The sequence below is a fragment of the Streptomyces sp. YIM S03343 genome (assembly GCF_054729195.1).
The window spans coordinates 908,308-963,493 of sequence record NZ_JBPUKX010000002.1 but is presented as its reverse complement, the minus strand read 5'-3'; the positions used below and the strand labels follow the sequence as shown (position 1 = coordinate 963,493).

Here is a 55,186-nt window from a genome sequence, read left to right as displayed (position 1 = left end):
GACCGCCCTCAGCCAGTGCGACTCCATCGACTACTGGGCCTGGGGCCGCGAGGTCGACATCGTCACCAACGACCACTATCTGATCACCGACGGCCGCCGCACCCACGTCAACCTCGCGATGGCCGCCGACCTCACCCGCTCCGTCGCGGGCGGCGCCCCCTGGCTGCTCCTGGAGCACTCCACCTCGGGCGTCAACTGGCAGGCCCGCAACCCCGCCAAGGCACCCGGACAGATGGCCCGCAACTCGCTGGCCCATGTGGCGCGCGGCTCCGAGGGCGCCATGTTCTTCCAGTGGCGCCAGTCCCGGCACGGCGCCGAGAAGTTCCACTCGGCGATGCTGCCGCACGGCGGCACCGACACCCGTGTGTGGCGCGAGGTCGTCGAGCTGGGCGCCGCCCTCGACTCGCTGAGCACGGTCCGCGGCACCCGTACCGGCGCCGACGCGGCCGTCCTGTGGGACTGGCAGTCCTGGTGGGCGCAGAACCTCTCGTGGCACCCCAGCGAGGACCACGACCCGCGCGAGCGCGCCGACGCCTTCTACGAGGTGCTCTACGACCGCCACCTCACCGTCGACTTCGCCCACCCGGAAGCCGACCTGTCGAGGTATCCCCTTGTCGTCGTACCGGCCCTGTACCTGATGACGGAGGCCGCCGGGAACAACCTCACCGAGTACGTCGAGGGCGGCGGCACGCTCGTGGTGTCGTACTTCTCCGGCATCGTCGACGAGCACGACGCCGTCCACGAAGGCGCCTACCCCGGCCCGCTGCGCGACGTGCTCGGCCTCACCGTGGAGGAGTTCTCACCGCTGCTCCAGGGCGAGCGGGTGCGGCTCACCGGCCCCGGCGGGGCCGAGCTGAGCGGCGACGTGTGGACGGAGTTCGTGGTGCCGCGCGGCGCCGAGACCGTGTGGACGTACCGCGACGGGCTCGCCGCGGGCCGCCCCGCGGTCACCCGCCACACGCGCGGCAAGGGCACCGCCTGGTACGTGTCGACCCGTCTCGACGCGCCCGCCCTGGACACCGTGCTCGGCGCCGCCGCCGAGGACGCCGGGATCGCGCCGCGCACCGATCTGCCGTACGACGTCGAGGTCGTCCGGCGCTCCGGAGAGCGGGGCGAGTACCTGTTCGCGATCAACCACAGCGCCGCCGACGCCAAGGTGCCGCTGGATGCGCCCGGCACCGAGCTGCTGACGGGCGAACGTGCCGCGGGCCGCCTCGCGGTCCCCGCGGGAGCCGTACGGGTCGTACGACTCGACGGCTGAGCCGACTCCCCTCCGCCCGCGATCCGGCCGGTCAGTGCCGCGACAGGCAACGTTCGCCCCGTCGCGACGCCCGGCACGCCCTCTCGCCGCACCGGCCGAAAGCCCAAGTACGTCCGGTCCATCGACGGGGGTCTTCCGGCCGGCACACCGAGAGCACGCACCGGACGCCGCTCCTTGACGGGCAAACATTGCCCGCCGCGGCACCAGCGCGGGCCGAGGGGCCCGCCCCCGGGGCACCGCACGACCGCGGCACCGCCCCGGGGGCACCCATCCCCATTCACGTCGAAGGGACGACGGACGATGACGTTCCACCCCAGACGCACCATCAGAGCCCTGCTGGTTCCGCTCCTGGCCGGACTCGCCCTCACCGCGCTACCGGCCCAGACCGCCCAGGCCGCGAGCACCCTCACCAACGGTGGCTTCGAGTCCGACGGCGCGGGCACGGGCCTGCCGAGCGGCTGGTCCGAGTACGGCGACACGGGCGCCTCGTACACCGAGGCCGGCGGGCACTCCGGGAGCTACCGGCTGAGCCACTACTCGTCCGCCGCCTACAAGGTGGAGACCTACCAGTACCTGTCGGGGCTCACCAACGGCTCCTACCACCTGACCGCCTGGGTCCGCTCCGGCGGCGGCCAGAACTCCGCCTACCTCGCGCTGAAGAACTGCGGCGGCACCGAGCAGCGCACCAATCTGCCGACTTCGTCCAGCGGCTGGATCCGGATCGTCGTGCCAGTCTCCGTGACGAACAACCAGTGCACCATCAGCGTCTACAGCGACGCCAACGCGGGCAACTGGATCAACGTCGACGACCTGACCTTCACCTCCGGTTCGACCAGCACGTCGATCCACGGCGCCGACATCTCCTCCCTCGCCAAGAGCGAGGCCAAGGGCGGCGTCTACAAGACGGCATCCGGCAGCACCGGCGACGCCGTCGCCATCCTCAAGTCGTACGGCATGAACTACGCCCGGCTGAAGGTGTGGGTGAACCCCGCCGACGGCTACAACGAGAAGGCGCATGTGCTGGCCGTGGCCAAGCGCATCAAGGCGCAGGGCATGAAGCTGCTGGTCGACTTCCACTACTCGGACACCTGGGCCGACCCCGGCAGCCAGACCAAGCCGGCCGCCTGGTCCGGTCACTCGTACAGCCAGCTCAAGACGGACGTGTACAACCACACGTACGACGTGCTGAACGCGCTCAAGGCCCAGGGCACCACCGCCGACATGGTCCAGATCGGCAACGAGATCAACGGCGGCATGCTGTGGTCCGAGGGCTCCACCTCCAACTGGTCGCAGCTCGCCGGACTGCTCAACTCCGGCTATTCCGCGGCCAAGGCGGTGAGCTCGTCGACCGTCGTCGCGCTGCACCTCGCCAAGGGCGGTGACCTGACGGGCACCGAGTGGTGGTTCGACAACGCGGTGACGTACGGCATCAAGTTCGACGCGATCGGCCTGTCGTACTACGGCTACTGGCACGGCGCGCTGTCCGACTTCCAGACCACCCTCGACGCCGCGGCGTCCCGCTACAGCAAGCCGGTGTTCGTCGCCGAGACGGCCTACCCCTTCCGTCTGGACAGCGACGACTCGCTGGTCAACCAGATCGACACCACCGGTGAGCTGGTCTCCGGCTACCCGGCGACGGTGGCCGGGCAGACCAAGTGGATGAACGACGTGGCGAGCATCGTGGAGGCCGTCCCCAACGGCCGCGGCCTCGGCGTCTTCTACTGGGAGGCCACCTGGACCGCCGTCACCGGCAACGGCTGGGACCCGACCGACGCCACCTCCGGCAACGGCTGGGAGAACCAGGCGCTGTTCGGCTTCGACGACAAGGCACTCACGTCGATGTCCTGGTTCAGCCACCGCTGACCGCCGCCCGGTCACGCCTTGGTGGGTGAGTGACCCGGTGCGGCTCAGGGGCCCGGTCGTGCGCATGCGGCCGGGCCCCGTCCGTTGCGGCCGACGGGACCAGCCGTCACTGACGGGGGAACTGGCCGTGACGGACGGCGGGCCCGGTCAGGTGTACGTCCGGGCTTCCAGGAGTACTCCCGGAGGTCCCCAGGTGTACGCCTGGGGCCCCCGCAGTACCCATCAGGACCCTGTCCTACACCTCGGGACCCCGGCGGTCCCCGGCCACAAGGCCGTTCGGCCCCGGTCAAGGGCCACGGAGGCCCGGGCGCCGAGGCCCCCCGGCACGAGAGAGTGAAGGCACGCGGCGCGGACCACCCTACGGGCCCGCCCGGCGCGCGGTACGTGAGCGGCTCCAATGGAGGGGAACGCGAATGCTGAGGATCCCGATCAGCGAGACCCGAGTGGTCATCCTGGACTGGCTGAAGGACCCTGCCACCCACTTCCCGCATCCTCAGCAACACGGCGATCCGGCGACGGACGGCGTCACCTCCGAGGCCGTCGCCCAGAAGCTGGGAGTGTCCCGCGGGACCGCCGAGACCCACCTCACCGTGCTCACCGCCTTCGGACTGCTCAGCAGCAAGGACATCGGCAACCACACCTTCTACCGGCGCGACGAGAGCCGTATCTCCGAGGTGTCGGGCATGTTCGAGAAGGGCTGGGCGGGGGTGCCGGTGCCCCGGATGGCCCCGGCCCGGATGACGGCCCGCCGCTGACCCGGTCGCGACGTCCGGTTCCGGCGGCACGCGCCGGAGGCTCCTTCGCGGTGTGCCGGACCGGTCCGCGGGCGTCCCCCGCGAAGTGACCCGGGCCCGCGCGCGGCGGTACCCTGTTGCCCGGCCAAGATCACCCCGTGAGGCATGGCGGGTGGGGCCGAGGCAGGAGACGTACGACCATGACAGCCCCGGAGACCGAGAGCCTCCGTGTGCGGCCCCGACCCCCGCGGCGACCGGCCTGGCGCGCCCAGGCACCCGTGGTCGCGGTGGTCGCGCTCGGCGGCGCGATAGGCGCCACGGCCCGCTACGCGGCCGGTCTGTGGCTGCCGGCCGGCGCGGGCGGGTTCCCGTGGACCACGCTGTGGATCAACGTCCTGGGCTGCGCCGTCATCGGCGTGTTCATGGTGATCATCACCGATGTGTGGGCCGCCCACCGGCTGGTACGGCCGTTCTTCGGCACCGGGGTGCTCGGCGGCTTCACCACCTTCTCGACGTATGCGGTCGACATCCAGAAACTGGTCGATTCCGGCCATGCCCGCACCGGGCTCGCGTATCTGGCCGCGACTCTGTTCGCGGCGCTGGCGGCGGTGTGGCTGGCCGTGGCGGCGACCCGCCGCGTTCTGACCTGGAGGCAGCGATGACGAGGCTGACCGGCAGTGCCCTGCGCGTGACGATCTTCATCGGCGAGAACGACACCTGGCACCACAAGCCCCTCTACTCGGAGATCGTGCACCGGGCCCACCGCGCGGGCCTCGCCGGGGCCAGCGTCTTCCGCGGTATCGAGGGCTTCGGCGCCTCGTCCCTGATCCACACCTCGCGGCTGCTGTCGCTCAGCGAGGACCTGCCGGTGGCGATCATCATCGTCGACACGGAGGAGCGGGTGCGGGCCTTCCTGCCCGGACTCGACGAGCTGGTCGGCGAGGGTCTGGTCATCCTCGACGACTGCGAGGTCATCCGCTACGTCGGCCGCGGCGGCGGCGCACCGGAGGGCAGTCCCGGCGAAACGGACGCGAAGGGTAAGAGCTCGTTGTGAACTGGCTGTTGGTCGTGGCGGGGGCCGCGATAGGCGCCCCGCTGCGGTATCTCACCGACCGCACGGTGCAGTCCCGGCACGATTCGGTCTTCCCCTGGGGCACCTTCGTGGTGAACGTCACCGGCAGTCTGATCCTCGGCCTGCTGACCGGCGCCGTGTCGGCCGGGGCGGCCGGTTCGCACCTCCAGCTGTTCGTGGGAACGGGCCTGTGCGGCGCCCTGACGACATACTCCACGTTCTCGTACGAGACACTGCGCCTGACCGAGACCGGGGCGGGGTTCTACGCCGCGGCCAATGTCGTCGGGAGCGTCTTCGCGGGTCTCGGCGCCGCGTTCGCCGGAGCGGCGATCGCCCAGGCGCTCTGGGCGTAGGCACCCGAGAGCTCTTCCTGGTAAGAAGTGTCCTCAGACTGTCTACAACACTGTCGACCAACTCACCTCCTCAGAACTGGATCCCATGAGCGTCATCAACGTCGGTCAGGCCGCCGTCCTCGGTGTGGTGGAGGGGCTGACCGAGTTCCTCCCCGTCTCCTCCACCGGACATCTGAAGATCACCGAGGGGCTCATGAACATCCCCGTCGACGACGACGCCGTCGTCGGCTTCTCGGCGGTCATCCAGGTCGGCGCCATCGCCGCCGTGCTGCTGTACTTCTTCAAGGACATCGTGCGGATCGTCTCCGCCTGGTTCCGCGGCCTGTTCAACAAGCGCGAGCGCTACCACCACGACTACAAGTTCGCCTGGTGGGTCATCTACGCCACCATCCCGATCGTGGTCGTGGGTCTCGCCGCCAAGCCGCTCATCGAGGGCCCGCTGGCCTCCCTGTGGGTGGTCGCCGGGTCGCTGATCGTCGGATCCGGTGTGATGTGGGCGGCCGACCAGATGGGCCGCCACAAGCGGGGCGAGGACGACACCACCTTCAAGGACGCCATGTGGGTGGGCAGTTCGCAGATCCTGGCCCTCCTCTTCCCCGGCTTCTCCCGCTCCGGCGCCACCATGTCCACGGCGCTCGTCCTGGACCTCGACCGCGTCGCCGCGACCCGTCTCTCCTTCTTCCTGGGCATCCCCGCGCTGACCGGCGCCGGTATCTACGAGCTCAAGGACGCCCTCGGCGCCGGAGTGGGCGCCGCGCCGCTGGCCGTCGGCACGATCGTCTCCTTCGTCGTCGCCTACGCCTCGATCGCCTGGCTGCTGAAGTTCGTCGCCAAGCACTCCTTCAACGCGTTCGTGATCTACCGGATCATCATCGGCGCGCTGCTGCTGGGGCTGCTGGGCACGGGCGTGCTGAACGCCTGAGCCGTAGACCGTCCCGCCCTCGGGGGTGTGCGGCCCGTTCCACCGGGCCGCACACCCCCGAGGGCTGTGGTGCCCCGTCTGTACTGCGGTGCCCCGTCTTGACACGACCGTGCTGAGAACCGCACCATCCCCCTTGTGACCCCTAACCTGTCAGACAGCCAGACAGGTGGGCCTGTCGCCCCCCGTCGCATCAGCGCCATGGAGGCGGTGCTCGCCCACCTCCGCGCCGCCATCGAGAACGGCGAGTACGCCATCGGCGACAAGCTGCCCTCCGAGGCGGAGCTGTGCCGCACGCTGGAGATCTCCCGACCCGTGCTGCGCGAGGCCCTGCGGGCCCTCCAGACCATGGGCCTGACCGTCTCCCGGACCGGCAAGGGCACCTTCGTCGTCGCGGACGCGGTGGAGGACCCCACCTTCGGCGACTACACCGCCGCCCATCTCATGGAGGTGCGCCGCCACGTCGAGATCCCGGTCGCCGGCTACGCGGCGCTGCGCCGCACCCCCGAGGACCTGGACCGGCTCGGCCATCTGCTGGAGCGCATGGAGCGGGAGACGGACACCACCGCGTGGGTCGCGATGGACACCCTCTTCCACCTCGCCGTCGCCGAGGCCGCTCAGAACCCCGTGTTCCGCCGGGTCATCGAGGAGATCCGCGACGCCCTGGCCCGCCAGTCGGCGTTCCTCAACGAACTGGGCGACCGGCGCGAGCAGTCGACCCGGGAGCACCGGGCCATCGTCGAGGCACTGACCGACGGCTCCGAGCACGACGCGGTGGAGGCCATGACCCACCACCTGGACCGGGTGGAGTCGACCCTGACGGAGATCGTCCGCCGCCGCCCCGCCACCCAGCAGTGACCGTGACCAGTGACCCCTTGAAGCGGACGCCCATGCAGACCACGCAGCCCACGCACCCCTCAGCCGTGCCGCCCGTCCGCGAACCCCGCCACGCGCCGGTCGTCCACCTCGTACGCGGCGGGGTCGTGGAGGGCGTCCACTACGGCTCCGTGGTCGTCCTCGGCCCGGACGACCAGGTCCTGCTCCGGCTCGGCGACCCCGAGGCCGCCTTCTACCCGCGCTCGGCCCTCAAACCGCTGCAGGCCGTCGCCATGGTGCGGGCCGGGCTCCCGCTCTCCGGCGCCCTGCTCTCGCTGGCCGCGGCGAGCCACTCGGGCGAGGAGCACCACCTCGCCGGCGCCCGCCGTGTCCTGGAACTGGCCGGACTCACCGAGACCGACCTGCGCAACGTGCCCGACCTGCCCTACGACCCGGTCGAGCGGGACGCCTGGGTGCGCGAGGGCCGCCCGCCGTCCCGGCTCGCCCAGAACTGCTCCGGCAAGCACGCCGCGATGCTCTACACGGCCAGGCTCAACGGCTGGTCCCTGGACGACTACCTCGATCCCGCCCACCCCCTCCAGCAGGCGATCGCGGAGATCGTCGAGGACCTCACCGGACAGCGCCTCGCCCACGTGACCGTGGACGGCTGCGGGGCACCTCTGTTCGCGGTGTCCCTGCACGGCCTGGCCCGCGCCGCCGCCCGTATCGCGTCCGCGCCGCCCGGCACCCCGGAGGCGCTGGTGGCCGACGCGATGCGCGAGCACCCCGAACTGGCCTCCGGCTCCCGGCGGGACGTCGCCGCGCTGATGCGGGCCGTGCCGGGGCTGCTGGCCAAGGACGGCTTCGAAGGCGTCCAGGTCGCCGCCCTGCCGGACGGCCGCGCCGTGGCCGTCAAGATCGCCGACGGCGCCGACCGGGCCCGCGTCCCGGTCACGGCGGCGGCCCTGATCCACGCGGGCGTGGACCCGGCCCTGCTCGAACCCTTCACGGGCGCCCCACTCCTCGGCGGCGGCCTCCCGGTCGGCTGCATCCGCCCGGTACCGGCGCTGGGCAACTCGCCGTTGTCGGCCTGCGCCTGAGTCTTCGCCCCCGCCGCCCCTTCCCGTTCCCGTCGCGGGGGCTCCGCCCCCGTACCCCCGCTCCTCAAACGCCGGAGGGGCTGGTCTTCAGGGGGTCTGGGGGCGCAGCCCCCAGGGAGTGTCGGGGCCAACCCGGGCCCGCCTACCCTCCGCCGGAGGCGGGCGCGCACTTTTCGGTCATGCGGAGGCCGTCGCGCGGAGGGTGGGACGTCGGGTTCCGGCTACCCGGTGTTGACATGCTGCCTGGGTGTTGGCCATGGCTTTCCCCGTCGACCTCCGTCGTTGTCACGCTCTCGGGTTCGCCGGTACCGCCGTACTCGCGCTGGGCGGGGAGACCGCCGGACTGCCGGTACGGGAACTCGTCGGCACCGAAGAGGCCCGTGCCGCGCTCGGGCTCGTCTGCGTGTACTTCGGCGTCGTCCTGCTGATAGCCGCCTGGGCGCTGCTCGGCAGGGTCGTGCGCGGACCCCGGCCGCCCTCGACGCGCGCCCTGCTGCTGGTCCTCGTCGTCTGGGCCGCCCCGCTGCTGCTGGCGCCGCCGCTGTTCAGCCGGGACGTCTACAGCTACCTCGCGCAGGGCGCCATGGTCGACGCCCACATCGACGTCTACGCCCACGGCCCCGACCAGCTCGGCGGACCGCTCGCCGACGAGGTCGCCCCGCTGTGGCGGCACACCGCGGCACCGTACGGCCCGGTGTTCCTCGCCGTCGCCTCCACGCTCTCCGGCCTCACCCGCGGCGCGCTGCCCGCCGGACTGTTCGCCATGCGGCTGGTTGCCCTGCTCGGCGTGGCCCTGATGGCCGCCGCGCTGCCCCGGCTGGCCCGGCACTGCGGCGCCGACCCCGCCGCCGCCCTTTGGCTGGGCGCGCTCAACCCCCTGGTGCTGCTCCACCTGGTGGCCGGCGCCCACAACGACGCGATCATGCTCGGGCTGCTCGGCATGGGCCTGGTGGCGGCGCTCGGCCACCGGCCGGTGCCGGGCACCGTACTGATCACCCTGGCCGCACTCGTGAAGGCACCCGCCGTGCTGGGGCTCGTCGTCGTGGTCGTCCTCCAACTGCGTGCCGGGCGGCGTCCGGCGAGGGTCGTGCCGACCGCTCTGGCCACCGCGATCGTCATCACCGTCGCGGCGACCGCCGCCACCGGCACCGGCTACGGCTGGATACGCGCCCTGGACACCCCCGTCTCCCCGCACAACTGGGCGCTCAGCAGCCTGCTCGGCCGTGCCACCGGTGCCCTGCTGGAACGGCTCGGCAGCGGTCTCGCGCCCCTCGCCGTTCCCGTCTGGCACGGGCTCGGGCTCGCGATCACCGCGGCCGTCGTCCTCGCCATATGGCGGCGGCTGCGCCCCTCGCCGGTCTACGCCCTCGGGCTCAGCCTCGCCGCGATCGCCGCCTTCGGCCCGGCGATCCGCCCCTGGTACGCGCTGTGGGGCCTGTTCCTGATCGCCGCCGCGGCACCCGACACCCCCGTACGCCACCGGATGGCCGCCGTCACCGGTGTGCTCGCCCTTGCCGCACTGCCCAGCGGCGGCCCCGCCGACACCGGGCAACTGCTGCTCGCCGTCTCCGGCGGAGCCCTTGCGCTGGTCGTCCTCCGGCAGGCCCACCAGGCGAGCCGGCCCCAGGCCCCGGCATGGGAGCGCACCGCATGACGACAGCCCCCGGCCCGCAGCCGAGGACGCACCGCACGACCCTGCCCGGCACCGACCGCGGCAGACTGCTCCTGCTGCTCGCCCTGGCCGCCGCGGTGACCGTGTTCACCGCGACCGTGCCGCTGCTGCGCGACTGGTTCGACCTGCGCGTCTACTACGGCACCGTGCACACCTGGATCCACCACGGCGGCCGCATCTACGACTACCAGGTCCCGGGCACCGGCTACGGCTTCACCTACCCGCCCTTCGCCGCCGTCGCGATGCTGCCCATGGCCCTGGTCACACTGCACACCGCGATCGCCCTGGCGTTCCTGCTGAACCTGGCCGCCCTCGCCGTCGTCGTCCACCTCCTCGCCGGTCCCGAACTGCGGCGGCACGGCTGGTACGGCTGGGCCCTGACCGCCTGCTTCCTCGCCCTGTTCGAGCCGCTGCGCGACACCTTCAGCTTCGGCCAGGTCAACCTCGTCCTGCTGGCGCTGGTGCTTGCCGACGGACGGCTGCTAGCGGGCCGGGGACACCGCTGGGCGGGCGCCGGGATCGGCCTGGCCGCCGCGATCAAGCTCACCCCCGCCCTGTTCATCGGCCTGCTGCTGCTCGCCCGCCGCCCGCGCGCCGCGGCCCTGGCGACGGCGGTCGCGGCGGGGGCCACCCTGCTGGCCCATCTGATCGCCCCGGACGCCTCGCGCCACTACTGGACGACCGCCCTCTGGGACACCGACCGGGTCGGCCGCCTCGACTACGTCTCCAACCAGTCGCTCCAGGGCGTCCTGGCCCGTCTCGGCGTACCGGACCGGCCGGTCTGGGCGACGGCCGTGCTGCTGGTCCTCGGCGTATGGGCGCTGCGGGCCCGCCGGGCCGTCGCGGCGGGCGACCGGCCCGCCGCGCTCGCCCTCACCGGACTGACCGCCTGCCTCGTCAGCCCGATCACCTGGGTGCACCATCTCGTCTGGCTGCTGCCGTCCTTCGCGGTGCTGGTCCGCGCCGGACGCCCGCGCCTGGCGGGTGCCCTGTACGCGGTGCTGTGCACCAGTGTGGTGTGGCTGTGGTTCCACGACGCGTCCGGCCTCGACGGCTTCCTCGGCAGCAACATCTACACCTGGATCACGCTGGGTCTGCTGCTGCGGCTCCCGGTGGGTCAGTCCCGTACGGACCGTGCCGCGTCGGCGGATCCGCCGCCGCTGCCGCCGCTCCTGCCGAACAAGGCCCGCAGCACTAGCGCCACGGCCCCTGCCCCGAGCAGTGCGGCACCGGTGACCGCACCGGTCACCGGCCACCAGGGTCCGGGCCCGGACCCGGAAACCGGCCCTGCGGTGGGTTCGGTGCGGGCGGCGGACCCCGCCACCGGACGCCCTGACGGACCGGCCTGAGCCTGGGCCTGTTCCTGGGCCCGGGATTGGGCCTGGGCCTGCGCCCGGGGCCGGGGACGCAGGGCGTCCAGGGAGCCGACCGGGTCGACATGACCGGCGGCCGCGAAGCCCCAGTCCAGCAGCTCGCGTGCCTCCTCGTACACCGCGAGACCGCCGCCCGACTGCGGGTTCATCACGGTGACCAGAACGGTCCTGCCGTCCCTGCGGGCCGCCGCGACCAGGGTGTTGCCCGCGTTGCTGGTGTAGCCGTTCTTCACCCCGATGATCCCCGGGTACGGCGTCACACCGTTCGCCCCGGTCAGCAGCCGGTTGGTGTTCTGGATCCCGTACGACGAGCCGTCACCCGGGAACATCGCCTCGGCGGTGGAGCAGTAGCGCGCGAAGTCCGCGTTGCGCAGTCCGGCCCGCCCGAACACGGCCAGGTCGTACGCCGAGGACACCTGGCCCGGTGTGTCGTAGCCGTCGGGCGAGACGACGTGGGTGTCCAGCGCGCCCAGATCGCGGGCCTTGGCCTGCATCCGGGCGGCGACGGTCTCCCAGCCGCCGTCGAGCGAGGCGAGCACGTGCACGGCGTCGTTGCCCGAGTTGAGGAAGACACCCCGCCACAGGTCGGCGATGCGGTAGGTGTGGCCCTCGGCGACCCCGACGAGGCTGCTGCCCTCGCCGATGCCGTCGAGCTCCTCCGGGGTCACAGTGTGCTGCAGACCGGCGGGCAGGACGGGCAGCACGGTGAGCGCGAACAGGGTCTTGAGGGTGCTGGCGGGCGGCAGCCGCCGGTGCGCGTCGGAGGCGGCCAGCACCTCGCCGGTGTCCGCGTCGGCGACCAGCCAGGACAGCGCGGAGACGGAGGGGACGTCCGGTGCCCCGTCGTGCGGGCGGACCTGGGTGCCGGACTCGTCGAGCAGGGCCGGCGGGGCCGGTGCGGCTCGCGCGGTCACCGTCCTCGACCCGGGCGACGGGGTGGGGGCGCTCCCGGTGCGGGCCGTCGCAGAGGCGGGGGTGAGGGCGAGGGCGGACGAGAGACAGACCGCGCAGGTCGCCATGACGGTCCGGGCCGAGAATCCGATAGTCATACGAATCAACGTAGGATACGGGTGCCTGACGCCGTGATGGCCGGGCCGGGGCGGGGGCGATGGCACCCGGATGCCGCAGCGCGGTCCCGGTGCCGCATCACCCGGCGGTGGGTCGCCACGTGCGCCGCCACGGTGCGCTGCCACGGTGCGTCGCCAGTCTGGGCGTTCTGGCGGCGCGTCATCTGCCGACGGGAAGGCGGCGGGTCACCCGGTGGCCGGCGTCGGCAGGATCTGCCGCAGGAACGTGGCGTTGTCGGGGGTGGTGCGCAGCCGCTCCAGAAGGGTCTCCAGGCCGCCGCCCTGGCCGTCCCTGCCGTCCCGGCCGCCCTGGAGCGCCCGGCGCAGACCGCGGGAGGCCGCTGACTCGGCGGGGGAGAGGAGGAGTTCCTCGCGCCGGGTGCCGGAGGGCGTGATGTCGACGGCCGGGAAGACGCGGCGCGAGGCGAGCTCACGGTTCAGCCGCAGCTCCATGTTGCCGGTGCTCTTCAGCTCCTCGAAGAAGTAGTCGTCGGCACGGGAGCCGGTCTCGACGAGGGCGGTGGCGAGGACGGTGAGCGAGCCGCCCTCCTCGGCGAGCCGGGCGGCGCCGAAGAACCGCTTGGGGCCGGTCACGGCGGCGGCGTCCACCCCGCCGCTGAGGGTACGGCCGCCCGCGGCGGCCGCGTTGTTGTGGGCCCGGCACAGCCGGGTGAGCGAGTCGAGCAGGATCACGACGTCCTCGCCCGCCTCGACGAGCCGCTTGGCGCGCTCGACGACCAGTTCGGCCAGGGCGATGTGCTGTTTGGGCGTGCGGTCGAACGTCGAGGCGTACACCTCCCCGCGCACCGAGCGGCGCATCTCGGTGACCTCCTCGGGGCGTTCGTCGAGCAGCAGGACCATCAGCCGGCACTCGGGATGGTTGCCGGCGACGGCGGCGGCGAGCTGCTGGAGGAGGACGGTCTTGCCGGTCTTGGGCGGGGCCACGATCAGCCCGCGCTGGCCCTTGCCGACGGGGGTGAGCAGATCCATGAGCCGCCCGGTGAGACCCGCGGCCGGATGTTCCAGCCGCAGCCGCTCACGGGGATGGAGCGGGGTGAGGTCGGCGAACGCGCGGCGCCCGCGGAGCACGTCCGGCGCCTGCCCGCCGACGTGCCGGACCTCGGTGAGTACACGGCCGTCGCGCAGGCCCTCGACGAGGTCGCCCTTGCGTAGTCCGTGACGGCGCACCAGCGCGGCGGAGACGGTCGGATCGGTGGGTGTGGGAGGGCAGTTGAGGTCGCGCAGATGCCCCTTCCCGCTCGTGTCGATGTCCAGGACACCGGTGACGGGCCGGGCCGGGGGCCGCTGTCGCACAGGGAGATGTTCGAGTGTGGTGGTCATGGGGTTGGTGTCCTTTCGCGGACGTACGGCATGAGACATGCGGTGGGGAAGGGGAGAGCCGCGCGGACGAGGGCCTGCGGGCGCCTCGTGAGGGCGGCGGGGAACAGCACCGCGGCCGGACGGCGACGTGTCCGTCGCCCGCCGAGCGGATGCTGGAGAACTGATCACCGTGGTCCGTCTCTGCGGACCGATCGGTGAACCGGGAGAACCGAACTGGCACCGGCGCCCACAACCGGGGCGTACACAAGTGCTGTCAGCACCGTACCACTGCCCAGCCGGAGCGGGCTCGAAACAACGGGGGAGGTGCGGCGGCGTTCCCGCCACTGTCAACACACACGGGCCCGCATCCATTCCCCCGGCCCGCATACCTGCCATACGAACCCCCGATGGAGCTTCCCGGACGGATTTCTTGTTCCGGCGAAAGGCCCTCCCTACGCTGCGAGCACCGCACCACGGCGGCATGGGACAAGGGGACTTGGCAATCATGGGTCGACTGGCCGGGAAAATCGCCTTCATCAGCGGAACAGGAGCCGGGATCGGCCGCGCCGCGGCACTCATATTCGCCGCCGAGGGCGCCCGCGTATTCGGCTGCGACATCGACGAGAAGAGCGCTGTAGAAACTGTGGAACTCGTCGAGGAGACGGGTGGCGTGATGCGTTCGATCGCGCCCGTCGATCTGTCCACCGAAGAGGGCGCGAAGGAATGGATCGACGCCGGGATCGAGGCGTTCGGCGGGGTCGACATTCTCTACAACAACGCCTCCGCGCTGCGCAACGGTCCCTTCGAGACGATGCCCGCCGACGACTGGTACTTCACCCTCAGGAACGAGCTGGACATCCCGTACTTCTGCACCCGGGCGGCCTGGCCGCATCTGATCGCCCGCGGAGGCGGGGCCGTCCTCAACGTCGCCTCCGTCGCCGCCGTACGCGGCGCGCCGTTCATGCCGATGGTGCCGCACGGCGCGGCCAAGGGCGGGGTGCTGGCGATGAGCAGACACCTGTGCGCGGCCGGTGCCCCGCACGGCATCCGCGTCAACACCGTGGCCCCGGGCATGACCCGAACCTCGGCCACCGCGCCCTTCCTCGACGACCCGGACGGCCCCCGCGCCCGGTTCGAGGCCAGGATCCCGGTGGGACGGGTCGGTGAACCCGAGGACATCGCCCGGGCCGCGGCCTTCCTCTGCTCCGACGAGGCCGCGTTCGTCAACGGCGCCAACCTCATGGTCGACGGCGGCGACAGCGCGATGGCGGGCTGAGCGCCCATGGACGTCAGCTTCGACCACGTCGGCGTCACCGTGCGCGACCTGCCCGCCCTGACCGCCTGGTACCGGGCGGCGTTCGCTCTCCAGCCAGTCTTCGAGTTCCGGCTGGACGGGCCCGGTCTGGCCGCTGTCGTCCTGGAGCACGAGGACGGCTGGCGCCTCGAACTGCTCGCCCGCCCCGGCTCCGCACCCGGCCTCAGGGCCCCGGACCCGCTGACCGCCGCCCTCACCGAGGGGTACGGGCACTTCGCGGTCACCACCCTCGAACTCGACGCCGTCCACGGGGCACTGCTCGCCCATGGGGCGGGCGAGGTCCTGCCGCCCGGGCCGTCCCCCGAGCCCGGAGTGCGCATGGCCTGGGTCAGCGACCCCGAGGGAAATCTCATCGAACTCATGGAACGCCGCCCCCGGTCCGCCGATTGATGCGACGCGCCGACCTCGGCACCGCGGATTCCCCCGCTTCCCCAGCTTCCCAGGCTTTCCGGGCTTTCCAGGCTTTCCCCGTTCCCCTTGTTCCCGCCGCGCCGGCACCACTGTTCCCCGTGAGATGGAGTACGGAATGACCAACGCCGTGAAAAGACTCGACGCGGGCACGCTGATAGCGTGCTGTCTCGCGGTTGCCGCCGCGCAGCTCTGCATCACCGTTCCCTCGCCCATCAACGGGGAGATCCAGGCCGCTTTCGGGGCGTCCGGTTCCCAGGTCGCCTGGGTGACGTCCGCTTTCATTCTTCCCACGGCCATTCTGGAACTGAATTTCGGCGTGGTCGGCGATCTCTTCGGCCGCAAACGTCTGCTGGTCCTCGGCGGATTCGTCCTCGCGCTCGGTGAACTCTTCAACGCGCTGTCCCAGAACATCACCATGCTCTGGGTCGGCCAGGCCCTCGCCGGTATCGGCGCGTGGCATGGAGGCGGCGGCCGGTCCGCTGGCCGTGGTCAACGCGGGCAGCGACAGCGCCAGGGCGGCCGCTCAGACCGCCCTCGGGCACGGTATGGCGGTCGGCGTGCTGATCTGCGGCTGCGCCTCCCTGCTCGGCGCGGTGGTGACGCTGCTGCTCGTGCGCAAGAACACCGCCCGCGCGGCGGCGGGCGCACAGGGCGAGACGGCGGTGCAGACCGCGACCGCGTGAGGGCCGCCGTAGGACCGGGGGCCCGGCCCCCGGCCCTTTACAGCGTCGTCGTCCTGCGTTGTCTCCTGTGACAGATGTACCCAGAGCATAACGACGCGTGATTTCAGGGGACTTGACCATCTACTCTGCACTATCTTCGCGGCATGTCCACGCCACCGCCGTCCCCGCAGCAGCCGCAGCAGCCTCCCGAGCAGCCGCCCCCCGTGGCGCCCACCCCGACGATCCCGGCCATGCAGCCGCCCGCCCCGCAGCAGCCCCTGCCGACCGCGTACCCCTATCCGCATCCGCAGTCCCCGGTTCCGCAGAATCCCTATGCCCAGCCGCCGTCCTACGGAACCGCGCCCTTGCCCGCGCCGCCGGGCGCCGGCGGAGGCAGCGGCAGAGGCGGGCGCGCCGTGCTGTGGGCCGCCGTCGGTGCCCTCGCGGCCTCCGCGGCCTGGGCGGCCGGGGTCTTTCTGACCGGCGGCTTCGGCGACAGAGCCGACCTGCGGGGCTACTCGGTGCCGTCGAATCTCTGCTCGGGCGCCGACTACTCGTCGTTCAAGGAGAAGTACCCCGAGGACGACACCACCTCGGCGTCCAGTCGCAGCTCCCTCAAGTCCGGTGCCTTGGACGAGAGTTACTGCAGCATCGGGCTGAAGGAGAGCGGTTCGACGTACTCCGACGCCTATCTCACCCTCCAGGCCGACCTGCACAAGAAGACCGACCCCGGGCCGGAGTTCACCGCCGTGTGGAAGAACTACGGCGACAGCCACACCGACTACGACGTCGAGAGCGTCCACGGGATCGGCGACGAGGCGTACGTGGTCAGCTACGACACCCTCAGCGGCTCCTCCACCGGCTCCCGGTACGTCAGCCTCGCCGTACGGGACGGCTGGCTGACGTACACGATGAACTACAGCACCTTCGGCACCTCCAGCAGCACCGCGCCCCAACTGGACGAGGTCACCGACTGGATGAAGGCGGACGCCCGGTCCACCCTGGAGAAGCTCAAGGGCTGACCGGCGCGTCCAGCGCGTCGGTGATCGCCTTCACACCGCCGTGCGCGGAGTAGCCGCCGTCCACGGTGATCTCCGCGCCGTTGACGTACGACGCCTCGTCGGAGAGCAGATAGACGACCAGCGGCGCGACCTCGTCGACGCTTCCGGGGCGGCCCTGCGGGGTGAGAGCGAGATGGGCGCGGACGAACACCGGGTTCGCGGACGCCATCAGCGGGGTCTCGATGTACCCGGGGTGCACGAGATTGGTGCGGATACCCCGCGGGGCCAGCTCCAGCGCGGCCACCTTCGACAGGCCCCGCAGCGCCCACTTGGACGCGGTGTACGCCACCGCGTGATGCGCGGTCAGACCCGCCACCGAGCCGACGTTGACGATCGACGCACCCGCCGGCATCAGCGGGGCGAGGGCCTGGATGCCGAGCAGCGCGCCCGTCGTGTTCACCGCGAATGCCCGGTTCCAGTCGGCGACTTCGACCTCGCCGAGCCGGGCCCGCATCGGGATGCCCGCGTTGTTGACCAGGCCGTGCACCACGTCCAGGGACGCCGCGAGCGCCGCCCAGCCGTCCGGCGACGACACGTCCAGGTGCCGGTAGCGCACATCGAGGCCGGCGGCGCGCAGCGTGGCGGCCAGCTTCTCACCGGGCTCGTCCAGGACATCGGTGGCCAGCACCGTCGCGCCCTCGCGGGCGGCGGCCTCGGCCTCCGCGGCGCCCTGGCCCTGCGCTGCTCCGGTGACGACGACGGTACGGCCCGCCAGACGTGTACGGCTCACGGCTCCTCCAAGCATGGCTGCGGGAATCCTCCCGTCCACGCTAGGAAGCCTGGCTGGTCGACAGCCGCACCCCCGCGTGCGTGACGTTCTTCTCCTCGAGCAGGGCTTCCAGCGCCACCAGAAGATTCAGGTCGATCGCTCCCAGGCCCATACGTCGTGTCCCTCCGGCGGTGTCCTTGAAGCTCCGTGAAAGCTCGGTGAAACCGGAGCGTAACGACCGGAATCAGGCCTAGGAAGGGTCGCGTACGAACTCACAGGGATCCGATAGAAGTTATCGGATCCCCGGATACGTGCAGGTCAGAGCGGACTGAGGACAGGACCGGGGGTCAGGGACGCGGGGTGCGGCCCCGTTTGCGGGCACGCGGCAGATAGGCGTCGGTCCTGCCGGGCACCACACGGTTGGCGAGGGTGCCGAGGTGTTCCACGGACAGCGTCACCTCGTCCCCGGGCTTCAGCGGCGCCGGGACGCGCTCACCGAGACGGCCCCAGAACTCGGCGAGCGCGCCCCAGCCGCAGGTGCCGGAGCCCAGCAGGTCCCCGGGCCGCACCCAGGCGTCCCGGGCCGCGTAGGCCGTCATCTCCTCGAAGGTCCACGACATGTTCGCCAGGGTGTCCCGGCCGATCAGCTCCCCGTTGAGGGTGACCGTCATCTCCAGGTCGAGGAAGCCGTCCGCGTCGCGCCGGTCGGCCACCTCGTCCGCGGTGACCAGATACGGGCCGAGCGTGTTGGCGAAGTCCTTGCCCTTGGAGAAGCCGAGCCCCAGGGTCTTCTCCGGTTTCTGGAGATCACGCGCCGACCAGTCGTTGAAGACCAGATAGCCCACGATGTGCTCGTGCGCCTCCTCGGGTGTGAGATCGCGTCCGGCGCGGCCGATCACCGCGCCCACCTCCAGCGATCGCGCCCAGCTCCTGGGCCCTGCGCCACACCGGGTCGTGCGCCGGGTCGGCCAGCTCCCGGCCGTCCACGGTCGTGGACACGCTGACGCCGTACAGACCGAGCCCGGTGACCGCCCGCTCCAACTCGGCGACCGCGAGCGCGGGGTGCTGGAGCGGGACGGTGCCCAGGCCGTACAGCCGTTCCGGAGCCTTCGCGCAGTGCGCGGCCACCGCCTCGTTGACGGTGCGGGCGAGACGCTCGGCGAGGTCCGGGGCGGCCCAGTAGTGGTGCATCGGCATCGGGCCGACCACCTGGATGCCGACGCCCATCGCGTCCAGGTCCGCGAGCCGCTCGGCGACATCGGTCAACCTGCCCGCCAGCCGCCGGAGTTGCGCCCGGTTCTCGGCCAGCGAGGCGGGTGAGTGGGCGCGCTGCTCGGCGGCCAGCTCGGCGGCGAACCCGGGCGTGTCCGCGACCAGGGCGTCGGCCGCCGGTACGGCGAGATGGCCGTGGAAGTCGACGACGGGCGGCGCGCTCATGCCGCCGCCGTGAGGTTCGTCAGCGTCTCCGCCATGATCCGTGCGGGATCGGCGCCCGGCGTGCCCGGGTTGATCTCCCAGTCGGCCAGCCGCAGCGAGTTCTCCAGCACCATCCGCACCCTCGGCAGCCGCCGCGCCATGAAGCGCTCCAGCACCCGCTCCACCGGCTCGTCCCCGATGACCAGTTCGGCCAGCAGCACGGCGTCCTCCGCGCACATCGCGGCGCCCTGTGCGATCAGCGGCGGGCAGGCGTGCGCCGCGTCGCCGATCACCATCGCGCGGCCCCGGTACCAGGGCTCGTTCACCAGGACGGTCTCGATCCACCGGTAGTCCACCGCCGTGTCCTCGGGCAAGTCCGCGAGGACCTTCCCCCAGGTGCCGCCGTACCCGGCACCGCGTTCGCGCAGCAGGGCGAGCGGGGCACGCGGGCCGATCAGGGAGGCGTCCAGGTTCTCGTCGAGGAGGTAGGCGTAGCACCGGTCCGCGGAGATCGGGCTGTAGCCGGCCTTGAAGCGGGGGCCGCCGTAGTACACCTCGGCGCAGTCCATCTCGGCGGGGCGGTCCGCGACCACCCGGAAGATGGACATCCCGACCGGGCGCGGGCGCTGCGGGAAGCCGATCAGGGCGCGCATCGCCGAGTTGATGCCGTCGGCGCCCACCACCAGGTCGTAGCGGCCGGTGGAGCCGTCGGTGAAGACCACGTCGGCACGGCCGGGGGACTGGTCGAGGCGCTCGACGCTCAGGCCGAGGCGGACGGTGACGCCGTGCGCGTACACCGCGTCGCACAGCGCGTCCTGGAGGTCCGAGCGCAACGCGCCCGCCGTGGACGGCAGTTCGGCGCCGCCGGTGTGCGGGGTGGGCAGCTCGGTGAGCAGAGTGCCGTCGGCGCGGCGCAGCCGCAGGATGTCGAACGGCACCGCGCGGGCCAGCACCCGCTCCAGCACCCCTACCGAGCGCAGCGCCTTGAGGGCGTTGCCCTGGACGGTGATGCCGTGTCCCACCCCGAACCACCGGGGCGATATCTCGACGAGCTCCACGTCCACGCCGCGCTGGGCGAGGGCGAGGGACAGCACGCTTCCGGTGATGCCGCCGCCTACGACGAGCACCTTCTGAACGGGCATGGACGATCCTTGCGGACGTAGGGGCGGGGGCAGGAGACGCGGGAAGAGGCAGGAGATGGGGAAGGGGCGGGAGCGGGAGCGGGAGCGGGAAGGGGAAGGGGAAGGAGGAAGGGGCGTGGGCAGACGCGTGAGGGCGGGCCGGACGGCGCTCGGCCGGGTCAGCCGGTGAAGCGCGGGCCGAGCTCGTGGTAGTGCTCGACGCTCGGCGGTACGGCGAAGTACGGCCCGACCAGCGCCCGCCAGCGGCCGAAGCGCTCCGACTCGCGGAAGCCGACCGTGTGCGCCTCCACCGAGTCCCAGCCGACCAGCAGCAGGAAGACCCGCGGTCGCTCCGCGCAGCGCAGCAGCTCCGCCCAGCGGAACCCGGCTGCCTCGGCGAGCACCTCGCGGGCCTTGCCGAAGACCTCCTGGAACTCCGTCTCCCGGCCTTCCTCGACCGTCAGCTCGGCATGCTCGACCACCACGGCGCTCTCCTCGGGTTCGGGGTGCTCCGAGCCTGATCGGCGGCCGGAGCGGGGTCAACGGATCGGGGCATCGGCAAGGGGCACGTCATCCATCCCCTACGGCGATGGAGGCGCAGTTCAGGGCTGTGGCGCCGGGTGATGGCAGGCATCGCGAACGGCCATTTCCGCCGCCCGCCCGGGATGCCTAGCGTCAAGGACGAGACCCCGCCGTCCCGGGCCCCTGGCCGTACCCCGCCCGTTCTCCGGAGCCACCCCTTCGCCAAGGGCACCACCCGCACCCCGCCCCTACGAGGAGAGCCGCCCGTGCCCGATCCGCTTCCCTCCCCTCCGCCCCCGCCGTCCCATCCCACCCTTCCGTCCCACGCCGGACCCTTCGCGCTCGGCACCTTCGCCGGCCCGGACTCCCCGTTCCCCGGCCTGGTCGCCGGGGCCCGGGTCCGTGACCTCTCCGACCTGGTGCCGTCCGTGCGCGCCCTGGCCGAGGACTGGGACACCTGGCTGCCCCGCCTCGCAGGCCTCGCGACGTCCCCCGACGGCCCCTGGCACGACCTTGCCGCACTGCGTGTCCTGGCCCCGATCGAGCCCGGCCTGATCCTCCAGAGCGGCGCCAACTACCGCAGGCACGTGGTCGATCTGGTCGCCGCCGAGAAGGAGAGCGTGCACGGCGCGACGCCTGAGGAGGCCCGCGCGGACGCCGAGCGGATGATGGACGAGCGGATCCGCGACGGGGTGCCGTACCTCTTCCTCGGCTCGTCGCGCGCCCTGTGCGGCCCCTACGACGACATCGTGCTGCCCGCGCTCGGCGAACAGCACGACTGGGAGCTCGAACTCGCCCTCGTCATCGGCAAGGAGGGCCGGAACATCCCCGCCGGGGCGGCCATGGAGCATGTCGCCGCCTACACGATCTGCAACGACCTCACCACCCGCGACCGCCTCTACCGGCCCGACCTCAAGGCGATCGGCACCGACTGGTTCACCGCGAAGAACGCCGACACCTTCCTGCCCACCGGGCCCTTCCTGGTCCCGGCCGCCTTCGTGGGCGACCCGGGAGATCTCCGGATCACCCTGCGGCACAACGGAGTCGTACGGCAGGACGAGTCCACCAAGGACATGATCTTCGACATCCCGCGGCTGATCGCGTACGCCTCCACGACCACCACCCTGTGCCCCGGCGACCTCCTTCTCACCGGCTCCCCGGCCGGCAACGGCGCGCACTGGGGCGTCTTCCTGAAGCCCGGGGACGTCCTGGAGTCGGAGATCACCGGCCTGGGCCACCAGCGCAACACCGTCAGGAGCGGACCGTGACATCGACGACCACGACCTTCCAGCCGATCACCCATCTGCGCCATGTCGACCTGGCCGTACCGGATTTCGCCCGGCAGCGCGACTTCTACGGCACCACCTGGGGCCTCACCGAGATCGCGAACGACGACGGGCTCGCCTTCTTCGCCGCCGAGGGCAGCCCCGAGCAGTACGTCGTGCGCATCCGCGAGGACCGGCGCAAACGCATGGACCTGATCGCCTTCGGCGCCGCCTCGCCCGCCGACATCGACGAACTCGCCCTGCGGCTCGGCCGGGCGGGGGTCCGGCTCGTCCACGAGCCCAGGGCGCTGGACACCCCGGGCGGCGGCTACGGGCTGCGCCTCTTCGACCCCGACGGACGGGTCGTCGAGGTCTCCGCCGACGTCGCCACCCGCACCCACCGCAGGATCGAGGAGCGCGAGGCGATCCCGGTCCGCCTCTCGCACTGCGTCATCAACTCCCAGGACCCGGCGGGCCTGCGCGACTTCTACGTGCGCCACCTCGGCTTCCGGCTCACCGACACCCTGTACTCCACCCACATGGGCGACCTCATGTACTTCCTGCGGTGCAGCCCCCTGCACCACTCCTTCGCCGTCGCCCGTGGACCCCACCCGTCCCTGCACCACGCCTCGTTCGAGATGCGGGGCGTCGAGGAATACATGCGCGGCACCGGGCGGGCGCTGCGTGCCGGGACCCGGCTCACCTGGGGTCCGGGGCGGCATCTCGCGGGCGACAACACCTTCTCCTACTTCCACGACCCGCACGGCAACACCGTGGAGTACACCACCGAACTCGCCGTCCTCGACGAGGACCTGTGGCACCCCGGCCGCCATGACGTCGACGATCCCATCACCCAGGACCAGTGGGGCACCACCGACCCGATGAGCGAGTCGGTCGCCAAGGAGCAGTTCAACGACCCCGATGTGCTCTTCGAAGCACCGCCCGTCTGATCCCGCCCCGCTGTCCCGCATCTCCTCCGACACGTCCCAAAAAGGCCGCAGTTGTGGCAGAGATCCTGAAGCGCGCCGTCCCCGGGGCCGAGGCCGCCGCCTCGCTCGGCCAGGTGCGGGAGACCGTGGCCGCAGTCATCGCGGATGTCCGGCCGTGCTCATCACCACCTCCCGCGACGTGGCCGAGCGGACCATCGCCGAGGTCGAGCGGCTGCTGCCCGGGATGCCCACCCGCGACTTCGCCGAGCCCGCCTGGCGCGACCACGGCCAGGTCCATGTCGTCGGCTCCCTGGACGAGTTGTACGCCCTTGCCGACGACTTCGCCTTCGAGCACGTCGAGGTGCTCACCGCCGAGCCGCGCCAGGCGTTGGAGCGGATGACGCAGTACGGCGCGCTGTTCCTCGGCGAGGGCACCTGTGTCTCGTTCGGCGACAAGGTCATCGGCACCAACCATGTGCTGCCCACCCGGGGTGCCGCCCGCTACACCGGTGGTCTGTGGGTCGGGAAGTACCTCAGGACGGTGACCTATCAGGAGGTCACCGACACCGCCTCGCAGGCGCTGCTCGGCCGGCTCTGCGGACGCGCCTCCCGCGTCGAGCTGTTCGAGGGCCACGCCCGCTCCGGCGATGTACGCGCCGCCCGGGCCGCCGGGGACGAGCTGCCGTGGAACACCCCGTGAGCCTCGCCGGGCGCACCGCGCTGATCACGGGCGGGGGAGGGCCGCTGGGACGGGCCTTCGCGCCGGCCCTCGCGGATGCCGGGGCCCGGGTCATCCCGGTCGGCCGGAACCGGGACACCCTCGCGGAGACGGCCGCCCGGGTCGAAAAGGCGGGCGGCACGGCCCGCACCGCCGTGTGCGACGTCTCCGACCCGGCGTCGGTGACCGCCCTCTCCGCCGAACTCGCCGACGAGGACGTGTCGTTGCTCGTCAACAACGCCGGTGTCGCCGGTCCGGTCCGCCCGCTCGTCGACATCGAACCGGGGGAGTGGGACGAGGTGTTCGCCGCCAACGTCCGCGGCGTCCATCTGATGTGCCGCGCCTTCCTGCCGCCGATGCTCGCGGCCGGGCGGGGCGACATCGTCAACGTCGCCTCGGTGAGCGGCAAACGGCCGCTGCTCAACCGCACCCCGTACACCGCGTCCAAGATGGCCCTCATCGGCCTCACCCGCACCCTCGCGGGGGAGGTGGGCCCGAGCGGCGTGGCGGTCAACTCCCTTTCCCCCGGCCCGGTCCGGGGCCCGCGGATGGACCGGAACTTCCGGCTCACGGCCGAACTCACCGGCTGCACACCCGAAGAGGCGGAACGGGACTTCGCATCCCGGGCCGCGCTGGGCCGCCTGGTGGAGGAGGACGAGGTCGCCCGCGCCCTGCTCGCCATGCTGGCCATGCCCGGCCTGTGCGGGGCCGACATCGACCTGTCGGCGGGGATGATAGCGCCGGCGTAGGAGGCCTCTGCCCGGCTGTGACAACTCTGTGTAATCATTGTGGAGTTGGGCCCTTGATCCGAAGCATCGGGTTCCGGTATGCCTGTACATGACGCCTGGACCCCTGTGCGCAGGGCTGATTCACTCCCTCTTGCGCACCTCAGGCGCCTCCGTCCGAGCCGTTGCACCGGTGTGCCGCACCCCTGCCTCGTCACTCTGCGCGACGACACTTCTTGATCTTGGGAAGGCAACCTCATGTCATTGACCACCCGACGTTCTTTCCTCATCGCCGGTTCCGCGACGGCAGGGGCGCTACTGGTGCCGGCCGGTTCCGCCGTCGCCGCTCCGGTCTCGTCGGGCAAGACGCTCACGGTCGGGTCCGGCACGGCGTACGAACTCGCCGCGACCACCCGCCTCAGCCGCCTCACCATCGCCGAGGGCGGTACGCTCGTCGCCCCCGAGGGACACAGCATCACGCTCACCGTCGACGGTGTGGAGACCGGCCAGAAGCTCACCGAGACCAGCGGCACCGCCACCCTGATCCAGCCCGGCACCTACCGCGGCGACGTCGTCCTCACCGTGGCCGTTGCCAACAAGATCACCTACGAGACGCTCACCTTCCCGTTCCGGCAGGCCCTCTACGTGGGCGCCGACGGCGTCGACCGCGACAGGTCGGTGCTCTCCGCGGTCACCGGCGGCCGGCTCACCGACGCCGTCGCCCGCAATGTGGCCATCGTGTCCACCGGCGAGTGCTTCGACGGCGTGTTCGTGCAGGACGCGAGCTACACACTGGACCGGCCCACCATCTCCCTGACGGGCAACGGCCGTTGCGACTTCGCCGGGTACGGTGCCGCGGTCGTCGGTGACGGCGACGGCACCACGCTGCTGGTGGACGGCGCCCGGATCGGCACCAAGGGCGTGGTCCGCACCGGTGTGATCTCCAACGACGGAGCCAACGTCGTCGTGAAGAACTCCACCGTCCGCTGCCGCAACGGCGTCCTGCCCGCCGACTACCAGGCCACCGTCGAGACGCCGTACATGCAGTCCGTGCCCTGGATGCTCGGCCTCGACGGCAATGTCCGCGCCACCAACCTCGTCGGCAAGAACAGCCGCGCCACCTACCTCAACTCCACCGTCTTCTCCGAGACCTGGGGCGCCCTGTCCGTCGAGGGCGGCAGCGGGCTCAAGCTCACCACGATCAACAGCCGTGTCGGCAACACCGGTTCGTACGGCTACGGCACCTACGCCATCGGCGACGCCACCGTCCGCGTCCTCGGCTCCCGCTTTGAGGTCGGCAGCTACGCCACCATCCTCGCCGGGCCCGCCCCGGTCGTGCACTACGGCGACAGCACCCGCGAAGCCGTCGCCGCGCTCAACACCGAACTGGAACTCGGGCTGTCGGACGCAGAGTTGAACGACATCCCGGTGCGCGGCACGGTCGTGGACTCCGGGCACTTCGGCTATATGTTCTTCGGCACCGGAACGCTCACCCTGGACGGCGGCACGGTGATCAACTCCGAGCGGGCCACCTTCCTCAACAAGGGCCAGCAGACCACCATCACCGTCGACGGCTCCCAGGGCGCCCGCCTCAACCCGAAGGACGGGACCATCCTCCAGATGATGGAGCTGGACGACCCGGGCCCGGTGAACGTGGGCGGCAAGATGATGAACACCGGCGTCTACACCGAGCCCACCGGCGACCCGGAGAAGGACAGCTCCTTCGACGTCACCGCCGCCCACACCGCGGACGGCGCGGCGACCTTCACCTCCATAGCCCTGCGCGGCGACTTCTACAACGGCATGCGCAAGGGCAAGAACATGGTCCTCACCTTCGACGACTCCACCGTCCAGGGCGTCATCTCGGCCACCGCGACCAAGCACCGGGTGTCCAGCATCGACTCCTCCTCCTACTACGAACTGGGCATCGTCACCAACACCGTCCAGGCGGCCGTCAACAACGGGGTCGTGGTCCGGTTGACCGGCGGCTCCGTGTGGACCGTCACCGGAACCTCCCATCTGACCAGCCTGACCCTCGCCGACGACGCCGAGGTCAGGGCGCCGCGCGGCAAGAAGGTCACCTTCACCGTCGACGGCACCACCACCACGCTCACCGCAGGCGGCAGCTACACCGGCGCGCTCACCCTCACCGTGGCATGACCGTGGCGCGATCGCGGTCTGATCGCGGTCTGACCGCGGCATGATTTCGGTATGACCTCGGTCTGACCGACGGGCGGAGGCGCGGCATCGCTCATGCGGACCGCGCCTCCGCCTCCTTCACGATCCGCTCGAACTGCGCGCCCATGGCTTCCGCCAGTGCCTGCGCCCCGGACAGCGGACGCACCATCACCGTCAGCGCGTCGATCAGCCCGTCCTCGTCGACGTGGATGAAGTCGCAGCCCTCCAGAGTGCGGTCGCCCACCCGCGCCGTGAACACCAGGGCGTGCTCGCGGCCCTCGCCGCCGCTGAGCTCACTGACGTAGCGGAAGTCCTCGAAAACTCGCGCCACACCGCGCAGGATCGCCGCGGTGATCGCCTTGCCCGGGTACGGCTTGAACACCACCGGGCTGGTGAAGACGACGTTCTCGGCGAGCAGGGCCTCGACGGCGGCCATGTCCTGCGCCTCGACGGCAGCACGGAACGCGTACATCCGATCACCTCATATGCAACTAGTTGACTATGGCGGGCGAGGTGAGCGTAGTGAGCCGGGCAGCGGGATGTCCACACCCCGTCCGGGACCGTCGCTCACACGTCTCGGACAGGGCGTAGGGCCCGTCCGGCATGATCCGCCGGACAGGCCCTAAGCTGGGCTGGATGTTCAGCCCCGAAGGCCCCAGCCTCAGCGAACTCGCCGTCCAGGCACTGTCGTCCGTCGAGCACGGCTACGACCTGCTCGCCCCCAAGTTCGACCACACCCCCTTCCGCACCCCGGACTCCGTGCTCGACGCCGTGGCCGCGGCACTGGAGCGGACAGGGACCTTCGGCGACGGACTGGACCTGTGCTGCGGCACCGGAGCAGGCACCGACGTGCTGGCGCGGGTGTGCCGGGGGAGCGTCACCGGGGTCGACTTCAGTGCCGGGATGCTCGCGGTCGCCCGGCAGCGGGAGCGGGCTCGGGAGGGTGCCGGGGCACCCGTGACCGCCTGGGTGCGTGCCGACGCCCGTGCCCTGCCGTTCCGGGACGCCTTCGACCTGGCGGTGAGCTTCGGGGCCCTCGGGCACTTCCTGCCGCGCGAACTGCCCGGGCTCTTCGCCCAGGTGCACTCCGTGCTCCGGCCGGGCGGCGCGTTCGCGTTCCCCGTCCTCGCGCCGCCCCGCCCCACGGGCCTGGCGTTCTGGATGCTGATCGGCTTCGACACCGTGATGCGGGTGCGCAACGCCGTGTGGCGGCCGCCGTTCGTGATGTACTACCGCGCCTTCCGGTTCGGCGACGTCCGGCGGGAGCTGGTGCGGGCCGGGTTCACGGTGGAGACGTACGCCCTGCCCGAGTTCGGGCGGCGCGGTGACGGCAGCCCGCGGGCTCGGCTGATGGTGGCCCGGCGTGCGGACCGGCCCGCCGATCGCCCGGCTGCCGGCCTCGCCGACGCCCCGGCCGTTCACCCCGCCGACGGCAGCGTGAACTCGTAGACCAGGGCCTCCCGCCGGTCGTCCATCACCAGCTCGGTGATCTCGAGCGGGCGGGCGTACTGATCGTGCACCTGCCGGACGACTCGGACCGAGGCGGCGCCGGCGAGCGGGATGATGGCATCGCGGTGATGCAGGGTCAGGCCCGCCTTGCGCATCCAGTCGTACGCCCGCCTGAGCTCGGCCGATCCGGTGCCGTCGGCGCGGTCGACATAGCGGCTCAGCTCCGCGACCTCGGCCAGGGCCACGGAGGAGAACGATGTCACGGCCCGGCGGTGACCGCTCCCGTCGGCCGCGGCGTGCTCGTAGCGGTGCACCAGGGTCGGCCGGTGCGGGGCGAGTCCCAGGGCCGCGGCGTGCTCCGGCGGGGGCGTCTCCCAGGCCACCGTGGTCCGATCGCCCGCCGTCGGGTCCGGGCCCAGGGCGCCGACCGGGAAGGTGAGCGCGGCCGGGGCCTCCACCGGCAGCCCCGGCAGGGTCGCGTGGCTGCCACGCCGGTCGGTGGCGACCAGACCGCCCCGGCGCAGCACATCCAGGGCCTGCCGGACGGTCTCCCGGCTGACCTCGAAGTGCGCGGCCAGCTGCCGCTCGCCGGGTAACCGCTCACCCGGCGGGATGGTGCCGTCGCGCAGTTCGGCGAGCAGTCTGGTCGCGACCTTCCAGTACAGGGGCCGTTCGTCGCCTTCTTCGGTGGAGCGGGTGGAACGGGAGTCTTCGGTGGAACGGGAGTCGTCGGTGGTGCGGGACTCGGGGGTGGTGCGGGACTCGGGGGTGGTGGCGGACTCGGGGGTGGTGCGGGCCATGCCGCGCCTCCTGTGGTGACAAGACGTAGCCGTGCGGGCTCGGGGCGTCACTAGATCTAGCATTGGTCTAAACCAGTTGTGAAGCCCGTACCGCCGGTTCGGCCGAAAATGTGCCTGTCCTGGCTTCAACTCCCGAACCCTGAGTCCCTGGGCCCCCGAGTCCCGCGCCCCCGGCCCCTCGGCTGCTCAGGCGTGGGCGCGCACCCAGCGCAGCTTGGTCTCGGCCTGGTAGGGGCCGCCGCCCTCGTGGTCGTTGAAGTCGTAGACCTCGATCCGCTTGTCGTCGTGGGCCCAGGAGTTGAAGGCCGCGAAGACGGTGGACGGCGGGCAGGTCTGGTCCTCCAGGGCCGCCGAGAACAGGGCGGGCGCGGTGCTGCGGGCGGCGAAATGGACACCGTCGAAATAGGACAGGGTGCGCTGGACCTCGGCGGCGCGGCCGCGGTGCGTCTTGAGGTACAGGCCGATCTCCCGGTACGGGTGGCGGTCGGTGAGCGTCGTCGCGCGCGGGTAGTCGCACAGGAACGGCACATCGGGTGCGACCGCCACCAGGTCGGGCACCAGACCGCCTACGGCGATGGTGATGCCGCCGCCCTGGCTGGCACCGGTCGCCACGGTGCGCGAGGCGTCGGTGAGCGGATGCGAGCGGGCCGCCTCCACGGCGCGTACGGCGTCGGTGAACACCCGCCGGTAGTAGTAGTTCTCGGGCGCGTCGATGCCCCGGGTCATGAAGCCGGGGTACGCCGGTGCGCCGCCGACCGGGTCCGGGGTACCGCCGCCACCGCCCCAGGCGCTGCCCTGGCCCCGGGTGTCCATGACGAAGTGGGCCCGGCCCGACGACGCCCACAGCAGATGCTCCAGCGGCAGTCCGCGCCCGCCGCCGTAGCCGACGAACTCCACGACCAGCGGGAGCGGTTCCTCGGCCCCGGCTGGCAGCGTCAGCCAGCCCTTCACCGGGTGCCCGCCGAACCCGGCGAACGTGACGTCGTACGTCGTCACCGTCGACAGCCCGGTGTCGACCGGCTCGAAACGGGCGTCCAGCTCGTGCTCGCGGGCCTCCAGGAGCGTCTTGGACCAGAAGGCGTCGAAGTCCTCGGGCGCCACGGACTCGCTGCGGTACTCCCGGAGTTCGTCGAGGGCGAGGTCGAACAGGGCCATGCGGGACCGCCTTTGTCAGAGGACAGCGTGAACGGGCATGCGGACGATCACACCGTACGTGAATGATCGGATGACTCACCAGAGCCTAGCGTCATTGTGTTCCCACGGCGAGAGGCCGCAGTGTGCCGATGATCCGCTGGTCAAACGGTGGAATCGCAGGCAGTTCGGCGATGCCGACGGCTTGAACGTCAGACTGGCACATGGGGTGGATGATCGGGTCACCTCGATCGGTGGCTCAGCCGAGTCAGGCCCGCCTGCGGGTCCAGTCCGGGCCTGTGCGGGCCCAGTCGCGCTCCCATTCGGCCATCCGGTGCCGCAGGGCGACATGGCGCACGGTGCCGTGGACGATCAGAACGGCGGTCGCCGCACCCACCGCGGCGACGGTGCCGACGCCCACGGTGTGCTGCCAGACGGAGGTCGCGTTCTGCGGCGGGGCGACGGAGCGGCCCTGGGAGTCGAACCACACAGGGACGATGTCGCCCTGTTTGCTGTCGCCGGGGACGTCCGCGACGGCGGTCCGGGTGCCCTGGCCGGGCTCCGTCCAGCGCACCGTCACCCGGAAGTCGGGCACCGTCCCGCTGCGCGCGGAGACGTGCTGTACCGGCGGCCGGCCGATCACCTGGGCGTTGACCCGATGCCGGTCGGCCCGCTGGGCGTCGACCAGCGCCTGCGCCGTGCGATGGGCCCACATACCCGCCAGCGCACCCGCCAGCGGCGCCCCCACGAACAGCAGCACCGCGACGGCCAGCGCCGTCCACGCCTCGATGACGTCCGACCGGCGCCGAAGCGGATTGCGCCGCCAGCGCCAGCCCCGCACCCGGGTTCGCATGTCGACCTCCTCGCAGGCCGGCGGACCACTCACTCCGTACCGCACACACGCGCGAGCGCCCGTACGGATCTGGTACCCCGTACGGCACGGTTCGCTCACCTGCCACGGCACCGGTCCGGGACCGCCACGACCTCTTGCGACGTCCTGTGACGTCCCGCGACGTCTTGTGACGGGACCGGCGCCACGGCGTTGACGACCGCGACGCGCACTTCTACTCAGCATGGCTCGGAACGGTAAGAGGGCGCTTGTCGGGTGCTGGCGCGCGGCCGGTGCGAGGCCTGGCCCGGCGGGCTCGGCAGGACAGTCGGCGTGGCCGGACCTCGGCCCCGGCGGGACTGCCGGCCTTGGCCGCACCGCTGGCCTTGGCCGAAACACCGGTGTGGTCCCGAACTGCGGGGCTGCCCGAAGCCGCGGGCGTGGCTCAACCGCCAGGCCTGCTGAAGCAGCGCCGTGGCGACTCTCGCCCCCGCCGCCCCTTCCCGTTCCCGTCCCTGGGGGAGGCTGCGCCCCCAGACCCCCCTTCGGCCCTTCTGGCCTCGTCCTTGAACGAACCGCTGGGTGTGGCCGATCCGCCGGGCCTGCTCAAGTTTGCGGGTCCGGCTGAAGCCCGGCCTGCCTGGGTCCCGTCCGCGTCAGTCGAAGCTGCGGGCCCGGCCGAATTCCGGCCTGGCCGCGCTCCGTCCGGCGTCAGCCGAAGCCGCGGGTCCGGCCGAGTCCCGGCCTGCCTGGGTCCCCTCCGCGTCAGTCGAAACCGCAGGGCCGGCCGAAGCCGGCCTGGCCGGGCCCCGTCCGCGTCAGCCGAAGCTGCGGGGCGGGCCGAAGCCCGGCCTGCCCGGCCCCGCCCCGCGTCAGCCGAAGCGCTCGATGCGGATGTGGTCCACCGGCTGACCCGCCGCCACCAGCAGCCGCGAGGCGTGCTCGGCGAAGCCGTTCGAGCCGCACACATAGGCCTCCCAGCCACCGGGCGGCGCCTCGGCCAGCAGCGGTTCCACCTGCGCGGCTGTCATCCGGCCCACCGGCACCCCCGCCGGCGCACTGCGCGTGAACACGGGCTCGGTCTCCGTGCCGTACTCCGCCGCGTAGATCAGTTCCTCGGGGCTGCGCGCCGACACCAGCATCCGCAGCGGCACCTCAAGGCCGCGTGCCCGGTGGTGGCGCACCATCGACATCAGGGGTACGACCCCGGAACCGGCCCCCAGCAGCAGCGCGGGCCGGTCGCCCCGCCAGGCGAAGAAGCCGCTCAGCGGGCCGCGCACCTCGACCGTGTCACCGGGCCGGGCCACCGTGTGGAACCAACTGGACACCTCGCCGCCCTCGACATGGTCGAGGGTCAGCTCGATATGCCCGGAGGCGTCGGGAGCGGACGCGATCGAGTAGTGGCGCTGCGCCGCGTAGCCGTCCTCGGCGGTCAGCCGCAGCATCAGATGCTGGCCCGGCAGATGCCCCGCCCAGTTGGGCACCGCGAATCGGAAGGTGGCCGCGCGCGGCGTCTCGCGCCGCATCTCTGTCAGCACGGCCCGCTGCCACACCCCCGCGATCTGCTGCCCGACCTCGACACGGCCGGGTATCGCGAAACGGACCGGGGGCGTGGAGCCGGGGGCGGAGGCCGGGCCGGAGACGGCGGCAAAGGTGTCAGTCACCGGAGTACCTCTGCTCCTCCCAGGGGTTGCCCCGGGCGTGATAGCCGTTCTGCTCCCAGAAGCCCGGCTCGTCGTGGTCCCTGAGCGTCACACCCGCGACCCACTTGGCGCTCTTCCAGAAGTACAGATGCGGCACCAGCAGCCGCGCCGGACCGCCGTGCTCCGGCGCGAGCGGCCTGCTGTCGAAGTCCCAGACGATCCACGCCTTCCCGCCGGTCACGTCCGCGAGGGGGAGGTTCGTGGTGTAGCCGGTGTGGGAGTAGGCCGTGACATGGGTGGCGGAGGCATGCGGCTGCACCGCTTCGAGAAAGGCGTCCAGGGACACCCCGGTGAACCGCACCCCGAACTTCGACCAGCCGGTCACACAGTGGATCGCACCCTCGTACGAGGACTCGGGCAGCGCGTGCGCCGCGTCCCAGTCCCAGGTGCGCGGTGTCGCCACGAGCCCGTCCGCGCGGAACGTCCAGTCGGCGGACGCGAGATCGGGGGTGACCTCCGCGGACAGCACGGGCCAGTCGTCGCGCGCGTCGTACTGACCGGGTGGCAGCCCGGCGTCATGGACACGCGGCCGGCCGGTGAAGCCTCGGGTGACGTTCATGCAGCCCACGGTACGTCGTCCGCGGCAACGCCCCGCACCGTGTTCAGCCCCTGGTCACAGGCCCGGGGGCGGGCGCGCTGGGGGCCGTCGCCGCCGCGTTGTAGCGCTCCAGACAGGCGGCGAAGCACGCCAGGTCCTCCTCCGGCCAGCCCGCGAGCCGCTCCCGGAACGCGGCCCGGCGGCTGCGGGTGACCTGGGCCAGGATCTCGTCACCGGCGGCCGTGAGATGCAGCACCTGGACCCGGTGGTCCTCGGGGTCCGTACTGCGCCCGATCAGCCCGGCCTTCTCCAGCGCGGCCACCTGACGGCTCACCGTGGACTTGTCCAGCACGTAGTGCGCGGCCAGATCGGTGGCCCGGCAGCCACCGCTCTCCTCCAGATGACCGAGCAGCGTGTACGCGACCAGCGACAATTCGGGATGCATCCGGCCCGCGGAGGCCCGCGCCCGCCGGGCGAAGACCGTCATCTCGCGCTGGATGGTCTCGACGGCCGTCTCCGCCGCGGTCGGGGGAGCCGTCGCGGGTGCGGTCACGGTGCTTCCTTCCTCCGGATTCCTCGCTCTACGGCGCTCTACGGCGCCCTCCGGCCTTTCCGGTTGCACGGTACAACTTGTGAGCCGACGAGACCGGCCAGGACCTGCCAGGACTCGCCGGGACCCGCCCATGCAGGATGCGAGGGCTGCGGGGAAGCAGCGGTCGGCGTGCGGTTGTTCGGGTACTGTGGCCGTCCGGCCACGGACCGTCCCGGCCGGGGACGCAGAGGAGGTGAGACCCATTACCGCTGTGTCAGTACGGGTGCTCTCACCTCAGGATCGCGCGGATCAGCGGCCGTAGTCGACCGCGAGGGCGCCCTTTCGGCTTCCGAAAGGCTCTCGGCTTCCCATGCCTCCCCTGTCCTCCGCCTCGTCCCCTTCTTCTCCCTCTTCCCGCTTCCCCGCCGCCACCCGCTCCGCGGTGACCGCCGATCTCCGTGCCGCGGGCTGTGTCTTCGCCGAGGAGGAGGCGGACCTGCTGCTCGGCGCCGCCCGCACACCGGACGAACTCTCCGCCCTGGTCGGCCGGCGGGTCGCCGGCGAGCCCGTGGAACTCGTCGTCGGCTGGGCGGAGTTCCACGGGCTCCGCGTCGTCGTGGAACCGGATGTGTTCGTGCCGCGCCGCCGCACCGAGTTCCTGGTCGACCAGGCCCTCGCCCAGGCCCCGGACGCTGCCGTCGTGGTGGACCTGTGCTGCGGCTCCGGCGCGGTCGGGGCCGCCCTGGCCGCCGCGCTCGGCCCCGTCGAACTGCACGCCGCCGACATCGACCCGGCCGCGGTGCGCTGCGCCCGCCGCAATGTCGCGGAAGCGGGCGGCCGGGTGCACCTCGGCGATCTCTACGACGCACTGCCCGGCGAACTGCGCGGTAGGGTCGGCATCCTCGCGGCCAATGTGCCGTACGTCCCCAGCGGCGAGGTCGGCCTGCTGCCCGCCGAGGCGCGTGAGCACGAGCCGTCGGCCGCCCTGGACGGCGGCGGTGACGGGCTGGACATACTGCGCCGGGTCGCCGCACAGGCGCCCGGCTGGCTGGCGCCGGGCGGCTGCCTCCTCGTAGAGACGAGCGAGCGGCAGTCTGCGGCGGCCCTCGATGCCTTCACCGCGGCAGGGCTCGCCGCCCGCCTCGCTGTGTCCGACGAACTCGATGCGAACGTGGTGATCGGAGTCGGACCGCGGCCGTGACTGCCGCGGCGGCGGTCAGGTCGTGGCGCCGCTGCCCGACGGGCTGGACGGGTTGGATGGGTTGGAGCTGCCGGGTGAGGGTGCCTCGCGCTCTCCCCGGTCCCACGGCCCGTGTCCGCCGCCGAACCGTCCGTGCCCGTCATCGTCGTCGCCGCGGTCCTTGCCGGTGAAGGCGCCGTCCACGACGAACGTCGCGGTCCTGGTGTCACCGCTGCGGGTGCCGACCAGCATCACCGTGTCGCCCTTCTTCAGGGCGCCCGCCCCGGACTGGGCCGAGCCGTCCTTGCGCACGGTGGCGCCGGAGCCGACGGTCCAGGTCCACTGGGCGCCGTCCTCACTCTTGATGGTCACCTGGTCGCCGTCCGTCTTCTGTACGGTGCCGCGCTGCCAGACCCGTACGACCCACTTCCCCGTGTCGCGGTCCTTGACGGTCGCCTCCCCGTGCACGGCCTGTCCGCCGAGCCCGAACCACGGGCCGAAGAATCCGTGCCCGCCGGGACCGCCGGGCGACGGCGACGCGGAGGGTGAGGTCCCGGCCGCCGCGGGTACGGCGTCGGCGCCGGAGCGACCCGAGGTCGCGGCGAAGGCGACGGTGCCGCCGAGGGCCAGTGCCGCGACCGTCACGGCCACGGTGACCGCCCGGGCCCGCCCGGACTGCCGCCGCCAGCGGCCGCGCAGGGTGGCTCCGGGTGCGCGGTCGCCGCCGGGCCCGGCGAGCACCTCCCAGTCGCCGCCCTCGCGCGGGGCGTGTGCGGGCATCGGCGGCACCGGGGGTCCGGGCGGTGTCGGCGGCACCGACGGGGGGTTCCAGCGCGACGGCTCGTCGCTCATCGGAGTGGGGTCGTGGTCGGGGTCGTGCGTCACGGCTCGCTCCCATCGGCCGGTGGCGTGCGCCGTGTCGGCACAGCACGCCTTGCTGTGATTGTCCGATGCCGGCGATAAGAACCCGATAACGAATCCCTGTGAATGACGTGAAACCGTCCCGCGCGGGAGTCGTCCACGGGTCCTGTGCCGGTGTGCGACGGCCTTGCCAGCATCGGCGGTAGCGGCAGCGGTAGCGGTGCTACCGAACGCTTGGCCAGTGCTCCATCCTTCAGGGTGGAGGTGTAGGGCATCCTCGCCCTGGCGGCCCGGAGGAGCGCAGAGTCATGCCATGATCGCCTTGTCCGGCAACGTAGTTGTCGGACCTACCGCCGGACGGGCGGGAAGTCAGGCCTGTGGAGGTCTGGTAAGACCGGTCCTCACCGACCGGCACGGACCCGTGAAGCAGGAACCCAGGGTGGTACCGCGAAGCGGTTCGGACCGGAATCTCCAGTCCTTGGGCTGGAGAGGACGTCAAGACGGCAGCTCCACCGCCCGTGCCATCAACAGCGCCACGTCGTCGTCGTTGTCCGGCTCGCGGAGTGCGCGCAGCAGGAGGTCGCAGGTGTCCTCCAACGAGCCGACGGGCTCGTCCAGCAGGGCGAGCAGGGTGTCGAGGCGGGCGTCCAGGGAGTCCCGGCGGGTCTCGACCAGGCCGTCGGTGTAGAGGACCAGCCGGTCGCCCGGAGCGAGATCGACGGTCGTCGTCGTGAAGGCCACCCCGCCGACCCCCAGCGGTGCCCCGGTCGGCAGCTCCAGCAGCTCCGCCTGCCGGCCCGGCCGCATCCTGACCGGCGGCAGATGCCCGGCGTTGGCGATCAGGCACCGCCCGGTGTGCGGGTCGTGGACGGCGTAGACACAGGTGGCGATGGCCTGGTCGAGGCCGGAGACGACCCGGTCGAGGTGCTCCAGGAGCTGCTCGGGCGCCAGATGCAGCGAGGCGAGGGTGTCGGTCGTGGTGCGCAGTCGGCCCATGGTGGCGGCGGCGTCGATACCGCTGCCCATCACATCGCCCACCACCAGCGCCGTCTTGTCGTCCTCCAGCGGGATCACGTCGAACCAGTCGCCGCCCACCTCGGTCGTGGCACCCGCGGGCTGGTAGCGGGAGGCCACCTCCAGCCCGGCGGTCGCGGGCGGCGGTCCCGGCAGCAGACTGCGCTGCAGGGTGAGCGCCGCGTTGCGGGCGTTCTGGTACCAGCGGGCGTTGTCGATCTGCACCGCCGCGCGGGACGCCAGCTCCCGGGCCAGCAGCAGATCGTCCACGTCGAACGGCCGCGGGTCGTGGGTGCGTTTGAGGTCGAGGGCGCCCAGCACCTCGCCGCGCGCTGTCAGAGGCACCGCGAGATACGAGTGGACACCCGCGCGGGCCAGTTCGCCGGCCGCCTCGGGGGTGGGCGCTATGCGGGGCAGGTCCATCTCCTTGACCCGCTCGACGAGGACCGGCCGGCCGGTGCGTACGCACTCGGTCACCAGCCGGTCGGGCCCGTACGAGGAGGTCTCGCCCTGCGGATCGGCCGCGGCCTGCGCCTCCCAGCCCTCCTCGGCCTGCACCGCCAGTGCCCTGAGCACCGCGGACTCGGCAGGGCCGAGCGCGGAGCGGCGGCCCTGCACCACCGTCTCCAGCAGTTCCACGGAGGCTACGTCGGCGAGCTCCGGCACGGCCACGTCGGCCAGCTCGCGGGCCGTGCGGTCGAGGTCGAGGGTGGTGCCGATGCGCGCCGAGGCGTCCGCGACGAGGGCCAGCCGCCGGCGTGCGGCCTCGGCCTCGACGGCGATGCGGTGCTGTTCGGTGACGTCCGCGATGGAGGCGGCCACGCCCAGCACCGTCCCGTGGGCATCCTCCAGCCGGTACAGGGACAGCGACCAGACGTGCTCGTCGTGCGGGTCGGCCGGGGTGCGGCCGCTGAGCTGCTGGTCGAAGAGCGGCTCACCGGTCTCCATCACCCGCAGGGCGGCGGACTCCAGGCGCTCGGCGTCGATGAGCGGCAGCACCTCGCGGATCCTGCGTCCCAGATGATCCGCCGCGGGCAGCCCGTTGATCTTCTCCAGCGCCGGGTTGACCGAGACGTACCGCAGGTCCGTGCCCAGCACGGCAAAACCGGCCGGGGACTGCGACACCATCCGCGCGGACAGCGCCACGTCGCGTTCCAGGCGCCGTACCGTCGAGCGGTCGGCGCACAGTCCGAGGGCGTAGACGTCGCCGTTGTCGTCCGTCAGCCGCATGTTGCGGAACTCCACCAGCCGGGTGGAGCCGTCCTTGTGCCGCACCGGGAAGGCGCCCGCCCAGCTCTGGCCGGTGCCCATCACATCGTCGAAAAGTTTGATGACCAGGTCCAGATGTTCCTCGTGGACCATCACCCGGGCGGCGTAGTTCCCGAGTGCCTCTTGTGCCGTGTAGCCGAACAGTTCCTCGGCCTGCGGGCTCCACAGCACGATGCGGCCCTCGGCGTCCAGCACCACCGAGGCCATGCGCAGCTCGTCGAGCAGCCCGCTGGGCCGCACCGGACCGCCGAGCGACTCCTCGCTCCAAGCTCCCGCCGGTCCGCTGCCCCCGGCCACCGGAAACCCCGCCGAACCCGTCACCCGAACCGCCTCCGGCCGCTCTTCGGCCCGCTCTTCGGCACGTCGGACGCTATGCCGCCGGACCCTCGTCCACTGCACCGACACCCGACTGTCCGTGTACCCCCGAAGTACCCCCGAATGCTTCTTCCACCTTCCCTCACCTTCGGGGCGCACGACCCGCAAAGCGGTGACATCGGCCGAGGATTGTTCCTCTGTTGGTCTGTACATGACCGTATAGGGCGGTCCAGACTGTGCGCCGAGCCGAGTGCCCGACCCCCTCGATCCCCAGGGATCAGATCCCCCTCCCCGACCAAGGAGACCCGGCCCATGCGCCCGATCGCCCGGCAACGTTGTCACGCCGTCCTCGCCCCGCTCCTCGCCCTCGCCACCGCCGCCGTCCTGGCCGCCGCGGCCCCCGCCTCCGCGGCCGACACCTGGACCGAGACCGGTTCCGACCGCGCCGACCCGCTCACCGAGAGCCAGGGCCTGGCCTCCGTCGAGGTCCCGGCGGGCAGCCCCAACCATTACACCGGCATCGGCACCATCCCGATCGGTGTCTCGATCCGCGGCTGGAACCACGTCGGCGACCCCGATGCCTCCTACGACGGCCACATCGTCGAGCCCTACCAGGCCGATTCCGGCACCCAGAAGATGTACCGCGTCCAGGCGCCCGACGGGAGCTGGAGCGAATACACCCACACGCTGTCCTCCGGGGAGGCGCTCAACAACTCCTGGGTCGCCATATCTCCCGACGGCCAGTGGATGCTGTCGGGGGAGTACGGCACCATGACCCGCTTCCTGGTCTTCCCCACCCCGGGCGTCAACTCCGCCACCAGCCCCTCCGCGAACCTCCCGCAGGTGGCCACCGTGCACCTCGACCACGCCGTGCGCGATGTGCAGGGCTGTGACTTCTCCTTCGCCACGACCCTGCTGTGCTCCTCCGACGACCCCGAGGGCTCCCTGTTCGGCATCACCAAACCGCTGCTCCAGGTCGACCTGTCCGCCGCGCCCAGCGGTTCCGCGGACGTCTCCGGCCATGTCACCGCCCTGCGCCAGCTGCCGCTGCGCAGCTCCTGCTCCGGGACGTTCGAGGCCGAGGGAATCGACTACGACCGGCGCAGCGGCATCCTGCGGGTGGTCGTGGTGTCGCCGGGCTTCTGTGTGCTGACGGACAGCAAGACGTACAAGTTCACGCGCGGCTGACGTACGTCCTGGGGCCTGTCGTCAAATTCCCGTCGTCCGCCCGATCGCCGGGCAGGCGGGAATTTGACGACAGGCCCTCAGGTGCATCACCACCGTCGGCCGGACCCCTTGGTGAGCCGGTGCGGCGGGCGGGGCCGCGTGGCGGTCCCGCGGTGTTCCGGCCGGGGGTAGTGGTCCGCGCGGCCCGGTGCTTTGCTGGATGCAGGGAGGTGCACGGGCGGGGTGCGGCTGGGCGGGTTACCCGTGCCGCCGCAGCACGGCCACGAGAGGAGCGATCATGACGACGACCAGTCGGCGGTCGCACCCGGAGCCCGTCTCGGTGGAGATCAGCGGATGCTCCGTGGGTGACGCCACCACCGTCTTCGACGCGCTGTGCGCGACCTTCGAGTCCGACCGCCGCGCCGAGGACGTGCCACGCCTGCTCCACGAGGTCCGTCCGATGGTGTGGCTCGGCACCTTCGAGGTCACCGACACCCGTCCGGGCGCCCGGGCGGGCCGGCTCGCCGGTCCGGTCACGGCCGATGTGCAGGGCGGCCACTGGGCGATCGACCGGTTCCGCAGGACCCTGGACGACCTGTTCGCCGTCCATGATCTCAGCACCGCCTCCGGCGACCAGGAGCGCGATCTGCACCTGGTGCTGGAGAGCCGCTGACCCGACCGGACCGGGAGGGACGGACACCGCCCCTTCCGCGATTTTCGACGCCCTCTCTTTTTGCAACTAGTTGCAAAAACCGGGTCCCGTCCTCTACAACAGAGGCACCACACCCGTGCCCGGAGGGGGCCCGATGAGCCGCTACCCGCATCTGCTGAGCCCGCTCGACCTGGGCTTCACCACGCTGCCCAACCGCGTCCTGATGGGCTCCATGCACATCGGTCTGGAGGAGGCCGAGGGCGGCTTCGAGCGGATGGCGGAGTTCTACGCCGCCCGGGCACGCGGGGGAGTGGGCCTCATCGTCACCGGCGGCATCGCGCCCAACGACGAGGGACGGCCGTACCCGGGCGGCGCGAAGCTCACCACCGACGCGGAGGCCGAGCGGCACCGCGTGGTCACCGACGCCGTGCACCGCGCGGGCGGCCGGATCGCGATGCAGATCCTGCACTTCGGCCGCTACGCCTACCACCCCGACCTGGTCGCCCCCAGCCCCCTCCAGGCGCCCATCAGCCCCTACCCGCCCCGCGCCCTCACCGACGCCGAGGTCGAGCGGACGATCGACGACTACGCCCGCGCCGCCCGCCTCGCCCGGCAGGCCGGCTACGACGGCGTCGAGATCATGGGCTCCGAGGGCTATCTGATCAACGAGTTCATCGCCGCCCGCACCAACCACCGCGAGGACCGCTGGGGCGGCTCCTACGAGAACCGCATGCGCTTCCCCGTCGAGATCGTGCGCCGGGTGCGCGAGGCGGTCGGCGAGGACTTCATCGTCGTCTACCGGCTGTCCATGCTGGACCTGGTGCCCGACGGTTCCACCCTCGACGAGGTGATCACCCTCGCCAGGGCCGTGGAGGCCGCCGGGGCGACCCTCATCAACACCGGTATCGGCTGGCACGAGGCCCGGATCCCCACCATCGCCACCTCGGTGCCGCGCGGCGCCTACACCTGGGTGACGAAACGGCTCATGGGCGAGGTGACCGTCCCGCTCGTCACCACCAACCGCATCAACACCCCGGAACTCGCCGAACAGCTGCTCGCCGACGGCTGCGCCGACATGGTGTCCATGGCCCGCCCGATGCTCGCCGACGCCGACTTCGTCGCCAAGGCAGCCGCCGGGCGGGCGCAGGCCATCAACACCTGCATCGGCTGCAACCAGGCCTGCCTCGACCACACCTTCAGCGGGCAGCTCACCTCCTGCCTGGTCAACCCCCGCGCCTGCCACGAGACCGAGCTGGTCCTCGCCCCCACCCGGCGGCGCAAGCGTGTCGCGGTCGTCGGCGCGGGGCCCGCGGGGCTCGCCTGCGCCGTCACCGCCGCCGAGCGCGGCCACGACGTCACCCTCTACGACGGCGCCGCCGAGATCGGCGGCCAGCTGAACGTCGCCCGCAGGGTGCCGGGCAAGCAGGAGTTCGACGAGACGCTGCGCTACTTCCGCCACCGGCTCGCCGAGGAGGCCGTGGACGTACGGCTCAACACCTGGGCCTCGGCCGCGGACCTCACCGGCTACGACGAGGTCGTCGTCGCCACCGGAGTCACCCCGCGCACCCCCGACATCCCCGGCGTGGACCACCCCAGTGTGCTCGGCTATCTCGACGTGCTGCGCGACGGCGCCCCCGTCGGCGACCGCGTCGCCGTGCTAGGCGCGGGCGGCATCGGCTTCGATGTCGCCGAGTTCCTCACCGACGGCGGCGACAAGGCGGACGAGGACCCGGCGACGTACTTCCGGCACTGGGGCGTCGACATGGACCACCGCACGCCCGGCGGCCTCACCGCCCCCGAGCGGCCCGAACCGCCGCGCACCGTCCATCTGCTCCAGCGCAGGACCACCAAGGTCGGCGCCGGCCTCGGCAGGACCACCGGGTGGATCCACCGCACCGAGCTCAAGCACCGCGGCGTCACCATGGTCCCCGGTGTGCGCTACGACCGTATCGACGACACCGGACTGCACATCACCGTCGACGGCGAGAGCACGATCCTGGAGGTCGACACCGTCGTCCTGTGCACCGGTCAGGAACCGCGCCAGGAGCTGTACGAGGAGCTGGTCGCCCTGGGCATCGGCGCCCACCTCATCGGCGGCGCCGACCTGGCCGCCGAACTGGACGCCAAGCGCGCCATCAAGCAGGGCACCGAGCTGGCGGCCGCCCTGTAGGGGACGGCCCCGCAAGGGACAGCCCTGCAGGGACAGCCCTGCCGCAGATGGTGCGTCCCTAGGATGCCGTCCATGTCACTGCCGCACGCGATCCTGACCGCCCTGCTGGAGAAGCCGTCCTCCGGTCTCGATCTGACCCGCCGGTTCGACCGTTCGATCGGCTACTTCTGGTCGGCGACGCACCAGCAGATCTACCGCGAGCTGGGGCGGCTGGAGGCCGAGGGGTTCGTCCGCGCGCTCCCGGCCGAGGTGCCCTCGCGCGGGCAGCGCAAGAGCTACGAGGTGCTGCCAGCGGGCCGAGCCGAACTGGCCCGCTGGACCGCCGCTCCCCAGGACCCCAAGCCGCACCGCGACGCGCTGCTGCTCAGGCTGCGCGCCGCGGCGGTGGTCGGCACAGCGGGCCTCGGCACCGAGCTGCGCCGCCATCTCGAACTGCACGAACGGCAGCTGGCCGAGTACCGGGAGATCGAGGCACGCGACTTCCCGCCGGAGCGGGACAGTCCCGAGGACCGGCTGCGGCACCTCGTGCTGCGCGCAGGGATCGACCTGGAGACCTTCTGGGCGGGGTGGCTCACCCACGCCCTGGAGGAGTTCGACCGGCTGCCGTGAGCCGCCTCAGAGCCGGTACGGCTTGGAGCGCCGCCGCAGGTACCAGCCCGCCGCGATGACCCCCGCACCGACCAGCGCCCCGCCCACTCCCAGGGCCACCGGGCCGTAGTCCCTGACGGCGCCGCCCAGGCCGCCCATCACACCGAGCGACGGGGACGGCGAGGCCGTCGTCGAGATGGTGGGCGTCGAGGCGGGGAGGGAGACGATGACGGACTGGCTGCCCGCGGTGTTGCCGCTGGAGCACATCACGATCACCGTGAACGTCCCCGGCGACACGTTCGCCCAGGCGGCCGACTGACTGACCGTGGTGCCCGACAGGGCCACCTGACGGCCCTGGGCGAAGCTCGTCTGACCGCTGCCGAGCAGCGAGGCCGTGCCCCAGCTGCCGTTGATCTGGGTGCAGGCGCTTGTCACCACCGAGACGGTCGACCCGGTGGTGCTCACGGAGATCCCGGTGGCGGCGCCGGACGGCCCGGCGAGCGGCAGCACGGCGGCTGCCGCGGTCAGGCCGGAACGGAGAAGAAGCTGGCTGGTACGCATGTGTGCCCTCCGGCGGCACGGCTGGCGGTCATCCCATTCGCCGCCGGGGGTCGGGAAACACCCGTGCTGCCTCAGAAGCAGCCAATGCGCGCACCCGCGCCCCCGCATCCGGACGCCGCCCGGCCAGGTGACGGAGTCCCACGTCCGGCGGAGTGCTCCGCCGGACGTGCCGCGATATGCCGTCTGTCGTCGCTCAGGCGCGAGGCTGTGGTCGTGGCAGGCTGTGCTCGTTACGTATGCTGACTTTGCCTTCGGTCGAACTCTCCCGGTGTCAAGGGAAGTTCGAGCCGCGCGGCGCGGGCCGCTGTCGTCGCTGATCCCGCGCCGCTGCGGGCGACCGGGACAGCTCGGGCCCGAAACGGGCCCGGGCTCCCGGCCACGGTCGGACGACCCCGGGTCCTGGTAGAGCCTGGCCGTCCGGCAGCGCCCCGAAGGGGCGCGGGGAACTGCGCGACCAGCCACGACGCTGCCGCAGACGACAAACGGCAGACGACACATCGCGGCGAACCCAGCGGAGCGCACGTGCACCGTCCGGCCCCCCTGCGGTGGCCGCCTCGGCGGACCCGGACCAGATTGGGCCGAGTGTCAGCCCGAGAACTCCGAACATCCGCGCGCCGCACGGGCCACCTCCCGGTGCCGCCGCGCGCGTCCCCGTGTCCCCCAGGGAAGGCCCCCACATCGTGCGTGCCCTGCCGCTGACGATGGCCGCCGGCGTCGTCCTGCTCACCCCGGCCCTGCTGCCCGCCGCCGTGTTGCCCACCCCCGCCCCGCAGCGGCCGGTGGCCTGGAGCGAGGGCCAGGTGGCCGCCGCCGATCTGCTGGCCAGGACGCGTGACTGCACGCCCGTCTCGCGCGGGCGCTTCCGCCCCGACGACGGCACCCCGGCCACCGTCCCCGTCTGCGGCACCGCGGACGCGGTGTTCTGGACGACGGATCTGGACATCGACTGCGACGGACGCTCCGGCGCGCACTGCAACGCCGCCACCGACCCGATGTACTCGCCGACGACCTCGTACACCCAGTCGGACGGCCGCTCTCTCGACCCCGAGCATCTGCCGTACATCGTCGTGCCCGCGCCCAGCGACCTCTGGGACCACCGGGCCGACGGCGTCCACGGCGGTGCGGTGGCCGCCGTCGTCCACGGGGACCTGGTCACGTACGCCGTCGTCGGTGACGTGGGCCCCTCGGACATCATCGGCGAGGCGTCGTACGCCACCGCCGCCGCCCTCGGCATCCGTGCGGATCCTCGCGGCGGCGGCACCGCCTCGGGCGTCACCTACATCATTTTCCGGGATTCGGTGGTGAAGCCCATCGAGGACCATGCCGCCGCCGTGGCGACGGGGGAGCGGCTGGCGCGGCTCTTCGCCCAGGGCAGTTGAGACCCCCCGGTTCAGACCCCCCGGTTCAGACCCCCGGTTCAGACCCCCGGTTGAGCCTCCCCTGGGCCCCAGGACCGGCGGCACCCGGGTGTTCAGACCGCCGCCCAGCCGTTGTCGACCGGCAGGATCGCCCCGTTGATGTTGCTCGCCGCGTCGGAGGCGAGGAACACGATCGCGGCCGCCTGCTCCTCCGGCTCGGAGGCACGGCCCACGTTGCCCATGTAGCCGCCGAGCGTCGCCGGTCCGTGCGCGCCCTCCTCCAGGTCGAGGACGATCCCGGTGACCGTGCCGCCCGGTGCGATGGCGTTGGTGCGGATGCCCTGGTTGCGGTACATCACGGCGAGGGACTTGGTCAGGCCGATCAGACCGTGCTTCGACGCCGTGTAGGCGGCGCCCGCCGCGCTGCCGCGCAGCCCCGCCTCGGAGGCCGTGTTGACGATCGCGCCGTGCCCGGCCGCCAGCATGTGCGGCAGGACCGCCCGGGTGAGCAGGAACGGAGCCGTGAGATTGACGCGGATCACCCTCTCCCACTCCGCGTCGCTCGTCTCGCCCACGGCCGACATCCGGTCCATGATCCCGGCGTTGTTCACCAGCACGTCGACCCCGCCGAACCGCTCGACGGCCGTCGCGACGACCCGGTCGACCACGGCCTGCTCGCTCAGATCGCCGGTGACCGCGACGGCGGTGCCGCCCGCCTTGGTGATCTCCTCGACGGCCTCCGCCGCGCCGTCGGCGTTGAGGTCGGCCACGACGACCCGGGCGCCCTGCGCCGCGAAGGCCACCGCGGCGGCGCGCCCGATGCCCGAACCGGCCCCGGTGACGATGACACCGCGTCCGTCGAAACCGCTGGTCATGACGTGCTCCTGTCTGTCCGTACGAGTCCGGTGGGCCCTGGGCCCGTTGTGCGCCACCACACCACGACTTAATGTCGCCGAGTGACATAAATTCGGGCAGGGCAGATACGTGAGGGAGAATCCCCGGTGAACAGCTGCCCGGCCCGCGAGCCGCGCTGCCGCCCAGAAGCCCAGCAGCCCAGCTGGCGGCGGTCGGCGGCGGTCGGCCTGAACCAACCCCGACCCGGAGGGACGCGCCGTATGACCCCGCCCCGCGGACGCACCGGACGCACCGGACGCCCGCCCCTCACCGAGCAGCGCAAGGCCGAGATCCGGCTGGAGATCGCCCGCGCCGCGGTGGACCTCTTCGTGGCGCAGGGCGTGGCCGCGACGACGGGCGAGCAGATCGGGCAGGCGGCCGGTATCTCGGCGCGCACGCTGTGGCGGTACTTCCCGAGCAAGGAGAGCTGCGTACGGCCGCTGTTCTCGGCCGGTATCGAGGCGATCGCCGTGCGGCTGCGCGCCTGGCCGCCGGGCCGCCCGCTGAGGGAGGCATTCGAGGACATCGAGAACACCGAGAACACCGAGAACACCGAGAACACCGAGGAAGGCCAGGAAGGCGAGGACGGCGTACCGACGGGCCACCGCCTCACGGACGGCCCCGACCACGCCACCGTCGGCGACCTGGTCCGCCTCACCCGCACGGAACCGGGACTGCGTGCGATCTGGCTCCAGTCCTACGACGAGGCCGAACCGGCCTTCGCCCGCGCCCTCGCCGAACGCGCCGGCCTGCCCCCGGACGACCTGCGCCCCGCGGTCCAGGCGGCCGTGCTCAACGCTGCCCTGCGGGCGGCGGTGGAGCACCACGCCTGGCACACGCCCCCGGACCCCCCCGCCGCGGACGCCCTGCTGACGGCGACCGTCCAGCAGGCTCTGACCCTCGCGACGGAGGGCCTCGCCTGACGGGAGCAGGCCCGGACGGCCGGACCTGCCCCCTTCGCCAGGGCGTCACACCTCCCGGTGCGTCACGCCCCCGGCACGTCACACCTTCCGGTAGTCGTACGCCTCCTTCGCCGCCGCCTCCACCGCCGTCAGGTCGGCGCCGGTGGACGCCGTGACGACCGCCGCCACCGCGCCCTCGACGAACGGGGCGTCGACCAGGCGGGTGCCCTCGGGGAGCTCGTCGCCCTCGGCGAGCAGTGCCTTCACCGTGAGGACCGCGCTGCCGAGGTCGGTCAGCACGGCGACCCCGGCGCCGCGGTCCACGGACGCGGCCGCCGCGGCGATCAGCTCGGCGCTGGTGCCCATGCCGCCGCCCTCGGTGCCGCCCGCGGGGGCGATGGGTACCGACTCGGCGCCGCCCGCCAGGGCCTTGGCCAGCGCAACCACCGACACGGCCACCTCGGCGCTGTGCGAGACCAGGACGATCCCGACCAGTTTGTCGTCAGTCATCGCCGCCTCCCGCCGCCTCTTCGAGGCCCGCGATCAGCAGCGCCGACGAGGTGGCGCCGGGGTCCTGGTGGCCGATGCTGCGCTCGCCCAGGTAGCTGGCCCTGCCCTTGCGGGCCTGGAGCGGGACGGTGGCCAGGGCGCCCTCCTCGGCGGCGGTCCGGGCCGTGCCGAAACCGCCGGAGAGGGCGTCCACCGCCGGGACGAGGGCGTCGATCATGGTCTTGTCGCCGGGTGCGGCCCCGCCCAGCTGCATGACCCCGTCCACTCCCGCGCGCAGGGCCTCGGCCAGCTGCTCCTCGCTGACCTCCGGCGCGTCCCCGAGCGCCTTGCCCGTCCGGCGCATCAGGGTGCCGTAGAGCGGCCCGGACGCGCCGCCGACCGTCGATATGAGGGTGCGGCCGACGAGGACGAGGACCGCTCCCGGGGTCTCGGGCGCCTCCCTCTCCAGCGCGGCCGTCACGGCTTTGAAGCCGCGCTGCATGTTGTTGCCGTGGTCGGCGTCCCCGATGGCCGAGTCGAGGGCGGTGAGATGGTCCGCCTCCCGGTCGACCGACACGGCGGCCGCCGCGATCCAACGGCGGAAGAAGTCGGCGTCGAGCACTGGATCTCCTTGCGTGATGGGTGGGTTGACCGCCAGGCCTGTCGTTTGGATCATGCCGCAGACGCGGGGTCTGGCACGCACGTCTGCGGCGTTGTCGTCACTCGGTCGTCACTCGCCGACTCCCCACGCTCGGCTGCGCTCGCGCGGGGGGACCCCCATCGCGTCGACTCCTTCCTCCGCCTTGCAGCCGCATGCACCAGATCCCGCTGCCCGGCACCGGACAGCCGCCGTCGGTATCCGGCGGCCTGATCCGAACGACAGACCCTGGCCATCGGCTTACATGCCCCAGCGCAGGCCGGGGGTGCTGACCGGCGCGTCCCACAGCCGCAGCAGTTCCTCGTCGACCTGGCACACGGTGACCGAGGCACCGGCCATGTCGAGCGAGGTGACGTAGTTGCCGACGAGCGTGCGGGCCACGGCGACGCCGCGCTCGGTGAGCACCCGCTGCACCTCGGCGTTGAAGCCGTACAGCTCCAGCAGCGGGGTCGCGCCCATGCCGTTGACGAGGACGAGGACGGGGTTGCGCGGGGTCATGTCGTCGAGGATCGCGTGCACCGCGAAGTCGGCGATCTCACCGGAGGTCATCATCGCGCGCCGCTCCCGGCCCGGTTCGCCGTGGATGCCGATGCCCAGCTCCAGTTCCCCGGCCGGCAGGTCGAAGGTCGGGCTGCCCTTGGCAGGGGTGCTGCACGCGGTGAGGGCGACGCCGAAGCTGCGGGAGTTCTCGTTGACCTGCTTGGCGACCGCCTGGACGTTCTCCAGCGGCTGCCCTTCGTCGGCGGCGGCACCGGCGATCTTCTCCACGAACAGCGTGGCGCCCGTGCCGCGCCGCCCGGCGGTGTAGAGGCTGTCCACGACCGCGACGTCGTCGTTGACGAGCACCTTGGCGATCTGGACACCCTCGTCCTCGGCGAGCTCGGCCGCCATGTCGAAGTTCAGGACGTCGCCCGTGTAGTTCTTGACGATGAACAGCACACCGGCGCCGCTGTTCACGGCCATCGCCGCGCGCAGCATCTGGTCGGGCACGGGAGAGGTGAACACCTCGCCGGGACAGGCCGCGGAGAGCATCCCGGGGCCCACGAACCCGCCGTGCAGCGGCTCGTGCCCGGATCCGCCGCCGGAGACGAGGGCGACCTTTCCGGCCACCGGCGCGTCCCGCCGTACGATCACCCGGTTCTCCACGTCGACGGTCAGGCCGGGATGTGCGGCCGCCATACCCCGCAGCGCGTCTGCGACCACGGTCTCTGCGACGTTGATCAGCATCTTCATTTGTACCTCCGGGGAAGCCAGAGAGCTGAGCCGCGGTCCCGGCGGCCCACTCCCGAAATTATCTGCTCTCCTGCGGCGAAGGTCACCTCCGCAGCGGTCGGGCCGGTCCTGTGGCCCGTGCGACGGTGGTGAAGGGCCGACCGGTCGCCGCTGGCGGGGACCATTGGGCACCGAGGGGGCCGAGCGGCTACTCTCGGCCGACCGCCGGGCACACAAAACTCGGCAGCAGAAACGACCCACCCTTGGTGACCTGCGCAAAGGAGCCCAGAATGTCCAGCACTACAGTGGGGCGTGATGGCCAAAAGCCGACAATGACGTCGGCCCTCGGACTACCCGCCGCGTCGGCGCTGGTGATCGGAAGCATCATCGGCACCGGTGTCTTCGCCCTGCCGTCGGCCCTCGCGCCGTACGGACCGATCGCGATCGTCGCGTTCGTCGTCGTCACGATCGGCGCGCTCGCCCTCGCGGTGACCTTCGGCTCGCTCTCCAAGCGGGTGCCCGCCAGCGGCGGCCCCTATGTCTACGCGCGTCAGGCGTTCGGCGAGTTCGCCGGGTTCCTCAACGCCTGGTCGTACTGGATCACCGCCTGGGCCGGCAACGCCGCGATCGTGGTGGCCTGGGTCGGGTATGTCGAGGTCTTCATCAACACCGACCAGAAGAAGTCGATCTCCATCATCATCGCCCTGGTCGGCCTCTGGATCCCGGCGGCCATCAACCTCACCGGCGTGAAGAACATGGGCCTCTTCCAGGTCGTCACGACCGTGCTCAAGTTCATCCCGCTGATCTTCATGGCCACCTTCGGCCTGCTGTTCATAGACTCCGGCAACTTCGGCGAGTTCAACGCCAGCGGACAGTCCGCCACCGGCGCCATCTCCGCCGCCTCCGCGATCGCCCTCTTCAGCTACCTGGGCCTGGAAGCCGCCTCCATCGTCGCCGGACGCGTCAAGGACCCCGAGCGCAATGTGCCGCGCGCCACGATCTACGGCACCCTGATCTGCGCCGTGATCTACATCCTCGGCACCATCGCGGTCTTCGGGAACGTCAAGCACTCCGCCCTCGGCGACTCCAGCGCGCCCTTCACCGACGCCGCCAACAACATCTTCGGCGGCAGCTGGGCCGGCAACATCGTCGCCGTCGCCGCGATCATCTCGGGTCTCGGAGCCCTGAACGGCTGGACCATGCTGTGCGCCGAGATGCCGTACGCCGCCGCCCGCGACGGACTCTTCCCGGCCGCCTTCGCCCGGCTGCGCGGCGAGAGCGGGGTCCCCGTCTTCGGCATCATCGCCTCCACCGTGCTGGCCTCCCTGATCACCGTCTTCAGCTACACCAAGTTCGACAAGGTCTTCACCAAGATCGTGCTGCTGAGCGTGCTCACGGCCGTCATCCCGTATCTGTTCTCCGCCGCCGCCCAGCTCTACTGGCTGGTCGTCCGCGGCAAGGACAGCCTCGACCGCAGGACCCTGATCCGGGACGGGATCGTCGCCGCGCTCGCCATGGTGTTCTCCTACTGGTCCATCCAGGGCAGCGGCTACCAGACCGTCTACTACGGCCTGTTCGTCCTGCTCCTCGGCCTGCCGGTGTACATCTGGCTCAAGCGCGGCCAGAACGAGTACGGCGAGACCGGCATCGCGCCCGCCGACGCCGAGCCCACGCTCGCCGAGGACTGATACGTGCGCATCGTCGTCGCACTCGGCGGCAACGCGCTGCTGCACCCGGGCGAGCGCCCCGAAGCCGACGTCCAGGCGGCCAACATCGGGAAGGTCGCCGACGCGATCGCCGCGCTCGCCCAGGAGCACGACGTGGTCGTCACCCACGGCAACGGCCCGCAGCTCGGGCTGCTCGCCGCGGAGAGCGCCACCGACCCCGTGCTCAGCGCGCCGTACCCGCTGGACCTGCTCACCGCCCAGACCGAGGGCATGATCGGATCCCTGCTGGTACGCGCCCTGCACGACGCGCTGCCAGGCCGCAGGATCGCCGCGCTCGTCACCCACACACTGGTGCGGGAGGACGACCCGGCGTTCGTACGGCCCACGAAGTTCGTCGGTCCGGTCCACGACCGCGACACGGCGTGGGAACTGGCCCGTGAACGGGGCTGGCGGGTCGCCGAGGACACCACCGGCTGGCGGCGGGTGGTCCCCTCGCCGCAGCCGGTGGGGTTCGTGGAGCGCGACATCGTCCACGCCCTGCTGGAGGCCGACACGCTCGTGGTCTGCGCCGGGGGCGGCGGCGTCCCCGTCACCGCCGACCGCGACAGCGGAGCGCTCGGCGGCGCGGAGGCGGCCGTCGACAAGGACCTCGCCGCGGCCCTGCTCGCCGAGCAGCTCAAGGCGGACTTCCTGCTGATCCTCACCGACGTCCCCTGCGTCTACGCCGGGTACGGCACCGCGGACCAGCATCCGCTCACCGACACCACCCCCGACGAGCTGCGGCACAGCGGCTGTCCCGACGGGTCGATGGGACCGAAGGCGGAGGCGGCGGCACGCTTCGTGGAGCACACCGGTGCCCTCGCCGCCATCGGCGCCCTGGAGGCCGCGTACGACATCGTCCGCGGCCGCGCAGGCACCCTGGTCCGCCCGGGCCTGCCGACCTGACACCGTTGCCGACGCCGGTCGGCAGAAGGCCCGTGCACCCACTCCGGGGGCACGGGCCTTCGCGGCCTGCGGCCAGGCGGGCGCGGGTGGCTCAACGCCTGCCCACCGGTGGGCGTACTTGCTGCGAGGGCTGTTGCCGGGCCGGTGTCAGCTGGTTGCCGCCCCCAGAGGGGGACCCCAGCGCCCACTCGTGCCGCCCTGGGCAGGTGCGGTTTTCGCCCCCCCCGCCCCTTCCCGTTCCCGTCCCTGGGGGCTGCGCCCCCAGACCCCCCTTGTCGGCCCTTCGGGCCTCGTCCTCAAACGCCGGACGGGCTAAATCAATGGCCGGTCGTGGACCAGAATGGCCCGGGCCTCACGGCGAAGCTTCACGGCCGGGGCCGCACGCCCGGTGGGCCGGTCGTGGCGGGTCAGCTGGTCTTGTGGCCGCCCCAGCGAGGTCCGACCAGGTCCCATTCGCGGCCCCACTCGTCCACGCGCCGTCGGTCGAGCTCCCAGCGGGCCACCGCGCCCGCGCCGAACACGGTGCCCGCCAGCGCCGCCCCCGCGGCGAAGCCCAGCAGCGCCGCCTCCAGCGACGCCTCCGTGGCAGTCGGCGGTTCATTGGTCAGGGTGCCCGAGGCGTCCAGCCAGACCTCCACCCGGGCACCGGCCTGCTGCCCGCTCACCACCAGGGACTTGCCGGTGCGGGACGTCCCGTCGGGGGCCGTCCAGCGGACCTTGGACATGACCCGCGCGCTCGTCCCGCCCGCCGTCGCCGTACTCGGCACGTCGTTCACCAGGACGGCGGTCGCGGTATGCCGCTCGGCACGCTGCTGGGCGAACACGTCGCCGGCGACCCGTGAGGTGACGAGGCCGATCGCGGTGCCGCCCACCAGCACGACCACCCACACGACCAGCACGATCCACGCCTCTACGACGTCGTCGTGCCGGCGCAGCGGATTGGCCTGCCAACGCCACAGCCACTTCTTCGTACGCCTGCCGTTCATGGGTCCGCACCTCCCCTGGCTCCTGGCTCGACGGTGTCACCGGCCCCGCCGCGGCGGCATGGGCCGATGAGGCGGAACCGGGGGTCCGACAGGGACCCTGGCGCCCTTGAGGTTGGGCCGTTCAGCCCCGGACCGGGTCGCCGCATCGCCGCCGGGACCTGCCGCGGATGCCCCACCGGAGCCCCCGCGGAGGACCAACGGCCCCCTCCGCGCGATCACTTCCGGCGCGCACCCTCGGATGTATCGAACCGGCCCCCTGCCTTGGAGGGCATCATGAACAACGTCACCTGTCTTGACGCGACAGCCCTGGAGACCTGTGTGTCCGCGGCGGTCGCCGCCACAGCGGTCCACGGCACCCAGCCGTGGCGGGTCCGCCTGGACCCGGAGACGGTGACGTTCCAGGTACGCGCGACCCCGGGCCCTGAGACCACCGATCTCAATCTGCACCTCTCCGCGGGCGCGTGCGTCCTCAACCTCCGGGTGGCGATGACCCACTTCGGCTGGCACCCGGTGGTCCGGCTGCTGCCCAGCCCCGAGGACCCCGACCTGCTGGCCACCGTCCGCCCGACCGAACCCGGCCCCGGCACCGAACCGGCCGCGGACGGCGGGCACAGCGACCTCTACGAGGCCGTCTGGCGCCGGCACTCCACCAAGCTGCCGCTCTCCGAGGCACCCCTGCCGGACGGACTGTGCGCCGAACTCGCCGAGGCCGCCCGCACGGAGGGCGCCCGCCTCGACTTCCCCGGAGCCGAGGAGAGCGTCCGGCTGCTGCGCCTGCACGCGCAGGCCGGACACCGCGACCGGGTCCTCGCCGAGGGCCCGCGCCGCGCCCGCTCCGAACCCGACCGCAGCACCACCGGCCCGCTGGCCCTGCTCACCACCGGGAACGACCGGCACACCGACTGGCTGCGCGCCGGACAGGCCCTGGAGCACGTACTGCTGCGCGCCACCGCCCACGGGCTGCGCACCGGCCTGCTGTACCGCGCCACCGAGTGGCCCGACCTGCGCGGCGCGCTGCCCGCCGGCCCCGGGCACGCCCATATGCTGCTGCGCATCGGCTACGGCATCGAGGGCCCCGGGCGCCCCGTGGGCACCGTCCCGCAGGCGAGGCCCGAGTACTCGTAGCCGTCCGCCGTGGCGAGCGCCACGGCGGACGGTACAGGTGGTTCAGGCCGATGCCCGCGGTGAGGTGAGCCGCGGCGGCGGGCGCCGGATCAGCGCACGACCGCGTCCACAGCGTCGACAGCGTCCATGGCCTCTATGGCCTCCATGGCCTCCATGGCCTCCATGGCCTCCATGGCCTGCATGGCGGCAACAGCGTCCGCCGTGCTCGCCAGCGCGCCGCTCAGATCCGGGTGCACCTCGAACAGCTCTGTGAGGCCCACCTGCGCGAGGATCCGCCGGAACTTGGGGCACGCCGACACCAGCAGCAGGCTGCCGCCCCGCTCCAGGACGCGGTTGCGGGCCCGGCACAGCACACCGAGTCCCGAACAGTCGATGAAGGAGACACCGCTCAGGTCCACGACCACCTCGGGCCGGTCCGCCGCGGTCAGCAGGTCGAGCCGCTCACGCAGCGGCAGGGCCATGTCCAGGTCGATCTCACCGTGCAGCGCCACCACGGTCGCACCGGCGACGTAGCGCACGGCGAGGCCCGGGGGAGGACTGATGTGGGTAGCGGCCATGACATGCCAGCCAAGCGGTCGGTGCCGGGCTCCGGTAGGGCCTTACGGCCCCGTGGCACCCGTTCGGACAGGGCCGGACGGGCCGCTCCCGGGGTATAACGACCCGTACGGGGGCGCGAAATGGCCCAATCGGCCCAAGCGGCCCCCGTCCGCCGGGCAGAAGCTGGACCTGCGGAGCAATCCCGGTACGACACCCTGCGGTCTCCCCCGGTCCGGCCCCGGCACCGGGAGTGGCCGAGGAGGGAGGATCGACATGAAGGGTTATGTCTTCCACGGTCCGGGCGAGTCCTCCTGGGAGGACGTCCCCGATCCCGGCGTCCAGGAGACGACGGACGTGATCGTCCGCGTCGACGCCGTCACGATCTGCGGTACCGATCTGCACATCCTCAAGGGCGACGTGCCCGAGGTGCCGCCCGGCACGGTGCTCGGCCACGAGGCGGTCGGCGAGATCGTCGACATCGGGCCCGATGTCCGCACCGTACGCCCCGGCGACCGGGTCCTGGTCTCCTGCATCACCGCCTGCGGCCGCTGCGCGTACTGCCGCAGGGGGATGTACGGCCAGTGCCGCGGCGGCGGAGGCTGGGCCCTAGGGCATCTGATCGACGGCACCCAGGCCGAGTTCGTCCGCGTCCCCTACGCCGACCTGTCCGTCCATGCGCTGCCCGGCACGCTGGACTCCCGTGAGGCCGTGCTCCTCGCCGACATCTTCCCGACCGCCTACGAGGTGGGCATCCTCAACGGGCAGGTGCGGCCCGGCGACACCGTCGTCGTGGTCGGCGCCGGACCCGTCGGGCTCGCCGCGATCGCCACCGCCCGGCTGCTGTCGCCGGAGCGCATCGTCGCCGTCGACCTCGCCGACGCCCGGCTCGACGCGGCCAAGCGGCTCGGCGCCGATGTCGTGGTGAACGCGGCCGAGGCCCCCGAGCAACTGGTGGCCGACCTCACCGACGGGCTCGGCGCGGACGTCGTCATCGAGGCCGTAGGCCTCCCGGAGACCTTCGAGGTGTGCACCCGCATGGTGCGCCCCGGTGGCCGTGTCGCCAACGTCGGTG

53 protein-coding genes and 3 pseudogenes (2 of these 56 running past the window's edge) are annotated in these 55,186 nt (G+C 72.2%); 33 read left to right on the top strand and 23 right to left on the bottom strand.

Annotated features, from left to right (window positions below; genetic code table 11):
* The 11 genes and pseudogenes from ACSYGN_RS40085 to ACSYGN_RS40035 all read left to right on the top strand — a co-directional run.
* Window positions 1-1,261: the 3' portion of a beta-galactosidase gene (locus tag ACSYGN_RS40085; protein ID WP_460405583.1), read on the top strand. Its footprint begins 761 nt before the window's first position; the window shows 1,261 of its 2,022 coding nt (coding positions 762-2,022); its start codon lies beyond the left edge, outside the window; the stop codon is at window positions 1,259-1,261.
* 300 nt (window positions 1,262-1,561) lie between these two features.
* Window positions 1,562-3,124: a glycosyl hydrolase 53 family protein gene (locus ACSYGN_RS40080; protein ID WP_460405581.1), complete on the top strand. Its 1,563-nt coding sequence runs from the start codon at window positions 1,562-1,564 to the stop codon at window positions 3,122-3,124.
* Window positions 3,125-3,537: 413 nt separating this feature from the next.
* Entirely contained in the window at window positions 3,538-3,879 is a 342-nt protein-coding gene (locus tag ACSYGN_RS40075) for an ArsR family transcriptional regulator (protein ID WP_460405579.1), read from the top strand.
* Between the two features lie 179 nt (window positions 3,880-4,058).
* Window positions 4,059-4,520: a fluoride efflux transporter CrcB gene (crcB, locus tag ACSYGN_RS40070; protein WP_460405577.1), complete on the top strand. Its 462-nt coding sequence runs from the start codon at window positions 4,059-4,061 to the stop codon at window positions 4,518-4,520.
* A complete protein-coding gene (locus ACSYGN_RS40065; RefSeq protein ID WP_460405575.1) occupies window positions 4,517-4,912 on the top strand; it encodes a DUF190 domain-containing protein in 396 nt (131 codons plus the stop codon). Before crcB (ACSYGN_RS40070) ends, ACSYGN_RS40065 begins: the two co-directional genes overlap by 4 nt.
* The gene (gene crcB, locus ACSYGN_RS40060; protein WP_460405573.1) at window positions 4,909-5,283 is read left to right on the top strand and encodes a fluoride efflux transporter CrcB; all 375 of its coding nucleotides are present in this window, start codon (window positions 4,909-4,911) and stop codon (window positions 5,281-5,283) included. The genes ACSYGN_RS40065 and crcB (ACSYGN_RS40060) overlap by 4 nt, the downstream gene beginning before the upstream one ends.
* Window positions 5,284-5,368: 85 nt before the next feature.
* Window positions 5,369-6,205: an undecaprenyl-diphosphate phosphatase gene (locus tag ACSYGN_RS40055; protein WP_460405571.1), complete on the top strand. Its 837-nt coding sequence runs from the start codon at window positions 5,369-5,371 to the stop codon at window positions 6,203-6,205.
* A gap of 198 nt (window positions 6,206-6,403) precedes the next feature.
* Entirely contained in the window at window positions 6,404-7,060 is a 657-nt protein-coding gene (locus ACSYGN_RS40050) for a FadR/GntR family transcriptional regulator (protein WP_460405569.1), read from the top strand.
* A 32-nt stretch (window positions 7,061-7,092) separates the two neighbouring features.
* Window positions 7,093-8,118, top strand: a complete 1,026-nt coding sequence (locus ACSYGN_RS40045; RefSeq protein ID WP_460405567.1) for an asparaginase — start codon at window positions 7,093-7,095, stop codon at window positions 8,116-8,118.
* A gap of 256 nt (window positions 8,119-8,374) precedes the next feature.
* Window positions 8,375-9,772 (top strand): polyprenol phosphomannose-dependent alpha 1,6 mannosyltransferase MptB, encoded by a 1,398-nt coding sequence (mptB, locus tag ACSYGN_RS40040; RefSeq protein WP_460405565.1) that lies wholly within the window; start codon window positions 8,375-8,377, stop codon window positions 9,770-9,772.
* A pseudogene (locus ACSYGN_RS40035) lies at window positions 9,754-10,635 on the top strand (glycosyltransferase family 87 protein); the annotation flags it as partial. The gene mptB and the pseudogene ACSYGN_RS40035, both read left to right, overlap by 19 nt.
* A gap of 272 nt (window positions 10,636-10,907) precedes the next feature.
* On the opposite strand, the gene ACSYGN_RS40030 reads toward ACSYGN_RS40035, so the two are convergent.
* Window positions 10,908-12,212, bottom strand: a complete 1,305-nt coding sequence (locus ACSYGN_RS40030) for a D-alanyl-D-alanine carboxypeptidase family protein (RefSeq protein ID WP_460405563.1) — start codon at window positions 12,210-12,212, stop codon at window positions 10,908-10,910.
* Between the two features lie 204 nt (window positions 12,213-12,416).
* Complete coding sequence (rho, locus tag ACSYGN_RS40025; protein ID WP_460405561.1) at window positions 12,417-13,571, bottom strand: transcription termination factor Rho; 1,155 nt, start codon at window positions 13,569-13,571, stop codon at window positions 12,417-12,419.
* A gap of 484 nt (window positions 13,572-14,055) precedes the next feature.
* On the opposite strand from rho, the gene ACSYGN_RS40020 reads away from it, so the two are divergent.
* The 5 genes and pseudogenes from ACSYGN_RS40020 to ACSYGN_RS40000 all read left to right on the top strand — a co-directional run bounded on the left by ACSYGN_RS40020 (window position 14,056) and on the right by ACSYGN_RS40000 (window position 16,960).
* Entirely contained in the window at window positions 14,056-14,826 is a 771-nt protein-coding gene (locus ACSYGN_RS40020) for an SDR family NAD(P)-dependent oxidoreductase (protein WP_460405559.1), read from the top strand.
* 6 nt (window positions 14,827-14,832) lie between these two features.
* Complete coding sequence (locus ACSYGN_RS40015; RefSeq protein WP_460405557.1) at window positions 14,833-15,255, top strand: VOC family protein; 423 nt, start codon at window positions 14,833-14,835, stop codon at window positions 15,253-15,255.
* 124 nt (window positions 15,256-15,379) lie between these two features.
* A pseudogene (locus tag ACSYGN_RS40010) lies at window positions 15,380-15,670 on the top strand (MFS transporter); the annotation flags it as partial.
* Window positions 15,671-15,734: 64 nt separating this feature from the next.
* Window positions 15,735-15,959 carry a hypothetical protein gene (locus ACSYGN_RS40005; protein ID WP_460405829.1) on the top strand — a complete coding sequence of 75 codons (225 nt, stop codon included), beginning with the start codon at window positions 15,735-15,737 and terminating at the stop codon, window positions 15,957-15,959.
* A gap of 143 nt (window positions 15,960-16,102) precedes the next feature.
* A complete protein-coding gene (locus tag ACSYGN_RS40000; RefSeq protein ID WP_460405555.1) occupies window positions 16,103-16,960 on the top strand; it encodes a hypothetical protein in 858 nt (285 codons plus the stop codon).
* On the opposite strand, the gene ACSYGN_RS39995 is transcribed toward ACSYGN_RS40000, so the two are convergent.
* From ACSYGN_RS39995 to ACSYGN_RS39975, 5 genes and pseudogenes are all read right to left on the bottom strand, one after another.
* Window positions 16,950-17,729, bottom strand: coding sequence for an SDR family NAD(P)-dependent oxidoreductase (locus ACSYGN_RS39995; RefSeq protein ID WP_460405553.1), 780 nt, complete (start codon window positions 17,727-17,729; stop codon window positions 16,950-16,952). The two genes, ACSYGN_RS40000 and ACSYGN_RS39995, sit on opposite strands and share 11 nt — an antisense overlap.
* Window positions 17,730-18,055: 326 nt before the next feature.
* Window positions 18,056-18,622, bottom strand: a pseudogene (locus ACSYGN_RS39990) (fumarylacetoacetate hydrolase family protein); the annotation flags it as partial.
* Complete coding sequence (locus ACSYGN_RS39985; protein ID WP_460405551.1) at window positions 18,516-19,145, bottom strand: amidohydrolase family protein; 630 nt, start codon at window positions 19,143-19,145, stop codon at window positions 18,516-18,518. The gene ACSYGN_RS39985 and the pseudogene ACSYGN_RS39990, both read right to left, overlap by 107 nt.
* Window positions 19,142-20,266 (bottom strand): FAD-dependent monooxygenase, encoded by a 1,125-nt coding sequence (locus ACSYGN_RS39980; protein WP_460405549.1) that lies wholly within the window; start codon window positions 20,264-20,266, stop codon window positions 19,142-19,144. The genes ACSYGN_RS39985 and ACSYGN_RS39980 overlap by 4 nt, the downstream gene beginning before the upstream one ends.
* A gap of 158 nt (window positions 20,267-20,424) precedes the next feature.
* Window positions 20,425-20,730 carry an antibiotic biosynthesis monooxygenase family protein gene (locus tag ACSYGN_RS39975; protein WP_460405547.1) on the bottom strand — a complete coding sequence of 102 codons (306 nt, stop codon included), beginning with the start codon at window positions 20,728-20,730 and terminating at the stop codon, window positions 20,425-20,427.
* 138 nt (window positions 20,731-20,868) lie between these two features.
* Between ACSYGN_RS39975 and ACSYGN_RS39970 the strand changes: the two genes are divergently transcribed.
* From ACSYGN_RS39970 to ACSYGN_RS39950, 5 genes are all read left to right on the top strand, one after another.
* Window positions 20,869-22,035: a fumarylacetoacetate hydrolase family protein gene (locus tag ACSYGN_RS39970; RefSeq protein WP_460405545.1), complete on the top strand. Its 1,167-nt coding sequence runs from the start codon at window positions 20,869-20,871 to the stop codon at window positions 22,033-22,035.
* Window positions 22,032-22,982 (top strand): VOC family protein, encoded by a 951-nt coding sequence (locus ACSYGN_RS39965; RefSeq protein ID WP_460405543.1) that lies wholly within the window; start codon window positions 22,032-22,034, stop codon window positions 22,980-22,982. Before ACSYGN_RS39970 ends, ACSYGN_RS39965 begins: the two co-directional genes overlap by 4 nt.
* 154 nt (window positions 22,983-23,136) lie before the next feature.
* Window positions 23,137-23,661 carry a histidinol dehydrogenase gene (locus ACSYGN_RS39960; protein ID WP_460405541.1) on the top strand — a complete coding sequence of 175 codons (525 nt, stop codon included), beginning with the start codon at window positions 23,137-23,139 and terminating at the stop codon, window positions 23,659-23,661.
* Window positions 23,658-24,428 carry an SDR family NAD(P)-dependent oxidoreductase gene (locus ACSYGN_RS39955; RefSeq protein WP_460405539.1) on the top strand — a complete coding sequence of 257 codons (771 nt, stop codon included), beginning with the start codon at window positions 23,658-23,660 and terminating at the stop codon, window positions 24,426-24,428. Before ACSYGN_RS39960 ends, ACSYGN_RS39955 begins: the two co-directional genes overlap by 4 nt.
* Before the next feature lie 234 nt (window positions 24,429-24,662).
* Entirely contained in the window at window positions 24,663-26,564 is a 1,902-nt protein-coding gene (locus tag ACSYGN_RS39950; protein WP_460405537.1) for a hypothetical protein, read from the top strand.
* Window positions 26,565-26,655: 91 nt separating this feature from the next.
* Here ACSYGN_RS39950 and ACSYGN_RS39945 read toward each other — a convergent pair whose 3' ends face one another.
* A complete protein-coding gene (locus tag ACSYGN_RS39945) occupies window positions 26,656-27,054 on the bottom strand; it encodes a nuclear transport factor 2 family protein (protein ID WP_460405535.1) in 399 nt (132 codons plus the stop codon).
* 164 nt (window positions 27,055-27,218) lie between these two features.
* Between ACSYGN_RS39945 and ACSYGN_RS39940 the strand changes: the two genes are divergently transcribed.
* The gene (locus ACSYGN_RS39940) at window positions 27,219-28,031 is read left to right on the top strand and encodes a class I SAM-dependent methyltransferase (protein ID WP_460405532.1); all 813 of its coding nucleotides are present in this window, start codon (window positions 27,219-27,221) and stop codon (window positions 28,029-28,031) included.
* Here the strand turns inward: ACSYGN_RS39940 and ACSYGN_RS39935 are convergent.
* The 6 genes from ACSYGN_RS39935 to ACSYGN_RS39910 all read right to left on the bottom strand — a co-directional run bounded on the left by ACSYGN_RS39935 (window position 28,001) and on the right by ACSYGN_RS39910 (window position 33,519).
* Window positions 28,001-28,831 carry a GntR family transcriptional regulator gene (locus ACSYGN_RS39935; protein WP_460405529.1) on the bottom strand — a complete coding sequence of 277 codons (831 nt, stop codon included), beginning with the start codon at window positions 28,829-28,831 and terminating at the stop codon, window positions 28,001-28,003. The two genes, ACSYGN_RS39940 and ACSYGN_RS39935, sit on opposite strands and share 31 nt — an antisense overlap.
* A gap of 186 nt (window positions 28,832-29,017) precedes the next feature.
* A complete protein-coding gene (locus tag ACSYGN_RS39930; RefSeq protein WP_460405527.1) occupies window positions 29,018-29,986 on the bottom strand; it encodes an acetylxylan esterase in 969 nt (322 codons plus the stop codon).
* Between the two features lie 244 nt (window positions 29,987-30,230).
* A complete protein-coding gene (locus ACSYGN_RS39925; RefSeq protein ID WP_460405525.1) occupies window positions 30,231-30,815 on the bottom strand; it encodes an Rv1733c family protein in 585 nt (194 codons plus the stop codon).
* Window positions 30,816-31,663: 848 nt separating this feature from the next.
* Window positions 31,664-32,455: a ferredoxin reductase gene (locus ACSYGN_RS39920; RefSeq protein WP_460405523.1), complete on the bottom strand. Its 792-nt coding sequence runs from the start codon at window positions 32,453-32,455 to the stop codon at window positions 31,664-31,666.
* Window positions 32,448-33,053: a sulfite oxidase-like oxidoreductase gene (locus ACSYGN_RS39915; RefSeq protein WP_460405521.1), complete on the bottom strand. Its 606-nt coding sequence runs from the start codon at window positions 33,051-33,053 to the stop codon at window positions 32,448-32,450. The genes ACSYGN_RS39920 and ACSYGN_RS39915 overlap by 8 nt, the downstream gene beginning before the upstream one ends.
* 43 nt (window positions 33,054-33,096) lie before the next feature.
* A complete protein-coding gene (locus ACSYGN_RS39910; protein ID WP_460405816.1) occupies window positions 33,097-33,519 on the bottom strand; it encodes a MarR family winged helix-turn-helix transcriptional regulator in 423 nt (140 codons plus the stop codon).
* A gap of 415 nt (window positions 33,520-33,934) precedes the next feature.
* On the opposite strand from ACSYGN_RS39910, the gene ACSYGN_RS39905 reads away from it, so the two are divergent.
* A complete protein-coding gene (locus ACSYGN_RS39905) occupies window positions 33,935-34,765 on the top strand; it encodes a putative protein N(5)-glutamine methyltransferase (RefSeq protein WP_460405519.1) in 831 nt (276 codons plus the stop codon).
* A gap of 15 nt (window positions 34,766-34,780) precedes the next feature.
* On the opposite strand, the gene ACSYGN_RS39900 is transcribed toward ACSYGN_RS39905, so the two are convergent.
* Both ACSYGN_RS39900 and ACSYGN_RS39895 read right to left on the bottom strand, forming a co-directional pair.
* Window positions 34,781-35,629 carry a hypothetical protein gene (locus ACSYGN_RS39900; RefSeq protein ID WP_460405517.1) on the bottom strand — a complete coding sequence of 283 codons (849 nt, stop codon included), beginning with the start codon at window positions 35,627-35,629 and terminating at the stop codon, window positions 34,781-34,783.
* A 471-nt stretch (window positions 35,630-36,100) separates the two neighbouring features.
* Window positions 36,101-38,095: a SpoIIE family protein phosphatase gene (locus ACSYGN_RS39895; RefSeq protein WP_460405814.1), complete on the bottom strand. Its 1,995-nt coding sequence runs from the start codon at window positions 38,093-38,095 to the stop codon at window positions 36,101-36,103.
* A 420-nt stretch (window positions 38,096-38,515) separates the two neighbouring features.
* Here ACSYGN_RS39895 and ACSYGN_RS39890 point away from each other — a divergent pair, with 420 nt between their 5' ends.
* The 4 genes from ACSYGN_RS39890 to ACSYGN_RS39875 all read left to right on the top strand — a co-directional run bounded on the left by ACSYGN_RS39890 (window position 38,516) and on the right by ACSYGN_RS39875 (window position 42,801).
* Entirely contained in the window at window positions 38,516-39,391 is an 876-nt protein-coding gene (locus ACSYGN_RS39890) for a hypothetical protein (protein WP_460405515.1), read from the top strand.
* A 277-nt stretch (window positions 39,392-39,668) separates the two neighbouring features.
* On the top strand, window positions 39,669-40,043 hold the full coding sequence (locus tag ACSYGN_RS39885) for a hypothetical protein (RefSeq protein ID WP_460405513.1): 375 nt from the start codon (window positions 39,669-39,671) through the stop codon (window positions 40,041-40,043).
* A 133-nt stretch (window positions 40,044-40,176) separates the two neighbouring features.
* A complete protein-coding gene (locus tag ACSYGN_RS39880; RefSeq protein ID WP_460405512.1) occupies window positions 40,177-42,192 on the top strand; it encodes an oxidoreductase in 2,016 nt (671 codons plus the stop codon).
* A 72-nt stretch (window positions 42,193-42,264) separates the two neighbouring features.
* Complete coding sequence (locus ACSYGN_RS39875; protein WP_460405510.1) at window positions 42,265-42,801, top strand: PadR family transcriptional regulator; 537 nt, start codon at window positions 42,265-42,267, stop codon at window positions 42,799-42,801.
* A gap of 6 nt (window positions 42,802-42,807) precedes the next feature.
* Here the strand turns inward: ACSYGN_RS39875 and ACSYGN_RS39870 are convergent, their stop codons facing one another.
* Window positions 42,808-43,341, bottom strand: a complete 534-nt coding sequence (locus tag ACSYGN_RS39870) for a hypothetical protein (protein WP_460405509.1) — start codon at window positions 43,339-43,341, stop codon at window positions 42,808-42,810.
* A gap of 680 nt (window positions 43,342-44,021) precedes the next feature.
* Here ACSYGN_RS39870 and ACSYGN_RS39865 point away from each other — a divergent pair.
* Window positions 44,022-44,720 carry a glycoside hydrolase family 75 protein gene (locus ACSYGN_RS39865; protein WP_460405507.1) on the top strand — a complete coding sequence of 233 codons (699 nt, stop codon included), beginning with the start codon at window positions 44,022-44,024 and terminating at the stop codon, window positions 44,718-44,720.
* A gap of 92 nt (window positions 44,721-44,812) precedes the next feature.
* Here ACSYGN_RS39865 and ACSYGN_RS39860 read toward each other — a convergent pair whose 3' ends face one another.
* A complete protein-coding gene (locus ACSYGN_RS39860; protein WP_460405505.1) occupies window positions 44,813-45,574 on the bottom strand; it encodes an SDR family NAD(P)-dependent oxidoreductase in 762 nt (253 codons plus the stop codon).
* A gap of 240 nt (window positions 45,575-45,814) precedes the next feature.
* On the opposite strand from ACSYGN_RS39860, the gene ACSYGN_RS39855 reads away from it, so the two are divergent.
* Window positions 45,815-46,516, top strand: coding sequence for a TetR/AcrR family transcriptional regulator (locus tag ACSYGN_RS39855; protein WP_460405503.1), 702 nt, complete (start codon window positions 45,815-45,817; stop codon window positions 46,514-46,516).
* Window positions 46,517-46,594: 78 nt separating this feature from the next.
* Here the strand turns inward: ACSYGN_RS39855 and ACSYGN_RS39850 are convergent, their stop codons facing one another.
* From ACSYGN_RS39850 to dhaK, 3 genes are all read right to left on the bottom strand, one after another.
* Window positions 46,595-47,005, bottom strand: coding sequence for a PTS-dependent dihydroxyacetone kinase phosphotransferase subunit DhaM (locus tag ACSYGN_RS39850; RefSeq protein WP_460405501.1), 411 nt, complete (start codon window positions 47,003-47,005; stop codon window positions 46,595-46,597).
* On the bottom strand, window positions 46,998-47,606 hold the full coding sequence (dhaL, locus tag ACSYGN_RS39845; RefSeq protein ID WP_460405499.1) for a dihydroxyacetone kinase subunit DhaL: 609 nt from the start codon (window positions 47,604-47,606) through the stop codon (window positions 46,998-47,000). The genes ACSYGN_RS39850 and dhaL overlap by 8 nt, the downstream gene beginning before the upstream one ends.
* Before the next feature lie 276 nt (window positions 47,607-47,882).
* Window positions 47,883-48,875, bottom strand: a complete 993-nt coding sequence (gene dhaK, locus ACSYGN_RS39840; RefSeq protein WP_460405497.1) for a dihydroxyacetone kinase subunit DhaK — start codon at window positions 48,873-48,875, stop codon at window positions 47,883-47,885.
* A gap of 350 nt (window positions 48,876-49,225) precedes the next feature.
* On the opposite strand from dhaK, the gene ACSYGN_RS39835 reads away from it, so the two are divergent.
* Both ACSYGN_RS39835 and ACSYGN_RS39830 read left to right on the top strand, forming a co-directional pair.
* Window positions 49,226-50,542: an amino acid permease gene (locus tag ACSYGN_RS39835; protein WP_460405812.1), complete on the top strand. Its 1,317-nt coding sequence runs from the start codon at window positions 49,226-49,228 to the stop codon at window positions 50,540-50,542.
* A 3-nt stretch (window positions 50,543-50,545) separates the two neighbouring features.
* Entirely contained in the window at window positions 50,546-51,466 is a 921-nt protein-coding gene (locus ACSYGN_RS39830; RefSeq protein ID WP_460405495.1) for a carbamate kinase, read from the top strand.
* Window positions 51,467-51,873: 407 nt separating this feature from the next.
* Here ACSYGN_RS39830 and ACSYGN_RS39825 read toward each other — a convergent pair whose 3' ends face one another.
* Window positions 51,874-52,452, bottom strand: coding sequence for an Rv1733c family protein (locus tag ACSYGN_RS39825; protein WP_460405493.1), 579 nt, complete (start codon window positions 52,450-52,452; stop codon window positions 51,874-51,876).
* 273 nt (window positions 52,453-52,725) lie between these two features.
* Between ACSYGN_RS39825 and ACSYGN_RS39820 the strand changes: the two genes are divergently transcribed.
* A complete protein-coding gene (locus tag ACSYGN_RS39820; protein ID WP_460405491.1) occupies window positions 52,726-53,577 on the top strand; it encodes a hypothetical protein in 852 nt (283 codons plus the stop codon).
* Between the two features lie 89 nt (window positions 53,578-53,666).
* Here ACSYGN_RS39820 and ACSYGN_RS39815 read toward each other — a convergent pair whose 3' ends face one another.
* A complete protein-coding gene (locus ACSYGN_RS39815; RefSeq protein WP_460405489.1) occupies window positions 53,667-54,134 on the bottom strand; it encodes an STAS domain-containing protein in 468 nt (155 codons plus the stop codon).
* A gap of 253 nt (window positions 54,135-54,387) precedes the next feature.
* Here ACSYGN_RS39815 and ACSYGN_RS39810 point away from each other — a divergent pair, with 253 nt between their 5' ends.
* On the top strand, window positions 54,388-55,186 hold the 5' portion of the coding sequence (locus ACSYGN_RS39810) for a zinc-dependent alcohol dehydrogenase family protein (protein ID WP_460405487.1). Its footprint extends 272 nt past the window's final position; only the first 799 of its 1,071 coding nucleotides appear in the window; it begins with the start codon at window positions 54,388-54,390; its stop codon lies off the right edge, out of view.

What these genes read in the sequence shown, in the direction of transcription:
- ACSYGN_RS40080 (WP_460405581.1), top strand. Translation starts at nt 1,562, where the DNA reads ATGACGTTCCACCCCAGACGCACCATCAGAGCCCTGCTGGTTCCGCTC.
- ACSYGN_RS40075 (WP_460405579.1), top strand. Translation starts at nt 3,538, where the DNA reads ATGCTGAGGATCCCGATCAGCGAGACCCGAGTGGTCATCCTGGACTGG.
- crcB (WP_460405577.1), top strand. Translation starts at nt 4,059, where the DNA reads ATGACAGCCCCGGAGACCGAGAGCCTCCGTGTGCGGCCCCGACCCCCG.
- ACSYGN_RS40065 (WP_460405575.1), top strand. Translation starts at nt 4,517, where the DNA reads ATGACGAGGCTGACCGGCAGTGCCCTGCGCGTGACGATCTTCATCGGC.
- ACSYGN_RS40055 (WP_460405571.1), top strand. Translation starts at nt 5,369, where the DNA reads ATGAGCGTCATCAACGTCGGTCAGGCCGCCGTCCTCGGTGTGGTGGAG.
- ACSYGN_RS40050 (WP_460405569.1), top strand. Translation starts at nt 6,404, where the DNA reads ATGGAGGCGGTGCTCGCCCACCTCCGCGCCGCCATCGAGAACGGCGAG.
- ACSYGN_RS40045 (WP_460405567.1), top strand. Translation starts at nt 7,093, where the DNA reads ATGCAGACCACGCAGCCCACGCACCCCTCAGCCGTGCCGCCCGTCCGC.
- mptB (WP_460405565.1), top strand. Translation starts at nt 8,375, where the DNA reads ATGGCTTTCCCCGTCGACCTCCGTCGTTGTCACGCTCTCGGGTTCGCC.
- ACSYGN_RS40030 (WP_460405563.1), bottom strand. Translation starts at nt 12,212, where the DNA reads ATGACTATCGGATTCTCGGCCCGGACCGTCATGGCGACCTGCGCGGTC.
- rho (WP_460405561.1), bottom strand. Translation starts at nt 13,571, where the DNA reads ATGACCACCACACTCGAACATCTCCCTGTGCGACAGCGGCCCCCGGCC.
- ACSYGN_RS40020 (WP_460405559.1), top strand. Translation starts at nt 14,056, where the DNA reads ATGGGTCGACTGGCCGGGAAAATCGCCTTCATCAGCGGAACAGGAGCC.
- ACSYGN_RS40015 (WP_460405557.1), top strand. Translation starts at nt 14,833, where the DNA reads ATGGACGTCAGCTTCGACCACGTCGGCGTCACCGTGCGCGACCTGCCC.
- ACSYGN_RS40005 (WP_460405829.1), top strand. Translation starts at nt 15,735, where the DNA reads ATGGAGGCGGCGGCCGGTCCGCTGGCCGTGGTCAACGCGGGCAGCGAC.
- ACSYGN_RS40000 (WP_460405555.1), top strand. Translation starts at nt 16,103, where the DNA reads ATGTCCACGCCACCGCCGTCCCCGCAGCAGCCGCAGCAGCCTCCCGAG.
- ACSYGN_RS39985 (WP_460405551.1), bottom strand. Translation starts at nt 19,145, where the DNA reads ATGAGCGCGCCGCCCGTCGTCGACTTCCACGGCCATCTCGCCGTACCG.
- ACSYGN_RS39980 (WP_460405549.1), bottom strand. Translation starts at nt 20,266, where the DNA reads ATGCCCGTTCAGAAGGTGCTCGTCGTAGGCGGCGGCATCACCGGAAGC.
- ACSYGN_RS39970 (WP_460405545.1), top strand. Translation starts at nt 20,869, where the DNA reads ATGGCAGGCATCGCGAACGGCCATTTCCGCCGCCCGCCCGGGATGCCT.
- ACSYGN_RS39950 (WP_460405537.1), top strand. Translation starts at nt 24,663, where the DNA reads ATGTCATTGACCACCCGACGTTCTTTCCTCATCGCCGGTTCCGCGACG.
- ACSYGN_RS39945 (WP_460405535.1), bottom strand. Translation starts at nt 27,054, where the DNA reads ATGTACGCGTTCCGTGCTGCCGTCGAGGCGCAGGACATGGCCGCCGTC.
- ACSYGN_RS39940 (WP_460405532.1), top strand. Translation starts at nt 27,219, where the DNA reads ATGTTCAGCCCCGAAGGCCCCAGCCTCAGCGAACTCGCCGTCCAGGCA.
- ACSYGN_RS39935 (WP_460405529.1), bottom strand. Translation starts at nt 28,831, where the DNA reads ATGGCCCGCACCACCCCCGAGTCCGCCACCACCCCCGAGTCCCGCACC.
- ACSYGN_RS39930 (WP_460405527.1), bottom strand. Translation starts at nt 29,986, where the DNA reads ATGGCCCTGTTCGACCTCGCCCTCGACGAACTCCGGGAGTACCGCAGC.
- ACSYGN_RS39925 (WP_460405525.1), bottom strand. Translation starts at nt 30,815, where the DNA reads ATGCGAACCCGGGTGCGGGGCTGGCGCTGGCGGCGCAATCCGCTTCGG.
- ACSYGN_RS39915 (WP_460405521.1), bottom strand. Translation starts at nt 33,053, where the DNA reads ATGAACGTCACCCGAGGCTTCACCGGCCGGCCGCGTGTCCATGACGCC.
- ACSYGN_RS39910 (WP_460405816.1), bottom strand. Translation starts at nt 33,519, where the DNA reads ATGACGGTCTTCGCCCGGCGGGCGCGGGCCTCCGCGGGCCGGATGCAT.
- ACSYGN_RS39905 (WP_460405519.1), top strand. Translation starts at nt 33,935, where the DNA reads ATGCCTCCCCTGTCCTCCGCCTCGTCCCCTTCTTCTCCCTCTTCCCGC.
- ACSYGN_RS39895 (WP_460405814.1), bottom strand. Translation starts at nt 38,095, where the DNA reads ATGGCCTCGGTGGTGCTGGACGCCGAGGGCCGCATCGTGCTGTGGAGC.
- ACSYGN_RS39890 (WP_460405515.1), top strand. Translation starts at nt 38,516, where the DNA reads ATGCGCCCGATCGCCCGGCAACGTTGTCACGCCGTCCTCGCCCCGCTC.
- ACSYGN_RS39885 (WP_460405513.1), top strand. Translation starts at nt 39,669, where the DNA reads ATGACGACGACCAGTCGGCGGTCGCACCCGGAGCCCGTCTCGGTGGAG.
- ACSYGN_RS39880 (WP_460405512.1), top strand. Translation starts at nt 40,177, where the DNA reads ATGAGCCGCTACCCGCATCTGCTGAGCCCGCTCGACCTGGGCTTCACC.
- ACSYGN_RS39875 (WP_460405510.1), top strand. Translation starts at nt 42,265, where the DNA reads ATGTCACTGCCGCACGCGATCCTGACCGCCCTGCTGGAGAAGCCGTCC.
- ACSYGN_RS39870 (WP_460405509.1), bottom strand. Translation starts at nt 43,341, where the DNA reads ATGCGTACCAGCCAGCTTCTTCTCCGTTCCGGCCTGACCGCGGCAGCC.
- ACSYGN_RS39860 (WP_460405505.1), bottom strand. Translation starts at nt 45,574, where the DNA reads ATGACCAGCGGTTTCGACGGACGCGGTGTCATCGTCACCGGGGCCGGT.
- ACSYGN_RS39855 (WP_460405503.1), top strand. Translation starts at nt 45,815, where the DNA reads ATGACCCCGCCCCGCGGACGCACCGGACGCACCGGACGCCCGCCCCTC.
- ACSYGN_RS39850 (WP_460405501.1), bottom strand. Translation starts at nt 47,005, where the DNA reads ATGACTGACGACAAACTGGTCGGGATCGTCCTGGTCTCGCACAGCGCC.
- dhaK (WP_460405497.1), bottom strand. Translation starts at nt 48,875, where the DNA reads ATGAAGATGCTGATCAACGTCGCAGAGACCGTGGTCGCAGACGCGCTG.
- ACSYGN_RS39825 (WP_460405493.1), bottom strand. Translation starts at nt 52,452, where the DNA reads ATGAACGGCAGGCGTACGAAGAAGTGGCTGTGGCGTTGGCAGGCCAAT.
- ACSYGN_RS39820 (WP_460405491.1), top strand. Translation starts at nt 52,726, where the DNA reads ATGAACAACGTCACCTGTCTTGACGCGACAGCCCTGGAGACCTGTGTG.
- ACSYGN_RS39815 (WP_460405489.1), bottom strand. Translation starts at nt 54,134, where the DNA reads ATGGCCGCTACCCACATCAGTCCTCCCCCGGGCCTCGCCGTGCGCTAC.